Consider the following 55,132-nt stretch of genomic DNA (forward strand, 5'->3'; position numbering starts at 1 on the left):
AGGCGATCAGAGAATCCGGTCGATCTTATGCTGGATATGCAGGTTGGGCATCAAACCAGCCGTATGGGCGGCGCGATAGGCGTTGCGCGCAGCATCGAACGTCACGCCCCACATGATGGCGCTCAGAAGAAAAGCGATGATGTAGACCTGGATCCGCATAGCGCCATGGAAATGGAGCATGGTGGCATTAGTGTGGCGATGCTGAAGGGAGCCCGCACAGGGGCGAATTCTCGACAGAAGATATTGTGAAACAAGCTCTTTCGAGAAAGGAAATGGTGCCCAGAAGAGGACTCGAACCTCCACGCCTCGCGGCACAGGTACCTGAAACCTGCGCGTCTACCAATTCCGCCATCTGGGCGACGGAGAGCCATGTACGGGGGTGGCTCTTTGCTGTCAACAGGTTTTTGAAGTTTTCCTGACAGTCTGTGAAAAAGCTTCATGAAGCTGTGATCGCAACCCGCGGGTCAGTGGATGGCGTGGCCCGTTTCTCCACCCTATATAACGGGATATTGGAAAGGAACGCACCATGTTCGACCTTCGCCCCGCTCTTCTTGCCGGTTTGCTTGCCGCAGTGCCGCTGGCTGGGGCCAACGCCGCCTCGCCATCGCTGGGGCCCGTCAATACGCAGTCGACGATCTGCGATTATCGCGGCTGCTTCGGCTTTGGTCCGCAGCAATGGCATCGTCCGGCCTATGTGCAGCCGAACTATCGGCCGCCGAATGCCGCCGGCCCGAAATATTACCAGCCGCCCGGCCAGTTGCCGCCACGGCTGACCTACGACCCGCCGCCGGTGCAGCGGATACAGCCTTCGGCTGACAATCAGACTCGCCATCAGCAATGGTGCCGGAACGAATACCGCTCCTACAATCCGCGAACGGATCGTTTCCTGACCTATCAAGGCATCTACAAGACCTGCAACTCGCCTTATAACTGAGCGTCAGCTTTCCAGCGAAGCGCGATCGGTATGCCCGAGATCGCGATCGGGCTCGATGATGTCGCGCACCCGCTGCTTGAGTTCCTTGGGCCCCGGAAAACCGCCGTCGCGCTTGCGCTCCCAGATCAGATCGCCATTGACGCGGATTTCGAAATTGCCGCCGGTGCCGGGAATGAGGGCCACCTCGCCAAGACTATCGGTAAACGTCTGCAGCAGTTCCTGCGCCATCCAGGCGGCACGCAGCAGCCAGTTGCACTGAGTGCAGTATAGGATCGTCACGCGGGCTTTTTCGGTCATGGGAGGCTCCTTTTATCCTAGGGGATCTAGAGGCTCGCAAGCGGCGCTGCAATGCGCCTGGCGCCGAATCGTCAGACCGAAAGTTCGGATTCAGTCTTTTTTGATAATTTTCCGTTAGCTATTCCGGATTGGTGTCTTCCCGAATGGCTGAAGCACCCTGGTTCTTGTTTTGCTTACGGGTGCTCATGCGTTCCACGGCTGTCCCAGCGATCCTCGTTGCCTGCCTCGCTCTGGCGGGTTGCTCGTCGGCTTCCGGTCCGGAGAGTCTTGCCGCCGGCGTCACACCGAAGCCTTCCAAGGAAATCACGGCTTCCGTCACCCCGCCGCCGGCACCTGTGCCGCAGGCCACAGTCGCCGCGATCGATGCGGACGATGCCACTCCGCAGACAAGCCTTGCCTGGGAAGCCCCCGTGCCGGAATCCAGGGCCTTCTCGGCAGTGACGCCTTCAGCCACATCGCAACCCGGTATGCCGGTTCCGAGCGACCGCCCCGTCGAATTCGCCATGGCGGCGGCACCCGCCATCGAACCGCCGACGCGTGGCCGTTCGCGCGTCTACGGCTATGGTTTCCGCGATGCCAAGCCGATCAATTTTGGCAGGACCTCGCCGCGCAAGCTGGCCGTCCACGGCGTCGACGTCTCCCGCTGGCAGGGTGAGATAGATTGGGAAACGCTCAGAACCCGCGGCGCGAACTTCGCCTTCATCAAGGCGACCGATGGCGGCGACCATTTGGACCCGATGTTCAAGACCAACTGGCGGCGCGCCAAGGAAGCCGGCATCAAGCGCGGCGCCTATCACTTCTTCTACTGGTGTCGTACAGCCGGCGAGCAGGCCGACTGGTTCATCCGCAACGTCCCGCGTGATCCGGATGCACTGCCGCCGGTCATCGATGTCGAATGGAACGGCGAATCGAGCTGCAAGGTGAAGCTTTCGCGCGCCCGCGTGCTGGAAAAGATGCAGGTCTTCATGGAGAAGATCGAGCGGCACTATGGCAAGCGCCCGATCATCTACACGGCCCCGGATTTCTACGCTGACAATCTCGAAGGCGCCTTCCAGAACTATCATTTCTGGCTGCGCGCGGTCGCCGAGCATCCTTCGAAGGTCTATCCGAACCGCAAGTGGCTCTTCTGGCAATATTCCGGCTCCGGCCTCTCGCACGGCGTCGAAGGCCGCATCGACCTCAATGTCTTCCGCGGCAGCGAGGAAGAATGGCACCGCTGGGTAGCCGGCCTCTAAGAATTTCACCCCGTACAAAGATGCCGCAGAACTGACGATGGCAGCCCTGCGGCATTCGGCTCCGACCGCAAGGATCAGAGTCGCGCTTCCAGCACGAGGTTGAACGGCGTTGCCATCGCCCGGCGGAACCGCGTGAAACCGGCCTTCCGGAAGATTTCGGCCAACCTTTTCTCGCCGGCCTGTGCGCCAAGCACGATATGGCCGCCGTCAGAAATCGCATGAGCGCAGCAGATCGTCGTCGAGGCAGCATAATACATGCGCGCGACCGGCGAGATACTGTCGTCCACGCCATCCTTCGCATAGGGCTCGACCAGCATCACTGTACCGTTGCGGGCGATGGTTCTGGCCGCGTGTTTCGCGACGGCGAGCGGATCGCCCATGTCGCGCAGGCAATCGAAGAAGCAGATGAGATCGTAATCCGAGCCGGAATAGGCGTCCGCCCGCGCCGTCTCGAATGTGACCCTCTCTGTTCCGCCCGCCGTAGCAACAACCTGCCGGGCCTCATCGAGCGATTCCTGATGAGAATCGAAACCACGGAAGCGCGATGACGGAAAGGCCTCGGCCATCAATGCCGTTGAATGACCGTGGCCGCAGCCGACATCGGCGACCAGAGCGCCAGCCTTCAGTTTCTCGATGACGCCATCGAGAGCCGGCAGCCATTCGGCGACAAGGCTTGCCTTGTAGGCATTGCGGTAGAGCGATGCCACGCCGCAATAGAGCCTGCCGTCATGATCGCCCCAGGGAATGCCGGCGCCCGTGCGGAAGGCATCCAGCGCCTTGTCCTCATCAGCCCACATTGAAGCCGGAATTGCCCAGGCCGCAGCCATGAAGACCGGGCTGTCGTCCTGCGCCAGCACCAGCGCATGCTCTGCCGGCAGTTCATAGCTGTGGCTTGCCGCATCATAGATCACATAGCCCCCTGCCACCTGCGAACCCAGCCATTCGCGGATATACCGTTCCGCACAGCCGGTGATGGCCGCAAGTTGGTGCGAACTGATCCGCCCGGCCTTCGCCATCGCTTTATAGAGGCCGAGCCGGTGGCCGATGCTCACCATCACGCCGCCATAGCCGGCCGAGAGGTCGCCGATTGCCCGCGAGACGATGAGATCGAGTTTGGCCGCATCTATAGTGTTGTTTTTTATCTGGTCCATTTCCTTCTCCTGTCGAAACATTCAGAATGGAAATGGAATGACAGCGGCGGGGGCCTTGTGGCAGAGCGGCATGAGCCAGAAGCGGGCCATTTGCGCCAATCGTTGCGCCGGTGTAGGCAAAAGAGACGAATAGCGCGGCTGTTCCTTCCGGAGGGATGAGATGCAATCCGGTGCCGACCGCGTCGCTTCCAGGTCGCTTCATGTCAGCCTCGTGGCCATTCCCGAGGCTGTCGTATCGACGCTGAGCGGCATTTTCGATGTGATGAATGCCTTTGCGGTCTTGCCGGCAGCGAGCGATGTCCTTGCCGGTCGGGCGCCCTTCAAAGTGGAAATCGTCGGCACATCCGCGGAGCCGCTGGAACTTGCAAGCCGCCTCCCGATTACCGTCCAGCGCAGCATCTCATCTCTCGACCATACGGATATCATCATCGTCCCCTCCGTTTTGCTGCCATCGGGCGGATGGGAGAAGGGACGTTATCCGGAACTTGTCGAATGGGTGCGTGCCATGCATGCCCGCGGCGCGCAGATCTGCTCGGCCTGTTCGGGCCTCTTTCTGCTGGCCGAGACCGGGTTATTTGATGGCATGGATGCGACAGTGCATTTTGGCTATGCCGAGTCCTTCCGGACCAGCTTTCCGCAGGTGCCCGTCCATCCGGAGCGTGTGCTCGTGGTCTGCGGTAGGCGGGAAGAGTTGATCAGTTCCGGTGCCTCCATGACCTGGCATGATCTGGTCCTGTACCTGATCGCCCGCCATGCGGGTGCTTCGGCCGCGCAGGCGATTGCCCGTTTCTTCGCGTTGCAATGGCATCAGGATGGGCTGGCGCCCTATATCGTCTTCGAGGGACGCAGAGGTCATGGTGACACAGCGATCCAGATAGCGCAGGACTGGCTTTCCAGCCATTTCTCCGTCGCCAATCCCATCGAGGAAATGTCCCGTCATGCCGGCCTGACAGAGCGCACTTTCAAACGCCGCTTCACCCAGGCGACCGGTGTCAGTCCGATCGCCTATGTTCAGCGTTTGAGAGTGGAGGATGCAAAGCGGCGGCTGGAGCGCACGGATACGCCTGTCGACGAGATCAGCTGGCAGGTCGGCTATGAAGAGCCGGCGTTTTTCCGCAGGCTCTTCAAGCGGATGACAGGTCTGACACCCGGCAGCTATCGCCGCAGGTTTCGCGTGCCCGATTATGCGCGACCGTCAAAAGGCTGAGGCGCTTACTCGTCGCCCATCTTGAGCGCCGCAATAAACGCTTCCTGCGGGATTTCCACCTTGCCGAACTGCCGCATCCGCTTCTTGCCTTCCTTCTGCTTTTCCAGAAGTTTGCGCTTGCGGGTGGCGTCGCCGCCGTAGCACTTGGCGGTCACGTCCTTGCGAAGGGCGGAGATGGTTTCGCGGGCAATCACGTTGCTGCCGATCGCCGCCTGGATCGGGATCTTGAACATGTGCTTCGGGATCAGCTCCTTCAGCCGCTCGCACATGTCGCGGCCGCGCTTTTCGGCGGCGGCGCGATGCACGAGCATCGAGAGTGCGTCGACAGGTTCGCCGTTGACGAGGATCGACATCTTGACGAGGTTGCCTTCGCGATAGCCTTCGAGGTGATAGTCGAAGGACGCATAGCCCTTGGAGATCGATTTCAGCCGGTCGTAGAAGTCGAAGACAACTTCGTTGAGCGGCAGCTCATAGGTTACCATCGCGCGGGTGCCGACATAGGTCAGCTCGGTCTGGATGCCGCGGCGGTCCTGGCAGAGCTTCAGGATGCCGCCGAGATAGTCGTCCGGTGTCATGATCGTTGCCTTGATCCACGGCTCGCGGATTTCGGCGATCTTGACGACATCGGGCATATCGGCCGGATTGTGCAGCTCGCGCTCGCTGCCGTCGGTCATCGTCAGCTGATAGACGACAGAAGGAGCTGTCGCGATCAGGTCGAGGTCGAACTCGCGCTCCAGGCGCTCCTGAATGATTTCGAGATGCAGCAGTCCGAGGAAACCGCAACGGAAGCCGAAGCCGAGTGCCGCCGACGATTCCATTTCGAAGGAGAAGGATGCGTCGTTGAGACGAAGCTTGCCCATCGCGGCACGCAGGTCTTCGAAGTCGGCTGCATCGACCGGAAACAGACCGCAGAAGACGACCGGCTGCGCCGGCTTGAAGCCCGGCAGCGCCTGGGCCGTCGGGCGCTTGTCTTCGGTGATGGTGTCGCCGACGCGCGTATCGGCCACTTCCTTGATCGAAGCGGTGATGAAGCCGATTTCGCCTGGGCCGAGGCTGTCCACATTGACCATCTTCGGCGTCAGCACGCCGACGCGCTCGACCTGATACTTGGCATCCGTGCCCATCATGCGAATCGTCTGTCCCTTGGACAGCACGCCGTCGATGACGCGCACCAGAACCATGACGCCGAGATAGGTATCGTACCAGCTGTCGACGAGCAGCGCCTTCAGCGGCGCCTTTTCGCCGCCGGGGCTCTTCGGCGCCGGCAGCTTGTGAACGATCGCTTCCAGCACGTCCGGAATGCCGAGACCGGTCTTGGCCGAGATCAGCACGGCCTCGGAAGCATCGATGCCGATCACTTCCTCGATCTGCTCCTTGATGCGGTCGGGTTCGGCCGCCGGCAGGTCGATCTTGTTGAGAACGGTGACGAGTTCGTGATTGTTGTCGATCGCCTGATAAACGTTGGCGAGCGTCTGGGCTTCGACGCCCTGCGACGCGTCGACGACGAGCAGCGAACCTTCGCAGGCCGAGAGCGAGCGCGAGACTTCATAGGCGAAGTCGACGTGGCCGGGCGTGTCGATGAGGTTCAGCACATAGGTTTCGCCGTTATTCGCCTTGTAGTGCAGGCGCACGGTCTGTGCCTTGATGGTGATGCCGCGCTCGCGCTCGATATCCATATTGTCGAGCACCTGCTCGGACATCTCACGCTCGGCAAGGCCGCCGGTCGTCTGGATCAGGCGGTCAGCAAGCGTCGATTTGCCGTGGTCGATATGGGCCACGATCGAGAAGTTGCGGATATGGGATAGCGGAGTCGTCGAATTGGTGCTCATGCGCGCCATATAGCAGCGCGCTCACCGCCCGCAAAGCGGTAATTATACCGGGGTTTACCGTATTTTGCAGACTGTGGCGTGTGGCTCAGACCGGCCAGGTCTCCAACCGCCAGGCCGAATCCCAAAACATCCATTCATATTGGGAGGCACGCACGAAAACATCCATCATCTGCTGGCGCTCCACCGGCGAGGCGGCGCGGGCGGCGATATCCGTCAAGGCAATCACTTCGCGCGCACCGGCTGCGAATTGCGGGTCGCCATAGGTGTTGATCCAGGCCTGGAAGACGTTGCCCTCGATCGCCGGCCTGCCCTTGATACCTTCGCCGACATGCCAGTAGATCCAGAAGCACGGCAGGATGGCGGAAAGCGCGACAGCATAGGAGCTGTGATAGGCCGTCGCCAGCAGGAAATTCGTATAAGCGAGACAGGAGGGGGAGGGCTCTGCCGCCGTCACATCCGCGCTCGAGATACCGAACTGCGTCAGGAAACCGGCATGCAGGCCCTGCTCGACGGTGATCGCCTTCTGTGCCGAACCGAGGAAGCGCAGCACCTGCGCATTGTCGGGCGCCTTGGCCGCGACGATGGCGAGGCAGCGGGCATAGTGCTTCAGGTAGATTGCGTCCTGCAGGATATAGTGGCGGAAAACCTCCGGCGGCAGCGTGCCGTCCGAAAGCCGTTCCAGCAGCGGCAACCGCTCGATCTCGGCCATGATGGGCTTGATGCGGTCCCAGGCGGCAGCCGTGAAGTTTGCCGTCGTCTCAGTGCCTTGCGTGATGCCGTCCATGCTGGTCTCCGCTCTTCAATGCCGCTGCCATATATCGACGGCGCTGTGGTGAAAGCAAGGCTGCTCAACATGACTTGATTCCATCATCAGATCTTGTATTTCTCTTATAGTAGAATTGTGGATCGAAGCATGGAACAGGAACTCGAACAGGCGATCGGCATCCGCATCCGCGTGCTGCGGCTGGAAAAGGGCCTCACGCTGGATGATCTGGCCACAGCCTCCGGCGTGAGCCGCGCCATGATCTCCCGAATCGAACGCGCCGAGGCGAGCCCGACGGCGTCGCTTCTGGCAAGGGTTTGCGCAGCGCTCGGCCTGTCGTTGTCGGAATTCTTCGCCGAGGAGGGACAAGAGGCGTCGCCGTTTTCGCGTCGCCAGGACCAGCAGGTTTGGCGCGATCCCGAAACCGGCTATATGCGCCGGGCCGTCTCGCCGCCGGGTACAACCTCGGATGTCGATATCGTCGATGTCGAGTTTCCAGCCGGCGCGCGAGTCAGCTTCCCGCCGCATGCGGCAAGCCGCGGCATGACACAGCATGTCTGGCTCTTTGATGGCGAGCTGGAAATGACCGTTGGCGAAACGGTCTACCGCCTCAAAGCCGGCGACTGTCTCTTCATGCCTGTTGGCGAAGGCCATGTCTTTCATAATCCGGGTCACGCGCCCGCACGTTATTGCGTCGTGCTGGATCACGGTGGCCACTAAATCACGCGCTGTTTATCAGGGGAATATTTATGCCGAGCATCCGCCTTCTCTCCGCCGCTGAAGCCCACGCCGCCATTCCCGATCTTTGCGAGGTGCTGGCCGATTGCGTCAATGGCGGCGCCTCTGTCGGCTTCATGCAGCCCTATACCCCGGCTGATGCCGAACCCTACTGGCGTGGCGTCGCCGAGGCCGTGGCCGATGATGCCACGCTGCTGTTTGTGGCTGAAGTGGACGGCAAGATTGTCGGCACCGTGCAGGTCGGCGCTGCGCAGATGCCGAACCAGCCGCATCGCGGCGATCTGAAGAAGCTGCTCGTCCATCGCTCTGCCCGCGGCCATGGGCTGGCGCGCCTGCTGATGGAAATGGCCGAACACGAAGCGGCCCGCCGCGGCAAGACGATCCTCGTCCTCGACACGGCAACCGGCAGCGATGCCGAAGCGATCTATCCGCGCCTCGGCTGGGAGCGCGTCGGCGTTATCCCCGATTACGCGCTGTGGCCGGAAGGCGGGCTTTGCGCCACCACTTTCTTCTACAAGCGGGTCGCCTGAGCATTCTGCGTAAACGCGGCGATGGCATCTGCAAGCGCTGACGCTGGCGTCCAATGCAAGGCCCTCCAGCCGAATTGCGCGGCGGCCGCAATATTCTCTTCGACATCGTCGATAAAGCCGATCTCATGCGGTGCGACGCCAACCCCATCGGTCACAAGGCGGAAAAAGTCGCTTTCGGGCTTTCGACTGCCGAGCGCTGCGGAATAGAAGATGCCGTCGAAAAGCGCGCCGAGTTCGAGCACGTCGCGCAAATAGGCCGCCCGCCTGTGTTCTTGATTGGTGGCAAGATAAAGACGCGTGCCTTCGTCCTTCAGGCGGGCGAGGTCGGCGAGCAGCTGCCGGTCCAGGCGGGAGTCGTTTTCGAACCAGTAGTCGAGCAGTTTCTCGGTGGTGAGATGCGGGGCGATGCGGTCGAGAACCTCCGTCAGGCGGGGCTCGATCGGCTCCTGTCCCGTGACGATCCCGACCCAATAAGGCTTGAAGAACTCCTGCTGAAGCAAGGACGGCGCCAAGCCAAGATCGCGCTCAAGGTAGGTAAAGAGCGGCAGACCGTCCGCCGGTCGCCCGTGAACCAGCACACCATCGACATCGACCATCAGGATTTTCATGGGTTAATCTCGTAAGGAAAAGGGACGCATTCTGAAATCGACTTGAACGTGGCGTCATCATCAGCAGCGATCAAGGCGCGTTCAGCGCTTTTTTCTTCCGACGGGCATGTGTAAGGCTTGAGTCCAAGAAGCTGATTTGCGGAGGAGTTCAGTGCGCGTCATCTATTCCGAAGACCACAAGCTGCGTGATGCGAAGACCGAGCTGCATGACGGTCAGCTCGTGACGCCCTTCGAGGCGCCGTTCCGGGCCGAATGGATCCTTGCTGCGGTCAAGGAAGCAGGCTTTTCGGATGTCGTCGCGCCGGAGACCCATGGCCTCGAAACGGCAGGCAAGGTGCATGATCCGGCCTATCTGGAATTCCTGGCAACGGTCTGGGATCGCTGGGTGGCGGCAGGATATAAAGGCGAGGCGATCGCCAACTCCTTTCCCGTCCGCCGCACCAGCCAGCGGGTGCCCGAAAATATCGTCGGCGCGATCGGCCATTATGCCAATGCCGCCGATACCTCCATCAGCAAGGGGTCTTATGAGGCAGCGCTTGCTTCGATGCGCTGCGCGATCACGGCTGCGGACTGGCTCGACGCCGGCAACCGCTTTGCCTTCGCGCTCTGCCGCCCGCCCGGCCATCATGCCGGCATCGATCTCTTCGGCGGCTATTGCTTCATCAACAATTCCGGCGTCGCGGCCCAGCGCCTGCTCGATCACGGCGCCGGGAAGATTGCCGTGCTCGATGTCGATTTCCACCACGGCAACGGTACGCAGGATCTCTTCTATCGCCGCGGCGACGTCTTCACTGCCTCGCTGCATGGCGATCCCATCCACGCCTTTCCCTATTTCCTCGGCTATGCCGATGAAGTGGGCGAAGGGGAGGGCGAGGGTGCCAACCGCAATTACCCAATGGCGCGCGGCACGGGCTTTGATGTCTGGTCGGCAGCGCTTGCCGATGCGCTCTCCCGCATCAAGGTCTTCGGTGCGGAGGCGATCGTCGTGGCCCTTGGCGTCGATACGTTCGAGCGCGATCCGATTTCCTTCTTCACGCTGAAATCAGAGGATTTCATCCGCATAGGCGAGATGATTTCCGCTTTTGGCCTGCCCGTCGTCACCTGCATGGAAGGCGGTTATGGGGTGCCGGAAATCGGCTTTAACGTCGCCAATGTGCTCAAGGGCATGGAAGCCTGATCACTGCCGATGACCGAGGAGACCATCTCATCCGATATCCCGACGCCCCGCATGCTGAGTTGGGCGCGCAATTCGACCATCTACCGCCTCGAGCGGCGCATGATGACGGAAAAGCAGCTCTTTGACGCCATCACCCGCAAAGCAAAGGAGAAGTTCGAGGATATCAGCGCAGCCCAGGTCAAGGCTGTTGCCGATTTCGCCGTCAAATTCGCCTATGACAACAAGGCGATCGACGATACCGCCTATGCCGAAATCAGCACGCGTTCCGCCATGCGCAGCGGCAAGTCGAAACGCGCCATCGCCCAGAAGCTTGCGGTCAAGGGTGTCTCCAGCGACAGGGTTGAGGCCGCGCTCGAAGAGGCTGACGATCTCTATGCTGCTGCGATATTCGCCCGCAAACGCGCCTTCGGCCCCTTCCGCCGCGTCGAGCTTGATGAAAAACGGAGGGCGAAGGAGCTCTCGGCCTTCGCCCGTAACGGCTTCGGCTTCGAGATCGGCAGGAAGGTCTTCGAGATGAGCTTTGAGGATGCCGAAGAGGTGATCCTCGCCGGTCGTCTCTGATATCGCATCAAGCCTTTTGCTGCCCCGATCAGAAGTTTGAATTTGTCGCCCGCAAGCTGCCTTCGTATGAAGAGCGCGCAACCGGAGACATCAATGGAAGACAGAACGAACGCCGAAGCGGGTACCATCGCCGCGCAGACATCATCAGCATTTGGCGGCGTAGCGGCTGGCGGGCTGATGTGCCTCATGTCCATGTCATCAATCCAGTTCGGTGCAGCCCTTTCCTCCTCTGCCATCTCCGCCTATGGGCCGGCTGGCGCCAGTTGGCTGCGCCTTGCCTTTGCAGCGATCATTCTGGCCGTCGTCGTGCGCCCGCGCATGTCAAGCTACAACCGCGACCAATGGAAAAGCGCCTTGGTCCTCGGCACGACGACCGCGCTGATGACCATGAGCTTCTTTTCGGCCATCGAGCGCATTCCGCTCGGTCTTGCCGTGGCGATCGATTTTCTTGGCCCGCTTACTGTGGCAACCATTGGCTATGGGTTCGGCCGGCGTCTCGTCTGGCCGCTGGTTGCTGCGCTCGGTGTTCTGGCTCTCGCTCATGATGGCGAAGGCTGGGTTGGCGATCCCTTGGGTGTTTTCTTCGCGTTCGGCGCGGGAACCGGCTGGGCGATTTATATCGTCCTGACGAAGAAGATCGGTGCAAGCTTCAAGGGGCTGGACGGGCTTGCCATGTCGCTCATGGTCGCCGCCTTGGTTGCGACACCCGTCGGTTTTGCCGGTGCCGTGCCGAAGCTTGATGCTTCCGGTCTGATCGAAATGGCGGGCCTTGCCATTCTCGTGCCGCTGCTGCCCTACACGCTGGAATTGATCGCCTTGCGGCGCATGCCGACAACCTCCTTCGGCATTCTCATGAGCCTCGAGCCGGCGGTTGCCGCACTCGCAGGCTTCATCATCCTGATGCAGCCCATGACGCTTCTGCAGATGGCCGGAACGGCCTTGGTCGTGGCCGCAAGCACCGGTGCGACCTTTTCGGCAAGGCAATGAAGGATCAGCCCGTCTTCTTCGTGGGATCGTCGAGCGCCGGATTGTAGAAGAGCGACAGCGTCAGGCTTTTGGCGATCCGCTCCGCCGTCGCCATGAACCAGTCCTTGGCTTCCGGCGTCGGCGCGACGTCGTCGAGCGTTGAAGAAAACAGCGAAAGCCATTTTGGAAAAAGATCAGGCGTCATGTTCGCGACGCCCAGATGCGCCTGCACTGGCTTGCCGCCATAGGCACCGCTGCGGAAGGCAACGGCCGACCAGAAGCTTTTCATCCTGTCCACATGTTCGGGCCAGCGCCCGGAAAGCCGCGCATCGAAGACCGGCCCGAGTTCAGGATGCGCCAGTACCCGCCCGTAGAAGGTCTCTACCAGCTTCGAAATGAAGGCCTCGTCCACCCCGATCTCTTTCATCTCGGCTTCGGCCTTCTCGCGGATCGCAGCAACATGTGCGGCCCGTCCCTGTATCTCATTATCCATCATAAACCCCAGCGCCGCTTGCAGCTCGCGGCCTTCATATAGGTTGACGCGCCGTCTCAGCAAAGCGCGACCGGTCGATCGCGTCATTCTGTCAATCCCGCAGGGCTTTGATCTTGACCCATGCTGCTTGCCCCTTTAAGTTTAGAATAATTCTAAAATTTTGGAGATTGTCTATGCTGGCTCGGTTTTTCAGATCACCGAAACGTTCTTTCCGTTCTCTCTCCGAGCAGGAAATCCTGGCGCTCGCCATCGCCTCGGAAGAGGATGATGCCCGCATCTATCTCGCCTATGCGGAACATCTGCGAAAGGAGTTTCCGGCTTCCGCCAAGGTGTTCGAAGATATGGCTGAGGTGGAAGACACGCACCGAAGGTCGCTGATCGAAATTCACCGCCAGCGCTTCGGTGAGCGAATTCCTTTGATCCGCCGCGAGCATGTCGAGGGATTTTACGAACGCAAACCGGACTGGCTGCGCGCCAACCTCTCCCTCGATACGATCAGGCAGGAAGCGGAGGCGATGGAGGAACAGGCCTACCGCTTCTATGTCGAGGCGATCAAACAGACCTCCGATGCCTCCACCCGTCAGTTGCTTGGCGATCTTGCGCTCGCCGAGCAGGGCCATGAGGACATCGCCCGCATGCTGGGCGACAAGCACACGCCTGAGGATGTGAAGAAGGAAGAGGATGAGACGGCGCGTCGCCAGTTCGTGCTGACCTATGTGCAGCCAGGCCTCGCCGGTCTCATGGACGGTTCGGTTTCCACGCTCGCACCGATCTTCGCAGCCGCCTTCGCCACGCAGGATACCTGGCAGACCTTCCTCGTCGGCCTATCGGCCTCGGTCGGCGCCGGCATCTCGATGGGCTTCACCGAAGCGGCTCACGACGACGGCAAGATTTCCGGCCGTGGCTCGCCGATCAAGCGCGGCCTCGCCTGCGGTATCATGACGGCGCTCGGCGGCCTCGGCCATGCGCTGCCCTATCTGATCCCGCAATTCTGGACTGCGACCATCACCGCTGCCGTCATCGTCTTCTTCGAACTCTGGGCGATCGCCTTCATCCAGAACAAATATATGGAGACGCCGTTCCTGCGCGCGGCCTTCCAGGTGGTTGTCGGCGGCAGCCTCGTGCTGGCAGCCGGCATTTTCATCGGGAACGCGTGAATATCGGGGTGAGGGCGGTCGGGGCGAAGCCCGAGCAATCGATCCGGTGAATCGATTGCAGCGCGACCGCACTCCTCAAATGAAAAAGGCCGGCTTTCGCCGGCCCTCCCCACAGTCCCCCTCAAAACTCGTTACTTCAGAGCGCCGACCAGAATGTCGCGGCCATTCTCTATGGTGACCCAGCGGCCGGCATTGAAGCTCGATTGGCGCTTGATGAACGTATAGGGCGTCGAAAACCATGGCTTGACGTCGGTCGCGAGGTTGTCGAGCACGAAGTCGCCTTCGGCGGTGCGCAGCGTCAGAACCGCGTGGCCTTCCCCGTCAGGCTTGCGCACGACGGTCATCAGCAGGTCTGCGGGCGAGAAGCCGCGCTGGATGAGGATACGGCGCTTCAGGAGCGCGAAGTCCTCGCAGTCGCCGGCCGTGGTCGGATAGGCCCAGACCTCGTCCTTGCCGTAGATTTCCTTGTCGGTCATCGGTGTGATGGTGCGGTTGACGGTCGCGTTGACGGCGCGAACCGTAGCCCACTTGCCGCCGGTCATGGCGAGCGGGCCACTATTACGATTGGCGCCGCACTCGGCGCGGTGTGTCTGACAGAAGTCGTAGTGACCGATCGGCTGCGAAGTCGCACTGCCGGTCACCATGGAGGCATTCTTGCTCGGAGCCGGAATAGCGGCCGGCGCCATTGCAAACACGGCCATGATGGCCACGAGGAAACCCTTGATCCGCACGCCCTACTTCCCTGCATCGCCCTTTATTTATTAACAAACAGTTAACGGAGAGGGCCGAAAGGAGTCAATCGTTACTTCTTGGGAGGACTTTGCAACTGGCAGACATGGTTAAAATGCAACGTAACCTTTGCGTGATTGAGCGGAACTTGTTCAACCATGGCATTCTATTGGGGCAGTTGCATGTTCTTTGGTGAGTGACCGGCTTCCCCTCAGCGGATCAGGCCTTTGACGGCGTTGCGCAGCCGTTCGATGTCTTGCGGGCGCGAAAGCCGGTGGTCGCCGTCGCGGATGAAGGTCAGGAGAACGTCGTCGGCCGGAAGATGTTCGACCAGCTTCATCGCGTGCAGATAGGGAACATCTGCATCCTTCATGCCCTGCAGGATATGGATCGGGCAGCCCGTTTCAATGATGCCGGTCAGCACGCGGTTCTCACGCCCGTCTTCAATCAGCGCCCGAGTATAGATGTTGGGCTCCGGACTATATTGCGAACGTTCCTCGAAGTAGCCGCGCTGTTCAAGAGACGTGCGTTCTTTCTTCTTTAGGTTCGGTTCGATGAGATCGGAGGTGAAGTCCGGCGCCGGCGCAATCAGCACCATGCCCTCGAGCCTCGGCCCGCCATGCCGCGCGAGCTCCTGCGCCACCCTGAGCGCAATCCAGCCGCCCATCGAGGAGCCGACGAGGATCATCCGGTCCGGCGCGATATGACGGATCACTGCGAGCGCCTCCTCCAGCCAGCGCGAGATCGTGCCATCCGTGAAGGAACCGCCGGAAAGTCCGTGGCCGGAATAGTCGAGACGGATGCAGGCCGCGCCCAGTTCCGAGGCCAGCCGGTCGATCTCGATAGCCTTGCTGCCACTCATGTCCGATCGGTAGCCGGATAGCCAAACGAGGGCGGGAAGGTCGGTGTTGGCCTGACCCGGGCGCACCAGCATGGCGATCTGCCGCGCAGCCTCGCCTTTACCGACATCAAGGAATTCGGGCACAAGGACGGTCATTTGATCGGACATCGGGCAGAACTCCTGTTGTTCTGGCCTATAAAACAGATTCTTGACAGGCTGACAGCAGGTGATTTTTCCGCTAAAGGGTGTTATTGACTCCGTTGCAGCGATGACGTGACCTCGTTTGTGCCCCCTTCGAGAGGGACACGAAGCTGCAACGTTCCGATCAACGCGAGGAGAATACGACCATTCGCAGACCCTTTAAAACCGACGCGCCCGTAAAGGATGGACCGCGCTCGAACCGGGAGATCCGCATTCCCAAAGTTCAGCTGATTACAGCTGACGGACAGAATATGGGCATCGTGCCTACCGACCAGGCCTTGAAAATGGCGGAAGAAGCCGGCCTCGACCTCGTCGAAATTTCCCCCAATGCCGAACCGCCGGTATGCAAGATCCTCGATCTGGGCAAGCTGAAATATTCGAACCAGAAGAAGGCCGCCGAGGCGCGCAAGAAGCAGAAGATTGTCGAAGTCAAAGAAATCAAGATGCGCCCGAACATCGACACCCATGACTATGAGGTGAAGATGAAGGCGATGGGTCGCTTCTTCGACGAAGGCGACAAGGTAAAGGTGACGCTGAAGTTCCGCGGCCGCGAAATGGCTCACCAGGAACTCGGCATGAAGCTTCTCCAGCAGGTCAAGGCCGACACGCTCGAGATCGCCAAAGTTGAAGCTGAGCCCAAGCTCGAAGGCCGCCAGATGATGATGGTGCTGGCGCCGAAGTGACCGGTGCCGCATCCTTTCGCTCAAAGCCGTCCGACAGGGCGGCTTTTGTGTTTCCTGGGGCAGTAAGATTCGTCATCCGCCCCGTTGCACTTTCATGACGCTGCGGTTATAAGCGCGCGTCCGAACTGACCGGCAGGGCATGCCGTGGCAGTTTTGAATGCTTGCGGGCAGGTTTCGTCACTGGACCCGCAGATCAACAACAAACGCTCCCGCGCCTTTGGCGAAGACCGTAAAACCGGGTTTCGCAGAAGGGTTTCTTTAACGAAGCGAGTGAGGAGCTCTCAGAACGGAGTAGCAAAATGCCCAAGATGAAGACGAAGTCCTCTGCCAAGAAGCGGTTCAAGATCACCGCTACCGGCAAGGTCAAGGCGGCTGCCGCTGGCAAGCGCCATGGCATGATCAAGCGCACGAACAAGTTCATTCGCGATGCACGTGGCACGATGGTTCTGGCAGAACCCGATGGCCGCAAGGTCGTGAAGAACTATCTGCCGAACGGTCTCTGAGACTATTCCGGTAACGCGTTAGATTAAGGAGATCATGAAATGGCACGTGTAAAAAGAGGCGTCACCGCCCACGCCAAGCACAAGAAGGTTCTGAAGCAGGCCAAGGGTTTCTACGGCCGCCGCAAGAACACCATCCGTACCGCCAAGGCTGCCGTCGACCGCGCCAAGCAGTACGCATACCGCGACCGCAAGGTTAACAAGCGCAACTTCCGCGCCCTCTGGATCCAGCGTATCAACGCTGCCGTCCGCGAATTCGGCCTGACCTATGGCCGCTTCATCGACGGCCTGAACAAGGCTGGCATCGAAGTCGACCGCAAGGTTCTTTCCGACATGGCAATCCACGAGCCGGAAGCATTCGGCGCCCTGGTTGCTGCCGCCAAGAAGGCCCTTGAGTATCTCAAGGAAACCGGCACGGCTAATGAGTTTGAAGGCGCGGTTCGTTAACCAGCGCTTCCCAAGCTTGACGCTTTTTTGAATTTTGGGAAACCCGCGCTGGTCTGGGCTGGCGCGGGTTTTTCTTTCTCTGTAGTGCTGGCGCCGGCCGCTCGGCCCGCCATTTCGAACGCCGCCTGATCCGGACGGAAAGAAGACAATGTCAGATATCGACCAGCTGAAATCCTCTTTGCTTGCCGAAATTGCCGCCGCCAATGATGAGCCTGCGCTTGAAGGGGTCCGCGTTTCCGCGCTCGGCAAGAAGGGCTCCGTTTCCGAGCTCCTGAAGACGCTCGGCGCCATGACCCCGGAAGAGCGACAGACGCGCGGCGCTGTCATCAATGCTCTGAAGAACGAGGTGACCGACGCTCTCACCGATCGTAAGACGGTGTTGAAGGAAGCGGCGATCAACGCCCGGCTGAAAGCCGAAACGGTCGATGTCAGCCTGCCGGTCCGCTCCTCGCCGGCGGAGCGCGGCCGTATCCATCCGATCAGCCAGATCGTCGACGAAGTCACCGCGATCTTCGGCGATATGGGCTTCTCGATTGCCGAAGGTCCCGATATCGAGACCGATTACTACAATTTCACGGCTCTCAACTTCCCCGACGGGCACCCGGCCCGCGAGATGCACGACACCTTCTTCTTCAATCCGGATGAGAAGGGTGAGCGCAAGGTTCTGCGCACGCACACCTCGCCGGTGCAGATCCGCACGATGGAATCGCAGAAGCCGCCGATCCGCATCATCCTCCCCGGCAAAACCTATCGCCAGGATTCCGATGCCACCCATTCGCCGATGTTCCATCAGGTCGAAGGCCTCGTCATCGACAGGAAATCTAATGTCGCCAATATCCGCTGGGTGCTGGAGGAGTTCTGTAAGGCCTTCTTCGAGGTCGACAGCGTGACGATGCGTTTCCGCCCGTCCTTCTTCCCCTTCACCGAGCCGTCCTTCGAGGCCGACATCCAGTGCGACCGTTCCGGCCCGATCGTCAAGTTCGGCGAAGGCACCGACTGGATGGAGATCCTCGGCTGCGGCATGGTTCACCCGAACGTGCTGCGTTACGGCGGCCTCGATCCTGATGAATATCAGGGCTTTGCCTGGGGCATGGGCCTCGACCGCATCGCCATGCTGAAATACGGCATGCCCGACCTGCGCGACTTCTTCAATGCTGATGTCCGCTGGATGAACCATTATGGCTTCCGCCCGCTCGACATGCCGACGCTGTTCGGCGGCTTGAGCGTCTAAGGGAGGATTGGACCAATGAAATTCACGCTTTCCTGGCTTAAGGATCATCTGGAAACGGATGCCACGCTCGATGAAATCTGCAGCCGCCTGACTGAAATCGGGCTGGAAGTGGAAGATGTCGACGACAAGGCAGCTTTCAAGCCTTTCGTCATCGCCAAGGTTCTCTCCGCTGAAAAACATCCGCAGGCCGATCGCCTGAAGGTGCTTATGGTCGATATCGGCGAGGGCGCTCCGGTGCAGGTCGTCTGCGGAGCGCCGAATGCGCGTGCCGGCCTCGTTGGTGCCTTCGCGGCTCCCGGCACCTATGTTCCCGGCATCGACGTGACGCTGTCGGTCGGCAATATCCGCGGCGTCGAAAGCCGCGGCATGATGTGCTCGGAAAAGGAGCTGCAGATCTCCGACAATCACGACGGCATCATCGATCTGCCTGACGATGCGCCTGTCGGCACGAGCTACGCCGCCTACACCCATCTCGACGACCCGGTCATCGAGATCAACCTGACGCCGAACCGCCCGGACTGCACCTCGATCCATGGCATCGCCCGCGATCTCGCAGCCTCCGGTCTCGGCACGCTGAAGACGCGGCCTGCGCCCTCCTTCGCCGTCGAAGGCGAGACGCCGGTGAAGCTGACGCTCGATCTCGACGATCCCAGGCTCTGCCCGGGCTTCAGCCTGCGTCTCGTGCGTGGCGTGAAGAACGGCCCGAGCCCGCGCTGGATGCAGCAGCGGCTTCTCGCCATCGGTCTGCGCCCCATCAATGCGCTTGTAGATATCACCAACTACATGACCTTCGATCAGGGCCGGCCGATGCACGTCTTCGACGCCGCCAAGGTCACGGGCAACCTGACTGTGCGCCGCGCCAGGGAAGGCGAAACCGTGCTGGCGCTCGATCAGCGCGAATACAAACTTGGCCCGAACAATGTCGTCATTGCCGATGAGGACGGCATCGAATCGATCGGCGGCATCATGGGCGGCGAACATTCCGGCTGTGACGAGAACACCGTCGACGTGTTGATCGAATCCGCTCTCTGGGATCCGATGAACATCGCCAAGTCCGGTCGCGCACTCGGCATCATCACCGATGCCCGCTACCGTTTCGAACGCGGCGTCGATCCGGAATACATGGTTCCCGGCCTCGAGCGCACGACCGAACTGGTGCTCGAGCTTTGCGGCGGCACCCCGGCCGAGGCCGAGATTGTCGGCTACAAGGGTTATGAGCCGAAGATCGTCGACTTTCCCTATTCGGAGGTCAAGCGGCTGACCGGTCTCGAGGTCTCGACGGAGGAAAGCAACACGATCCTGACCCGCCTCGGCTTCAAGGTTTCAGGCTCCGGTGAGCGCGTCTCCGTTGCCGTTCCCTCCTGGCGCCCGGATATCGACGGCAAGGCCGATCTCGTAGAAGAGGTCATGCGCATTCATGGCGTCGACAATATCAAGCCGGCGCCGCTCGAAAGCCATGCCGCCGTCAACGGCAAGATCCTGACAACGCTGCAGATTCGCACCCGCGCGGCCAAGCGCGCCCTTGCCTCGCGCGGCATGCTGGAGGCCGTCACCTGGTCCTTCATTCCGGAAGATCACGCAAAGCTCTTCGGCGGCGGTTCCGCAGCCCTCAAGCTCGCCAATCCGATCGCTGCCGAAATGTCGGACATGCGCCCCTCGCTGCTGCCGGGTCTGCTGACGGCCGCCCAGCGCAATGCCGATAAGGGCTATGGCGACGTGGCGATCTTCGAAGTCTCGGGTACTTACGAAAACGACACGCCGGAAGGCCAGCGGCGCGTGGCGGGCGGCATCCGCCGCGGCACGGCCTCGCTTGCCGGTGCCGGCCGTATGTGGTCGAACGCCTCAAAGGGCGGCGGCAAGCCGGTAGATGTCTTCGATGCCAAGGCTGACGCACTGGCAGTTATCGAAGCCTGCGGCCTGCCGATGGGCAATATCCAGATCGAGCAGGGCGGTCCCGAATGGTATCACCCCGGCCGTTCCGGCACGATCAAGATGGGTCCGAAGGTAATCCTCGGTTATTTCGGCGAGTTCCATCCGACCACGCTCGAAAAGCTCGATGTCTCCGGTGCCCTCTGCGGTTTCGAAGTCTATCTCGATGCCATGGCCGAGCCGAAGAAGAAGGCGACCCGCACCAAGCCGGCGCTCGATCTCTCGCCCTTCCAGGCCGTCAAGCGCGACTTCGCCTTCGTCGTCGACAAGACGGTGGAAGCGGGCGCCATCATCAAAGCTGCCACGGGCGTCGATCGCAAGCTGATCACAGGTGTCAATGTCTTTGATATTTTCGAAGGCGCCTCGGTTGGCGAAGGCAAGAAGTCTGTCGCGATCGAAGTCCAGATCCAGCCGGCTGAGCGCACGCTGACCGACGAGGATTTCGAAGCGCTTACGCAGAAGATCGTTGCCAGCGTTGCCAAGTTTACCGGTGGTGTTCTTAGAAGCTGAGCCGGCTACAAGAATGACATCGATGGCTGGCGGCGCGGGCTGCCGGCTTTTTCATATGTGAAGATGATAGATCTTGCTGACGATCGTCCAGCGGGCCTCGATCTTCAGCAGCGAGAGATAATCGGTGAAGCGCATGCCAGCGAATTCGTCGGTTACTTTCACGGTCGCTGCATCGCCTGATATATCGATGCTTTCGATATCCATGTAAGGCTGGGTGCCGGGCGGTGCTGCCCCTTCTTCGATGATTGCGGCAATGAATTCATCGCGCGAGAGCCATTCCACCGCGTTTTGATAGTGCCCGATGATCGAACTCTTCGGGTGGAACGCTTTCTTCAGGGCTGCCTCATTGGCGAAGGCCATGCCCTCGACATAGAGATGAACCGTTGCTTCGATTGCCTGCCTGTCGGCCATATCGACACCTCGCCTCATATTCTGAAGGAAATGATAGCGGGGTCGTCGGCGAAGACAAGGCTGGGAGAAGGAGAGCAGCCGGCGGTGGCCGCTCTCCTTGTGTGAGGACAAGTATCAGGCTGCGCGCGAAGCCTTCTGGTTCGCGGCAGTCGTTGCAAGCTTCGTCAGAAGCTGATCGGTCTTGCCTTCTTCTTGCAGAGTCTGGTCGAGAAGCATGACGGCGTCCTTGAAGCCCAGCGTCTGCGCCCACGTCTTCAACGTGCCGTAGCGGGCGATTTCATAGTGCTCGACGGCCTGGGCTGCGGAAATCAGACCGGCATCGACGGCCGATGTGCCTTTGAATTCCTCCATGATTTCCTCGCCCTCGGCGATGATGCCCTGGATCGCTTCACAGGTCTTGCCCTGGGCACGCTTGCCGATGATCTCGAAAACCTGCTGCAGTCGCTCCACATGGCCTTCTGTTTCTTCACGGTGCTTTTCGAAGCCTGCCTTCAATTCCGTCGACTGGGCAGAGCGCGCCATCTTCGGCAAGGCGCGCAATATCTGCCGTTCGGCGAAATAGATGTCCTTCAGCGTATCGTAAAACAAATCTTCCAGTGTCTTTTCCTTGGCCATTGTTCCGTTCCTTTGTTGATGGATTTGCGCCCCGCGGGCGACATTTCTTAGAAGTTGGCACCGGGCTAATTGTTCCCGCGCCTTTCGGGTGGAATCGCTACATCGTCCGGGCGAAGTATCGCCAGGAATCGGGAGGATCGTTTATGAAGAAACCGGGATCGATGAAGGCGCTCGAGGATCTCGGCCGGGTGCGGCTGTCGAAGAGCTTCTTCTTCCGCGATTTTCTCCACTCCGAGATCGCCGATTTCTATCGGATCCCGAACATCCCCGACGATCCCGATCTTGCCATCGAGACAGGCCGTCGCCTGTGCGAGGAACTTCTGGAACCGCTGGAAGCGAGTTTCGGGCGCTTGCATATTCGCTCCGGCTACCGTTCGCCCGAGGTCAACCGCTTCGGCAACGAGAACAAGCTCAACTGTTCGACCAATACAGCCACCGCTGCCCATCACATCTGGGATGCCAGAGATTTTGACGGCTGCATGGGCGCTGCAGTCTGCATCGCCATCCCGTGGATGGTCGACCGCTACAGCGATGAAAGCGACTGGCAGAGGCTTGCCTGGTGGATCCATGACCACCTGCCTTATGCCTCGCTCTGCTTCTTCCCGAAGCTATGGGCCTTCAACATCCAGTGGCACGAGCGGCCGAAGCGGGTGATCCAAAGCTATGTGCGTCCGCGCGGCATCCTGACCAAGCCCGGGATGGCCAACTGGGAAGGCGATCATTCCGAATGGTATGAGGGCTTTCCGCCGCTCAGAAATTGATGCGGTAGCGGATGTGGCCGTCACTCTCGACGTAAGTATCGTAGAGCGCTCGGGCCGTCTTGTTCTGCTCGCTCGTGTGCCAGTAGAGCCGCGACCAGCCATTCTTCCTGCAGAGGTCGACGAGGTCGTCCATCAGCGCGCGGCCGACGCCCTTGCTGCGCACCTTCTCCGATACGAACAGGTCTTCGAGATAGCAGTCCTTGCCGCGAATCCATGTGCCTTCGTGCGTCAGGCAGAGTGTGAAGCCAACGACTTCGCCGTCGAGTTCTGCCACCCGCATGAAGATTGCCGACGCCGGATCGAAGACCCGGCGCCAGGTGGAATCGGTGATGTCGGCATCGACGGTGACCTCATAGAAGGCGAGATAGTCCGCCCAGAGCGCACGCCAGCGTGTCTCGTCTTCGGGTTTGGCGTTACGGATCGTCACGGTCATGCCACTATCTCGTTTCAGGCGCCTGCTTTATCGAGCAGCGCCATCGCCTCGTCGGAAAGCTCAAGCGTTGCCGATTTCACCAGGCTTTCAAGCTGGGAAAGGCTCGTAGCACTGGCGATCGGCGCCGTCACGCCCTTCTTGCGCAAGAGCCACGCAAGCGAGATTTCCGCAGGCTTGGCACCCGTCTCGGCGGCGATCTTGTCGAGGGCGGCAAGAATGCGCATGCCCTTGTCGTCGAGATACTGTGCGACACGGCCTTCGCGTGCGCGGCCCTCCGTATCCGCCTTGTTGCGGTACTTGCCCGAGAGAAAGCCGGCCGCGAGGCTGAAATACGTGATGACGCCGATGTCTTCCTTGACGCAAAGCTCGGCGAGCGGACCTTCGAAGCTCGAACGTTCGTAGAGGTTATATTCGGGCTGCAGCGCCTGATAGCGCGGCAGGCCTGCCTTGTCGGCGGCGTCGAAGGAGGCCTGCAGCAGGCTTGCATCAAAATTCGAGCAGCCGAAGGAGCGGATCTTGCCCTGTTCCTGAAGCTTAGCATAGGCGCCAAGCGATTCCTCATGAGGCGTATCGGCATCTGGCCAGTGCGAGAGATAGAGGTCGATATAATCGGTCTGCAGGCGGCGCAGTGAATCCTCGACTGCCTTCAGGATATAGTTTGCCTTCAGCGTCTTGCCCTGGCCCATGTCCGAGCCGACCTTGGTGATGATGACGGCCTTGTCGCGGGAAACCTTTCCCTTTTTCAGCCACCTGCCGATGATCTCTTCGGAATCGCCGCCCTTGTTGCCCGGCACCCAGGCGGAATAGACGTCGGCCGTATCGATGGTGTTGAGGCCAGCGTCAAAGAATGCGTCGAGAATGTCGAAGGATGTTTTTTCATCGGCCGTCCAGCCGAATACATTGCCGCCGAAGACGATCGGCGAGACCGAAAGACCTGTTTTTCCAAGCCGGCGCATTTCCATGGCGCTCTCCCAAAATGCTGAAATGATTGAAATCTGAGGAAACGGCAGAACGCCGTTCGCAGGTAACCTAGCGCGGAGTATCCTCGAAGGAAACCAAACTTCCGTGATCGCCGGTCGCGCCATTGCGCCGCATGAGAGGGCTGCATAAAGTGCGCCGATCGATTTCAGGAGGACCTTTCATGTTGCGTTTCGGTATAATTTCAACGGCCAAAATCGGCCGGGACAATGTCGTTCCCGCCATTCAGGACGCAGAAAATTGCGTCATCACCGCGATCGCCAGCCGTGATTTTGCACGCGCCCGTGACATGGCGGACCGTTTCTCCGTGCCGCACGCCTTCGGTTCCTATGAGGAAATGCTGGCCTCCGACACCATCGATGCCGTCTACATCCCGTTGCCGACCGCCCAGCATGTCGAGTGGTCGATCAAGGCCGCCGATGCGGGCAAGCATGTGCTCTGCGAAAAGCCGATTGCGCTGAAGGCCTCCGACATCGATGATCTCATCGCCGCGCGCGACCGCAACAAGGTCATCATCAGCGAAGCCTTCATGGTCACCTATTCGCCGGTCTGGCGGAAGGTTCGCTCGCTGCTGCAGGATGGTACGATCGGCGAGCTTCGTCACGTGCAGGGCGCCTTCACCTACTACAATCGCGACCCCGGCAACATGCGCAATATTCCCGAGCTCGGCGGCGGTGGCCTGCCTGATATCGGCGTCTATCCCGTCATCAGCACCCGCTTCTCCACTGGCAAGGAGCCGTCCTGGGTCCAGGCGATCACCGAGCGCGATGCGGAATTCGGCACGGATATCTATTCCAGCGTGAAGGCCGATTTCGGCGATTTCGAGCTGAGCTTCTACATCTCCACCCAGATGGCCGGCCGTCAGATCATGGTGTTCCACGGCACCGACGGCTATATCGAGGTCAAGTCGCCCTTCAACGCCAACCGCTGGGGGCCTGAGGAGATCGAAGTGACCAATCGTGGCCACAACGAATCCCACATCATCCGCTTCCAGGATAGCCGCCAGTACAGGTGCCAGGTGGAAGCCTTCGCCCGCGCTGCGACAGGCGAAATGGAAGAAATCGTCACATTGGAAGATTCCAAACTCAATCAGAAGGTCATCGACGCCATCTATCGCGCCAGCGAGCAGGATGGCTGGGAAGCCGTCTAGAGTTTATTCGGCTTTTTCGCGGAAGACGAAGCGGGAATAGCCGAAGAAGCTGAAGAACATCGACGCTGCGGTCGCCAGCACCATTGCAACAAGCGGCTGCAGCGCCGGTAACGACAGAAGCAGCGCCGAATAAAGCGCGTAATTGACGAGAGCTGCCGTCACGCCGACGGAACCGTAGCGAAAGCCTTCCGCCGCCAGCGACCGGCCGGATCGATCGAAAGTGAAGGTCCGATTGAAGGCCCATGTCGTCGCCATCGCGAGCGCAATGGCAATCAGCCGGGCAATGAAGGGACCGAGAGGCGTCAGGTGCAGAAGGACAGCGAGCACGCTCGCATCGACGACGAAGCCAAGCCCGCCGGCGAGCGCGAAGCGAATGAGCTTCTTCATGCCGCTTCCGCCTTTTTGCCATCAAGCGTTGTGGGCAAGGTCTTGTCCCTTGCTGAGACCGGTGCCGCCAGGCTCATATAGTGGATGCGTAACTGCTCGGCGCGCGCCCGTGCAACGGAGTCGAGAATGACGCCGGCCGTAAACAGCATGATGGAGATCATCGCGAGCGCTGTCGAGAGCACCCAGGTCGGCATGCGGCTAACGAGGCCGGTCGCAAAGTACTCTGCCAGCACCGGGCCCATGAAGCCGAAACTTGCCAGCATGAAAAGCGCGCTGATCGTGCCGAAGAAAGCGAAGGGCCGGGTCTCCTTCATCAGCATGGCAAACATCCAGAGAATCTTGCCGCCATCGCGGAAGGTCGAGAGCTTCGAATGCGAGCCTTCCGGCCGCCTGCCGTAATGCAGTTCCAGTTCGCTCACCGGCAGCTTCAGCCGCGACGCATGCACCGACATTTCCGTCTCGATCTCGAAGCCGCCGGAAACCGCGGGGAAGCTCTTGACGAAACGCCGTGAGAAGGCCCGATAGCCGGAAAAGATATCGGTGAAGTCAGGTCCGAAGATCGCGCGATAGAGTATGTTGAACAGCCGGTTGCCGAGGGCATGCCCCTGCCGGCCGGCATCGTCATGCACGCCACGCCGTGTGCCGACCACCATGTCGGCCCGTTCCGTCAGCAGCGTCCGTACCAACTCTTCTGCGTCCTCGGGCGCATAAGTCCCATCGCCGTCGGCGATGATGTAAATGTCGGCATCGATATCGGCGAACATGCGGCGCACCACATGGCCTTTGCCTTGGCGCCGCTCGCGCACGACCTGCGCGCCGGCGAGCATGGCGTGCAGTGCCGTGCCATCGGTGGAATTGTTGTCATAGACATGGATATGTGCATCGGGCAGTGCCGCCCGGAACCCCCCGACGACAGCACCGATCGTTGCCGCCTCGTTGTAACAGGGGAGTAGAACGGCAATATCAGGACTTTCGCTGAGCGATCGCGCCATGGGGTATACTCGTTACAAAGAAACCGAGGCGAATTTACTGCATGCGGTGTTAACAAGCCCCTATGAGGAAATGAAAGCGCCATTTCCTGTGGTTTACACTTTCTTGACAAGCCAGGGCTAAGGTTTGCCCATCACACAACGACCCGGCTATGATGATGAACGCAGTGCAGCCGATCGCCAAGGCGCAATCCGCATCCGCTGGCATTGGATTCATCGGCAGGATCCGGCAGCTGCTCACTCGTCTCCTGCCATCCGCCCTCATCTACACGATTATCCTGATCGGCATTATCACCGTCATGAAATATGCCGGCGGTCCGGTCGACTATGTCGGCCCCGATAACGACGACGGCATGCGCCTCGTGGAGATCAGAGATTTCCTGAACGGGCAGGGCTGGTTCGACCTGATGCAGTACAGGCTCGGCCTCGGCGAAGGCACGCTCATGCACTGGTCGCGGCTGATCGACTTGCCGATCGCTATCCTGATCCGCCTTTTCGGCCTTTTCCTCGGACACGATGCCGCGGAAGCCGCTGCACTCGTGGTCTGGCCCCTGTCGCTCGTTTTTCCAGCCATGCTTGCCATGGGCCTTGCCGGCCAACGTGTCGGGGGGCTTGCCGGCATGCACCTGTCTTTCTGCCTTGCTGGCATGGCAATCTATACCGGCAATCGCTTTGCGCCCGGCGCCATCGATCATCATAATGTCCAGCTCGCACTTGTCGCGACCATGACGGCGATGCTCCTTGATGAAAAGCAGCGGGCTTGGAACTATGTGGCCGCAGGTGCTGTGGCTGCATTGGCGATCGCGATCGGCGCGGAAACCACGCCCTTCGTTGCCATCTATTGCCTGGTAGTGGCGCTGCTCTGGGTCTGGGGGGGCGAGCCGTTCGCTGCCGCTACCAAGGCTTTCGGCCTCAGCCTCGCAGTCACGATCAGCATCTTCTTCTTCGCGACAATACCGCCACACCAATATTCCGTGGTGACTTGCGACAATCTTTCGCTCGGCTTCTACAGCCTGGCGGCCATCGGTGGCGGCTTGCTGCTGGTTTCCGCAGCCTTTTCCAGCCGTCTCCGCCGTGGTCTGCGCGTTGCCGTGCTTGCAGCCGTCGCCGCTATTATTTTCGGTTCGGCAATGGTCATTGCCCCGCAATGCTTGCGCAATCCACTTGCCGATCTCGATCCTATGCTGGTCGAGCTCTGGCTTCGAAACGTCTCGGAAGCGCAATCCATTCTCGCGCTCAGTCGGACAGATCCTTTTTCCATTGGCGCATTCTATGCGCCTGGCCTGTTCGCGATCACCGTCTGCATTTTCCGCTCCGTGCAGGGCGATCGCGTGCAGGTCCATCTCGTCCTTCTGGCGCTCTTGAGCGTCAGCTGGGCCGTCGCCCTGGTCCAGGTCCGGGGAGCCGTCTTCGCAAACCTGCTGTCCATCCTGCCGCTTGCCTTGCTGATCATCGACGTGCGCCGCATGTCGAACGGCGATAGCGAGAATGCCGCGGCTGCCCTCGTCTATATCGTGACGGTTCTGGCAAGTGTACCGGCGGTATGGGCCGTCGGCGGCGCACTCGTCGAAATGCAGGTCAACAAGACGAAGAATACCGTGGACACGGATAGCCTCCCCTGTTCATCGAAACAGGCGCTCGCTCCGCTTGTCGATCTGCCGGCTGGCCTGATCTCGGCGCCGTCGGAAATGGGTGTGCCGATCTTGCGCTACACCGCCAATCGTGTCCTGTCAGCGCCCTATCATCGCAACCAGGGGGGCATGCTGACCGAGATGCATATCGGTCTGGCCGAGCCACAGGAGGCGGAAGCATTTCTGAGGGGAACAGGCGTCACGGTACTTGCGTTCTGCCCGGATGATCCGCAGACCAGTGAGATCGCCAGATTGAAGCCCGACGGGCTATATGCGCAGCTCGGCAAGGGAAATATTCCGCCCTACCTCGATCCGCTGCCGAAAGCGGCCGACAGCGGTGTCCAGTTCTTCCGTTACCGGACGACGCTGGACTGACGCCCTATCTTTCAGGAATGGGCGAGTACGCCCCGCAGACGATCGGTCGTGAAGAGACCGCCGAGATAAAGCAACAGGCCGGCATTATAACCGATGATTGTGTAGAGAAGCGCCAGGAATGACACCGCACCGCCGGAGGCGATAGCTGCGAGTGCAAAGGTTGCGCCAATCAGCATGGCGACCAGTGCAATGACGCTGGCCGAGCGCATCAGGCCAGCGGTGAGGCCCAGTGTGGTTGCTGTCAGGATGATCATGTCGTCACCTCTTCTTCAGGTCGTTTGCGAGGAGCCTAGGAGCCCTCCGCTAACAAAAGTTTATTGGCTACCCTTAATGAAAGCTGCAATTGCAGCCATGGTTACGGATGCGTTCACCTGACGGCATTTCCTCCGGCTTGCGCCGGGTACCTGTTTCGATGCAAGTCAACTCTGTTACAGACTGAAAAGTTCCGTTACTTTCTCATTTACGTAAACGGAACCCTCCAGGGGCAACAACTGCGTTTGAACGAAGCAGCATCACGCTGGCAATTCGGTCGACGCCCGATCGACTGGTTGTTCGGAAAGAGGGCGAGCCGATACCTATAACGGGTGAGCAATAGCAACGATGAAAGAAGCGATCGCTCTCGCGCCTTCCATAGGCGGAGAATTTTCACTGTCACCAGCATGCTATTTTTCGGGTCGGTGTTCGCCACTCCCTACGAACGTGAATGATACTAAGATTTTTTTTGAAGCAGCGATATCCCTATTTCTTGGGTTTTCCGCCGTTTTTTGATTAAAAATTCGCCCTTCTCCGGCTCCGACCTTTCAGTTTGAGGTCGATCAAAATAGAAAGAGGAGATGAGCAATGTCTTTGACGGCGATTCGCCTACCAATCTCGCGGAATATTCGGTCTCGGAGCTCTCCGGTTCCATCAAGCGGACCGTCGAGACAGCCTTCGATCAGGTGCGTGTGCGTGGCGAGATTTCGGGCTACCGTGGCCCCCATTCGTCCGGCCATGCCTATTTCTCGCTGAAGGACGATCGGGCTCGCATCGATGCGGTCATCTGGAAGGGCACCTTTTCCCGCCTGAAGTTCCGTCCGGAAGAGGGTATGGAAGTCATCGCGACCGGCAAGGTCACGACCTTCCCGGGCTCTTCCAAATACCAGATCGTCATCGAGACCCTGGAGCCTGCCGGCGCCGGCGCGCTGATGGCCCTGATCGAGGAGCGCAAGCGGCGCCTCGGTGCCGAGGGCCTTTTCGATCCCGCGCGCAAGAAACGCCTGCCGTTCATGCCCAGGGTGATCGGCGTCGTCACCTCGCCGACCGGCGCCGTCATTCGCGATATCCTGCACCGTATCTCGGATCGGTTTCCCGTGCATGTCGTCGTCTGGCCCGTAAAGGTGCAAGGGGAAGGCTCAGGCGAGGAGGTGGCAAACGCCATCAATGGCTTCAACGTTCTGGAACCTGGCGGTGAGATTCCGCGTCCGGATGTGCTGATCGTCGCCCGCGGCGGCGGCAGCCTCGAAGATCTTTGGAGCTTCAACGACGAAATCGTCGTGCGTGCCGCGGCCGATAGCCGGATTCCCTTGATCTCTGCCGTCGGCCACGAGACGGACTGGACGCTGATCGACTACGCCGCCGATGTCCGCGCGCCAACGCCGACGGGTGCCGCCGAAATGGCCGTGCCCGTCAAAGCTGAACTCGAAGCGCAGACCGCAGGTCTCACCGCCCGCCTGCAAGGCTGCATGAACCGCCAGATGGATCAGCGTCGCCAGTCCGTCCGCGCTTTGATGCGCGCCCTGCCGTCGCTCGACCAGCTGCTGGCACTGCCCCGCCGCCGCTTTGATGAGGCGGCCACTGGCCTTGGCCGCGGGCTGGAACTCAACACCATCAATAAGCGCCGCGGTTTCGAGCGTGTCGCCTCGCATCTGCGCCCGGACGTGCTGTCCAACCGCATCACCGAGCGTCGCCAGCTTCTGAACGAGCGCATGGTCCGCGCAGAACGCACCGTCGAGCGGCTGGTCGACCGGTCGAAGGCCCGCATCGAGCGCGCCGAGGCCATCCTCGCCTCGCTGCCCGCTCGGCTGAACACCCAGACCGACCGCAGCCGCGAGCGGCTGGGCAATCTTTCGCGCCATGCCGATACCGCGATCCGCCATCAACTGACCCGTGCGCGCGCCGAGCTCTCCGCACAGGACCGTGTACTGCAATCACTTTCCTACAAGAACGTACTGAAACGCGGTTACGCCGTCATCCGCGACGAGGAAAACAGGCCGGTCTCGCAGGCCGCTGCTCTCTCCGCCGGCATGGGTATAGCCATCGAGTTCGCCGATGGCCGCGTCGGCGCCATGACGACGGAAGGCGGCACGCCGCCGGCAGGGTCGAAGAGGCGTACTGCCAAGGCCGGCGAGCCGCCGAAGCAGGGAAGCCTGTTCTAACGATGCGGGTCCTGCTGGTGTTTGCCCATCCGTTGCAGAAAAGCTTTACTGCTTCGGTGGCGCTGACAGCCCGCGAAGCATTGGAAGCCTCTGGCCATGTCGTCGACCTGCTTGATCTCTATGCCGAGAATTTCGATCCGCGCCTGTCGAATACCGAACGAGGCGGTTACTTCGACGTGCCTTACGACACCTCTGCCGTTGCCGGTATCGTTGATCGACTGAAGGCGGCCGATGGGCTCGTCCTCGTCTTTCCGCAGTGGTGGTTCAATTTCCCCGCCATCCTGAAGGGCTTCTTCGATCGCGTCTTTGCGCCAGGTGTGGCCTTCACCCACGATGTCGCTGGCGGCCGCATCGTGCCGCAGCTTATCAATATCAGGTTCCTCTATGCGCTGACGACGACGGGTTCGCCCTGGTGGCTGGTGCATTTCTATATGGGCAACCCTGTCCGTCGCCTGCTCAAGCGCGGCATCGCCAATTTCTGCTCCAGGAAGCTCGTTTTCCGCATGATGAGCCTCCACGATATGGACCGCGCGACGGAGGCCAGGCGCAAGGCGCATCTGGAGCGTATCCGGAAGGCGCTCGCCGCCGTCTGACTATTCGAAATCCGACAGGAATTTCTTCAGTAGCCGATCAAGCTCCGCCTTGTCCTCGGTCGTCAGATTGCGTGTCAGCCGCTGCTGATTGGCGACATGAGCACCGACCGCCTTTTCCACTGTCGCCAACCCCTTCTCTGTGAGCGCGATCAGCACGCTGCGTCGGTCCTCGGGATTGAAGAGGCGCTCCACGAAACCAGCTTTTTCCAGCTGATCGATCCGGTTCGTCATCGTGCCGGAGCTCACCATGGTCATGCCGAGCAATTCTCCAGGCGACAGCCGGTAGGGCGCGCCCGAACGGCGAAGCGTCGCCAGCACGTCGAAGGCGGAGGACGATAACCCGTGCTTGAGAAGCACTGCCTCCACCTCGCGGCCTATATGCGTCGTCAGCCGCTTCAGCCGGCCGAAGATGCCCATGGGTTCGACATCCAGCTCCGGCCGCTCGCGCCGCCATTGCGCCAGGATCCTGTCGACGTGATCTTCTTTCGTTTCGCCCATGTCGCATCGATATCAGCAGATCTCTTGACGTCAAGATAAAAGATGCTATTTTGATTTTATCTTGAAGTAGAGATTCTTGAGATGAAGGCAAGTTCTCGCTATGCCGCAGATGTGCTGATGACCGCGATCGCGCCTGCCATATGGGGCAGCACCTATTTCGTCACGACGTCCTTCCTGCCGCAGGGCTATCCGCTGACGGTGGCCATGCTGCGCGCGTTGCCGGCCGGCCTACTTCTGTTGCTGATTGTCTGGAAACTGCCCACAGGCATCTGGTGGGGCCGCGCCTTCATTCTTGGCGCTCTGAATTTCTCATTCTTCTGGGCGATGCTCTTCGTTTCAGCCTACCGGCTGCCGGGCGGCGTGGCCGCTACCGTCGGCGCCGTACAGCCGTTGATCGTCATTGCACTGTCGCGCCTCTTCCTGGGCAAGCCGATCCGCTTCCTGGCAGTCGTTGCCGGCTTGATCGGCATGAGTGGGGTGGCATTTCTGGTGCTGAGCCCAAAAGCGGCTCTCGATCCTGACGGTGTTGCCGCAGGTCTCGCCGGCGCCGTCTCCATGGCTTTCGGCACGGTGCTGACCCGCCATTGGCAGCCGCCCGTCTCCAGCCTGACGTTTACCTCATGGCAATTGACCGCAGGCGGCATTGTGCTCGTGCCCATCGCATTGTTGCTGGAGCCCGCGTTTCCCGTGCCGACGGCCGCCAATATCCTCGGCATCGCCTATCTTGGCCTCATTGGTGCCGCCTTCACCTATCTGCTGTGGTTCCGCGGTCTCACGCGCATCGAGCCTTCGGCCGCGGCATCGCTCGGTTTCCTCAGCCCTGTTGTCGCAACGCTGCTCGGCTGGCTGGCGCTCGGCCAGAACCTGACGCCAACCCAGCTCTCGGGTTTTGTCATGGTTCTGGTCAGCGTCTGGCTCAGCCAGCGCAGCCTGATGCCGAAGGCGGGCGTTGTTACGCCCATTCCCCCTGGCGCATCACCGGCACGCGCGATCCGTCAGGCCTGATGCCGTCGATATCGACCTTGTCGGAGCCGATCATCCAGTCGATATGGATCAGGCTGGAATTGCCGCCCTGCGCCTTGATCTGTTCCTGGCTCAGCGAAGCGCCGTCGAGGAAGCATTTCGAATAGCATTGGCCGAGCGCGATATGGCAGGAGGCATTCTCATCGAACAAGGTATTGTAGAAGAGGATGCCGCTTGCCGAGATAGGCGAGGAATGCGGCACCAGCGCCACTTCGCCGAGCCGGCGTGCACCTTCATCCGTATCCAGCACCTTGTTCAGCACCTCCTCGCCGCGCGAGGCCTTGGCCTCGACGATGCGGCCGCCCTCGAAGCGAACCCGGATATTGTCGATCAGCGTGCCCTGATGCGAGAGCGGCTTGGTGCTCGACACATGGCCTTCCACGCGTAGCGCATGCGGCGTGGTGAAGACTTCTTCGGTCGGGATGTTCGGATTGCAGGTAACGCCGTTCTTTGCCGTCGAGGCGCCGCCATGCCATTCATGTTCATCAGCAAGGCCGACGGTGAGGTCCGTGCCCGGTCCGGTGAAATGCAGCGAGGCAAAACGCTCGCCGTTCAGCCAGGACGAACGCTTGGCGAGATTGGCATTGTGCTCGGCCCAGGCCGCGATCGGGTCGTCGAGATCGACGCGGGACGCCGCGAAGATCGCCTTGGCGAGCTTGGCGACGGCGATCGCTTCCGGATCGTCGGGGAAGACCACCTTTGCCCACGAGGGGTTCGGGTAAGAGACTATGTTCCAGTTGATGTCGAAGTTGGAGATCTTCTCCAGCGCCGGCTTGTAGGCCGTGGAATTGGCGCGGTTGGCGCGGCCGACCTTGCTCGGGTCCTGCTCCGACAGCAGCATCGGATTGTCGCCTGCAATTGCAAGGCGCGCCGAGCCCTTCTCATAGGCCTTCGCCATGCCGTCATAGAGCCAGCCGGAAGCCCGGTCGAAGCTCTCGTCGCTGCCATACTGATAGCGCGCCAGCGTCGTCTCCTCGTCGGAATAAAAGGTCGAAACCAAGCCAGCGCCCGCGAGATAGGCATGTTTGGTGATCAGCCGCACCAGCGGCAGTGCCACGACAGGGGCGGTGATGACGAGATCCTGCCCATGCTGAAGCTGCAGGCCGACCTTGATGGCGACTTCCGCGAGCTTCTCGAGTTTGATGGGATCGACGGAGCTGTGGCTCTGGGGCATGAACGTCATGGGATCAACCTGCCTTTTGATATCTGCGACGTGAGGTGAAAGACTTAGACCCCTTTACGGCGAAAATGAAGCGCTCGGGCCAATTCATCTCGTCTCAGGCGATCAGGGCTGCGGCAGTCGCTTTCAATGCTTTCAGTGCGTCCTTGGGGTCCAGCCGCACCTGCAGCCCGCGCTGTCCGCCGTTGATGTAGACCAGCGGCTCCGCAAGCGCCGTCTCCTCGAGTGCTGTCGGCACGATCTTCTTCTGCCCGAACGGGCTGATGCCGCCGACATGGTATCCCGTCAGCCGCTCCGCATCGGCAGGTTTCATCATATTGGCGGATTTGCCGCGAAAGGCGCTGGCGAGCTTCTTCATGCTGACCTCGCGATCGGACGGCACGACCACGCAGACCGGCTTTCCATCGACTTCCGCCATCAGCGTCTTCAGCACGCGATGCGGCTCCTCACCCAGCGCTTCGGCGGCCTGCAGCCCGACGCGCTCGGCATTCGGATCATAGTCATAGGTATGAACCGTAAAGGCGACGCCGGCCTGTGTGAGAACCTGGGTCGCGCGGGTGGTCTTGGACATGGCTCAGCCCTTGAACGTCTGCGCGTAGTTCTCCGGCTTGAAGCCGACCAGCAGCTTGCCGCCGGTTTCCAGCACCGGCCGCTTGATCATCGACGGCTGGTCGAGCATCAGGGCGATCGCCTTTTCGCGATCGAGATCTTCGCGCGCCGCATCCGGCAACTTTCGGAAGGTCGTACCGGCCCGGTTCAGCACCGTTTCCCAGCCCGCCTCGTCGATCCAGCGTTCCAGATGCGCCCGGTCGATGCCGACGGCCTTGTAGTCGTGAAAATCATAGGCGACGTCATGACCGTCCAGCCAGCTCCGGGCCTTCTTCATCGTGTCGCAGTTCTTGATACCGTAGATGGTAACGGCCATGCCGATGGATCTCCCTGTTTCCTAGGGGAGATATCACGCCCGGCGAGCGCTGCAAACGTCGTCTGTCCTTATCCCTCAAGCTCGTCGATGAGCGCTGGCAGGTCGGCCACCGTCTCGATGACATAATCGGCGCCAGCAGCAATAAGCTTCTCGCCGATCCGCCTGTGCAGCTCGGCCCGCACCTCCGGCGAAAGCGCATCCGCCTCTTCAGGTGTCAGGCCGGCCTCGTTGCCGGAAAGCGTCAGGCCAACGGTCACGCAGCCTGCGGCGGCACCCTCGGCAATGCCGGGCGCGGTATCGTCGACCTTCAGAACGGCGGAGGCTGGATAGACCATCAGGTCGAGGAAACACTTGTACATGCCGATCGGCGTCGGTCGGCCGAGCGGCAGATCGTCGGCGCAGATGAGGTTGTCGGGCGCGTAACCCTGCTCGGCGGCGAGCGGCAACACCCATTCCATGATCGAGCGCGTATAACCTGTCGTCGAGCCGATCTTCATCTGCCGCTCGCGCAGGTATTCGATCGTCTTGATCGCGCCCGGCACCAGCGTGCAGTAATCGACCACGACAGCTTCGTTCAGCGGCACGAAGAGCTCGTAGACCTTATCGATCGCCGCTTCGTTCGGAAGCGCGCCTTGCGCCGCCTGCCAGCGGGCAGCGATATGCGGCTCGGCCAGCATCGCGGCAATATGCGCCCGCTTCGGAAGCCCCATCGGCTTGCGGGCATCGGTGATCGTCACCTCGACGCCGAATTTGCCAAAGGTTTCCACAAAGGCGCCCATCGGTGCGAAGGAGCCGAAATCGATCATCGTGCCGGCCCAGTCGAAGATCACTGCCTTGAATTGCGTCATGCTGCGCTCCCGTAAAGATCCTCGATGGTTTCCTCGCCGATGGCGAAGGCGGTCGAAGCACCGCAGCCCGCCGTGACGACGACGATGCGCAATGCGTCAGAAGGCTTGTCCGTGAAGCGCCAGCGGTCCGGGGCGGAGGCATAGGTGCCGATCCAGCGCTCGGTGATGAAGCGTCCCGGCAGATTGAGCACGGCGTCCATCTCGTCGAGGGTCAGCCGATCGACCCGCTCCAGACCGAAAGGATCGGGCGTTTCGGAGTAATGATGACTGTCGCCGACGATCAGCGAGCCGTCCTCCGATTGCGTGACGATCAGGTGGATGCCGTTTTCCCGTTCCGGCTTGAATTCCCTGTCGAGCCGTGCCTTCAGGGCCGTCGCTTCAGGCAATTCGGCATAGCCGAGATAACGCCCAAGCCCGAGATCGGACATGACGGCAGTGCTCAGCGAAACCCGCTGAGCCGGCACGATACGCATCATCTGCAGCTTGCAGCGCGTGACGCTGTAAGCAGCAATCCGGTCAGCAAACAGGCTCTTGAAATCGTCACCGGGGCAGACGACCGCAGTCTCCGCCTCGATCTGCCCGGTTGAAGTCTCGATCCGCGGCGGTTCCACTGCGTTCACCGCTGTGGAGCGGCGGAACTTGATGCCATATTTGACTTCGAGATAGCGGGCGAGCAGCGGAATGGCCGTGCGGGATTCGACGCGCAGTTCATGCGGACTGTAGAGCGTGAAGCGGCCTGCTTCCTGCCGCAGCGCCGGCACAAGCCGCCGCGCCTCGTCGAGCGTCAGCCTTTCGCAGCCTTCGCCCATCTCTGTGCGCAGTAAGGCGTCGATCACGGCTTCGGATTCGTCGAGCCTTGCCGCGAGCAAAAGCCCGCGTTGCAGAACGTCGATGCCGGCATCGTCGACAATCTCGGCCCAGATATCACGGGCCCGGCGTGCCTTGTCCCAGCAGTCGCCGGCCTGCTGGCCGGTCACCGTCACAAAGCCGAAATTGCGCACCGAGGCGCCATTTGCCTGTGCGTCGCGGTCGATAACGACGACCCGTTTGCCGCGCTTTGCCGCCGCCAACGCATGCGCCAGCCCGACAATACCCGCGCCGATGATCGCAATGTCGTAATGCGGCATGAAAGCTCCTTCGCAACATGTCTGCCACGGCTTGGCGGATTTTCTTGAAGCCTGTGTGACAGTTGCGCGGCGCCTTACATGCGCATGTGGAAAAGAACGCCGGTCAGTCTTCCAGCGTACCGGCCTTTCGCGTTGCCTTGCTCGGTTGGTCGGCCGCGATCTTCATCAGGTCGCCACGCCGGCGTACGAGCCGATCGGACGTGCGGGTGAGCAGCAGCCCGTCCTGTGGCGCGCGGATATCGATATCGCCTTCGGCAAAGCCCGGGCGGGTGACGATCGTGGCCAGAAGCTCTCCTTCCGAAACGCGCTCGCCGATATTGCGGTGAAACAGCACGGTGCCGCCCTGCGGCGCGCGTACAATCTCGACATTGTCGAGCGGCACGGCCGGCCCGGAAAAGGAAGCATCTCCGGCCGCTTTGCCGCTGACGACACCGCGCCCGATTAGGAACTGCAGAAGACCTTCGGCGTCTTTGTAGGCCATGCCAGGATAGACATCGCGCCGGCCGCGCAGTTCCGCCGTCACGGAAAGCTTGCCCGGAAGCCTCGCCTTGCGCTCGCCCGGCACCTCATATTTCCAGGCGAAGCTAACCGCTTCTTCGAAGGCTGAGCTCTCACCATCCGAAAGCAGCACCGCTTCCATATCGAGCGCGTTCGCAAGATCCGCCGCCTCTGGCCAGAAAGCTTCGTCGATATAGGCATATTGCAGCGATTCATCGTCGCAATGCAGGTCGATCACAAGATCGGCGTCGAGCGCCATATGGATCAGCTCCCGCTTCAGCCGATCGGCAGCCGGATATTTATCAAGCTCGTCAATGAGTTCTGGCTGGTCACGGACGGAGATCAGCGGAAAGTCGCGGTTGAAATTGGTCCTCGAACCGAGATCGAACCGGCCTTGCAGTTCGCCGAAATGCGATTGTGCCGCTCCGATCGGGTTTGCCTGAGGCACGAGCGTGATATCACCGGTGATCCGCCCTTCGCTTTCGGCCTCCCGCAACTTGCCGCAGAGGAAATGCGCCAGCGCCGTTCCCGGCAGTTCGTTCGCATGCAGTGCGGCCTGGATATAGACCTTGGGCGCGGCAGGATCATTTCCCTTGAAACGCATGACTGGCAACCGCCATTCGATGCCGGGAGTATCTCCGGGGATGATGATCTCTGAAACGTCCACTGTCTTGCTCCGCATTTCGTATTGGGTGGGGAGTCTTATGCGAATCCCCCTCCAAGGCGCAAGCGCGACTCAGCCGAGCAGCGGCCAACGGCCGACGACGTTGTGCTCGCTCTTTCCATAGATGCTGTGGATCAGCAGGAATTCGCGAATATTCCACTGCACCGGCCGGTTCAGCTTTTCAGGCAGAACGGTCTTGCGATCGTAGAGCAGCGTCATGTGCGGCGTCAGATGGCCACCGAGGTTATAGGGCAATCCAGCCTCGTATAAGCCCTCCTGGATTTGGCGACGAAGATCCAGCAGTGCCTCGTTTTCCTGCCGGCTGCAGATGACGAAGGCCTGCGGCTCGCCTGGATGGCTGAAGCTTATGACCTCATCGAGCACGAGATCGAACGGCCGGGCGCGCACTGTCGCAGCAACCTGTTCTGCGCCGAACACGATATCCTGCGGCAGCCTGCGGTAGGCGCCGATGCCATTCAGCGTGACATGAAGCAACTCGCGGGGCCGCGAAGGCTCGGTCAGTGAATGGGCGTTGCGATAGGCCTGAGCGATCTCCAGCGCTTCGGAAGCCGCTTCGGTGGTCGGGCGAAGCATGAAGAACAGCCTGTGGTGACGTTCCCCGACGGGATTGGATTTCTTCCGGGGATCCGAGCCATTCGGATCGAGTGGAAAATGAGGCATTTGAACTACGGACTGCATCGCCCGCCTCCTTGTTGCACAAGGAGAAGCTTACCGAAGTTGTTCTCTTTGTAAAGAACAAAACAAGAACATTTATCGCAGAAAGTTATGCTCGAAACCGAAACGGCTACCGAAAGGCAGCCGTTTGCAGGCATCGAATTAACGGGGAATGCACGTCTTAGGCAGCGTTCTTGACGACGTCAGTTGCCTTCTTCGAAGACTTGGCGCGCGCGGCCTTTGGCGGCACGAGACGAAGAATGTCCTCTGCCAAAAGACGAGCATTGCCCTGCGCCTTGTCGAGGTTGCTGACGCGGGCAGGATCCATCGTATAGAGGCTGCCGCCGGAGACGAACATGTCGCGGTAGGCGGCGCGTTCGATCAGTGCCGTATCGATGACGTTCACCTGCTGCTGCGCCAGCAGTCCCTTGACGGCCAGGAGCGCACGCGTGGTGATGATCGAGCTGATGCGGGTCAGGACGACCGAATGCGGGATGCGGATATCGTGCTGGGAAGCAAGCTGCTTCATGATTTCCAGCACCTGCGCGCCGCCGACGGCATCCATGGCGCAGCCCTGCACCGGAACCATGACATGATCGGAAAAGCCGATGGCCTTCGCCATCAATGGGCTCATGCCGGCCGGCAGGTCGACGATGATATAACCGCCGCGCTTCTTGAGGTCCTTGATCTGCTGTTCGATCGTATCTTCCGCGACATTGGAGATCACGGCGAATTCGGCTGCTTCACCGGACAGACGGCGCCAGCGGCTGGCCCATTGCTGCGGATCGGCATCCAGAACGGAAACGCGATGGCCACGGCGAGCCAGTTCTGTGGCAAGAACGAGAGCGACCGTCGTCTTGCCAGCGCCCCCTTTCGTATTCGCAAATGTAATGATTGGCATCGATTTACCTCGGGTTGATGAGTTGGCGGCGGTCATCCCTGGGAGAGGCCCGTCTCGGGCTTTAAGGAACAGCGGCTTTCGCAGTGATGAGATGAAAAGGTCAAACAGCAACCTTGCGTGGCGCTGTTTTACCTTGCTTTCCGAGGTTGATTTTTTTTGGGGTGCAATTCTTAGCCGACCAGTGGCAGCGAGCCGCGGTGCTTACCGAACTTTAGGGCGTTAAAATCACTCAGCAGCCTGGCGTGGCTGTATTTTGTGGCAACGCGTCTACGATAAAAATAGTCAGCGACCTTTGGTGTGTGATGATGTCTGCAAGTGATGAAGAGAAAATTGAACTTTTGCATTGCTTGTTGAAGCGTTTCGAAACGCCACCAGCAATTTTGATTAGCGATGCCAAATGCTGGAGCATATGCTCGCGCGCGCAGTTGAACTGGCTTCTATCGACCCGCGTTCGATAACCTTCCGATATTGGACCGAACTGGATGGCTCCATTCGAATTGCTACAGAGTGCCTGGATTTACGGCGTCTTTACTTCGTGATCGAGGATTTTTCGAATTGGCTCACTGATCTCTCGATAGAAATCAACCTATATCAAAATGGAGAACGCCAAATTCATCGAAATGATAGCGCGCCCCCCCTCACTCCCACTCGATCGTGCCCGGCGGTTTGCTCGTCACATCGTAGACCACGCGGTTGATACCGCGGACTTCGTTGATGATGCGGGTGGCGGCGCGGCCGAGGAATTCCATGTCGTAATGGTAGAAATCCGCCGTCATGCCGTCGACGGAGGTCACGGCGCGGAGCGCGCAGACGAATTCGTAGGTGCGGCCGTCGCCCATGACGCCGACGGTCTGGACCGGCAGCAGCACGGCGAAAGCCTGCCAGATCGCGTCATAGAGACCGGCCTTGCGGATCTCGTCGAGATAAATCGCATCGGCCTCACGCAGGATCTCGAGCTTCTCGCGGGTGATGCCGCCTGGGCAGCGGATGGCAAGGCCTGGACCCGGGAAGGGATGGCGGCCGATAAAGCTGTCCGGCAGGCCGAGTTCCTTGCCGAGCGTGCGTACTTCATCCTTGAAGAGTTCGCGCAGCGGCTCGACGAGCTGCATCTTCATGCGCTCCGGCAGGCCGCCGACATTGTGGTGCGACTTGATGGTGACCGACGGGCCGCCGGTGAAGGAAACGGACTCGATCACATCAGGATAGAGCGTGCCCTGGCCGAGGAAATCGGCGCCGCCGAGCTTCCTGGCTTCGTCCTCGAACGTCTCGATGAAGAGGCGGCCGATGATCTTGCGCTTGGTTTCCGGGTCGGAAACGCCTTCCAGTTCGCCGATGAAGCGGTCGGCGGCGTCGACATGGATCAGGTGCAGATTGTAGTGCTCGCGGAACATGGCGACGACGCCTGCGGCCTCGTCCTTGCGCATAAGGCCGTGGTCGACGAGGATGCAGGTCAGCTGGTCGCCGACGGCTTCGTGAATGAGTAAGGCTGCAACCGAGGAATCCACGCCGCCTGATAGCGCGCAGATGACGCGCTTGTCGCCGACTTGCTTGCGGATGTCCTCGACGGCCTTCTGGCGGTAGGCGGACATGGTCCAGTCGCCCTGGATGCCGGCGATGTTATGGATGAAATTCGCGATCAGCTTGGCGCCATCGGGCGTATGCACGACCTCCGGATGGAACTGCACGCCGTAATATTTGCGTTTCTCGTCGGCGATGAAGGCGTAAGGCGCGTTGGACGAGGTTGCGACAACCTCGAAGCCCTCGGGCAGTTTCGTCACGCGGTCGCCGTGGCTCATCCACACCTGATGGCGCGAACCCTTGGACCAGAGGCCTTCGAACAAGGCGCAGTCCTCATCGACCTCGAGGAAGGCACGGCCGAATTCGCGGTGATGACCGCTTTCCACCATGCCGCCGAGCTGCATGCACATCGTCTGCTGGCCATAGCAGATGCCGAAGACCGGGAGGCCGCTGTCGAAGATGATCTGCGGTGCCCGGGGCGAGCCTTCATCGACCGTCGAGGCCGGGCTGCCGGACAGGATCACGGCTTTCGGCTGAAGGCGCCTGAAGCCCTCTTCAGCGGACTGGAAGGGAACGATCTCGCAATAGACACCGGTTTCGCGCACGCGTCGTGCGATGAGCTGGGTCACCTGGCTGCCGAAATCGACGATGAGAACACTATCGGGATGTGCTGTCTGGGTCATGGCGAGCCTTTAATGAAAAGCGCCTCTTCTTGCAATGCGGGAAATCGGCCGCAGCAGGCTTTTATTGTCCCGATTGTCCCTGTTTTGCGGAGTTAGAACCAGAAAACGCCATCCTCCAGAGCGGTAAACAGGCTGTCGACGGCGTAGGAAAGCTTGCGGTCGACGATATGCAGATATTCGGTCCAGCCGGAAATGTGCTGCAGCTCCACCGCGCCGTCGGAAATGCCGCGAAGGCCGATCAGTGGCAGTTTATAGCCCTGGCAGGCGCGCAGCACGGCATAGGTCTCCATGTCGACCATGTCGGCTGCGATATTGGCGTAGGCGGAACCCGAGACGACGTTGCCGCCGGTGGAAAGGGTGGCCTCGGGAATACCGGGAATGCGCAGTGGCAGTTCGAGATCGGCCGGCAGGTCGAGAAAAGGCGTCTTGCCCTTTTCGAAGCCGAGCGGTGAGGCGTCCATGTCACGATAGGAGACGGCGGTGACCTGATAGACTTCGGTCTGCTGCAGGCGCGCCGAACCGGCAGAGCCGAGCGAGACGACGAGATCGGGCAGATCGTCGGACGCATCGAGACGGGAGAGCGACTTGGAGATCGCGATTGCAGCCTCGACAGGGCCGACGCCGGTCATCAGCGGCTCGATGCGCGAGCGCAGGAAGGGGCCATATTCGGCCTCCGCGGCCATGACGAACAGGATGGACTTGCCTGCGACCGACTTCAGTTCGAATTTCATCCCGTAATTCCCTCTCTTCCGCGAATGACCATCATCGTCCCGGTCATCGACGCGATGAGCTTGGCCGGCCCGTCGCTGATCGCATAACCTCGCCCATCGGCGACGATGATGTTGGAGCCGGGCTTGGTGATCTCGCCTCTGAAGAGGAAACGCTCGCCGCGCCCCGGCGACATGAGGTTGACCTTGAACTCGATCGTGAGGATCGAGGCATCGGCATCGATAACGCTGTAGGCAGCAAAACCGCAGGCCGAATCGAGCGCCGCGGAAATGATACCCGCGTGCAAAATGCCGTGCTGCTGTGTCAGTTTGACGTCGAAGGGAAGTTCGATTTCCACCATGCCGTGCTCGACGCGCGTCAGCTCCGCGCCGATCGTATGCATGGCCGCCTGGCGGGAAAAATTCTGGCGGATCCGTTCCCGGAAATCGCCCCTGTCGGTGTCGTTCATCGCAGTCCCTCTCACCGCCGCGAAAGTGGCATGGCCGGGCGGATTCGACAAGATTGCAATCCAGCTCACGATGTTTTTGTCTCAAGCTACGGCTTTTCGATCACGTGGCCTGTCGGATGTTTGTCCGCACAATCTCTTGCGGTTGAGAATCGCTTTTGCTTATTTTGCCACGGGATCTCTTCTGAATGACGCTCAATAGGATTATGATCAATTAAACCTGAGGGCGAGTTAATGAAAACGTTTCCTCAATCTGTGAGCGATTACGAGGCGTGGCTGGCAAACGAGCTGCAGGGCGAGTTCGTGCGGGACGATATCGACGAAAAACACCGGAAGATGTGCGAGGACGCCTTCGTCTTCTTGCGCGCCACCTACTGGCGTTGGGCGGAAATCATCTACGACGTCAGGCCGGAGCTCGCCGACATGCCGCAAGTGCTGTCGATCGGCGACACGCATCTGGAGAATTTCGGCACCTGGCGGGATATTGAGGGGCGGCTCGTCTGGGGCGCCAATGATTTCGATGACGCGGCGATCATGCCCTACGGGCTGGATCTCGTGCGGCTGGTGGCGAGCGCAGTTCTGGCTCAGCCGGACGACGGGATTTCCGGCAGGGCAATCGCTGAGCTCCTCCTCGCCGGCTATGTGCGCGGCCTCGATCACCCGGCTCCGATCATCCTGGAGCGCGATCATCCTTGGCTCCGCGACAAGCTTTTGCTTTCGGAAGATGAGCGGAAAGATTTCTGGAAAAAATGCGACAAGCGTAAGCCCGGCAAAAAGCCGGCACCCGGCCGTTTTGTCGAGGCCTTGAAAAATGCTCTGCCGAAAGGTTCGGGAAGTGTCACGCCGGTGCCGGTGACGAAGGGGACGGGAAGTCTCGGGCGGCCGCGTTTCGTCGCCTATGTGAAGGAGTGGCGCGGCGGACCCGTGCTGCGTGAAGCCAAGGCGCTTGTGCCCTCCGCCTGGTCGCTGGGAAGGTCTGGGGATCACGTCATCAGAACCGGGGTCATCGCCGCCGGGCGGATGCGCAGCCCCGATCCCCATTTCATGGTGACCGGTCGCATTCTCGTTCGCAGGCTTTCGCCGAACAGCCGCAAGATCGAAATCAAGACCGATGCGAAGACCCTGTTGAACGGTTCAATGTTGGAATTGATGGGCTTCGAGATCGCCAACTGTCATTCAGATGACGCGGCAAGTGCTGCGGCAATTCGCAATGACCTGCGTTGGCGCGGCGAGGACTGGCTCTACGAGGCGGCACGGGCAGCCGCGGAAGCCACTGAAAGGGAGTGGAAGGCTTACCGCAGCGAAGCTTGTTGAGCGATGCGCACGATATGCTGGTCCCATGCCACGTCGCTATGGGTCGAAAGGAAGTCGCCGTCATAGGATGAAACGGCAAAGCCACTGGGAGCAGGTGCAATGCCGGCGGCATCGGGAATGCTCTCCTCGCGCAGCACCTTGCCCGTTTTCGCATCGATGGTGACGGACGCACCGGCGATCGGCGAGGTGACGCCGACGAGCCCGTCCTTCCGGTTGACCGCGATCGCACCGACATAGTTGGCAAGCCGCCGTGTCGTCTCCTCGGGCAGATCGATGAAAACAAGATCCTCGCCCTTGGCGAAATGGCCGACGAGCGGCGGCAGATCCTTGCGGTGCCCCTCGTACTGGCAGGCAAACCAGATGCGGCCGCTGGCATCGATATCGACATGCCGCGTCGAGACCGACGACCATTGCGACGGCAGGGCATGTTTTTCGATCAGTGCGCCTGTCGCCGCATCGATGAGCGCCAGCGACGGCTGCATATTGCCGAGATTGAGCTTGGTACGGCCGAAGTCCGGATGGGTCTCGATGCCGCCATTGGCAACGATCAACATGCGGCCGTCATCGGAAACCGTCATGTCGTGCGGTCCGACGCCATAGGTTTCATATTCGCCGATGCGGACGAAACGGTTCGTCGCATCGTAGAGGCCAATCATGCCCCTGTTGTTGTCGAAGTCGTTCTCGCTGGCATAGAGCAGCCGCCCATCCGGCGAAAAGGCACCGTGGCCGTAAAAATGCCGGCCTTCCGGCGAGGTGATGACGATGGGTTCGCCCTTATTCCAGGGATCGAAGATCATGGCGAAAGTGCCGGGCCGGCGGGCGAAGGCGACTATGCGCCCAGTTGTACTGCTATGGGCCATGCCGTGGGCACGGGCGGGAAGCACCACCTGATCGACGATCTCGCCGCGCTCAGTAACCGTTGCCACAGCGAAGGAGCCGTTGGCGGCCCGGATGCCGGAGGCATAGACGGCATCGGCGCGGTCGAGCGCTAACAGCTCCTGCGGTTTCAGCGCGGCCAGGAAGCCGATGCCGGCGGCCTTGATGAAGCCGCGTCGGTCGATGGCGGCGCTGCGCCACATCGGCTCAGTCTCCGTCCGAAAAGGAGAAGCCCGCCGAAAGGCCGATCGCGGCGCCATACTGGTCGCTGATCGTGGTGATGAGGTCGCGGCTTTCGGAAAGCAGTGTATCGAGCTTGGCCTTTTCCGCATCGCTGACGGCGACTTCGATATCCGGGTTCAGCTTGGAGACGCTGTCGATGATCGTCTTGAGCTTGGTGTCGATCGCATCGGCAACCTGTTTCTTCTCTGGCGGAAGCAACTCGGCCATGCCGGCTTTCTGCCAGAGCGTCCGGATGCCCTCGAGATTGGCGGCCATGGACTTCCAGGTATTCTTCGAACGCCAGTAGATCGCCATGCGCGGGCGGGCAGGCGTATCCTTGCCCTTGTAGAACTGCTCCAGCCGCTGGTCGCGGACATTTTCAGCACCATGGACGAGGATACCGAGAAGGGCGGTGACGGCCTCCTTGTTATCCATGAAATCGTCGCTCTGCGGTCCGGGATGCTTCCAGCTCGCCTGCACACCGTCAGGCTTCTCCCAGGCCGCGACGACTTCGCCAGCCTCGCGCTGGATATTGCCGGCGACCGCCTGGCCGTAGAGGCAGCGGAAGCCGCCCTTCTGGTTGATCAGGTCGTCGGAACCATTGCCGTAGAGCACATATTCCAGCGCGGTCAGGCCCTGCAAGGCCACACTCTTGCCGGCGATGGCATCGACGGTCGCGTCCTTCGGATCGGCCTTGGCGATCAGCGCCTGAACCTGCTTGAGGCCGACACCCTTGCGGTCGGGATAGAAGAGGATGTGCTCGAAGAGATTGTTCTGGATGACAGGGCCGGTCTGCACGATCTCGATCGTCGACCAGTAGCGGATCGTATCGTCGAAGGCGGACTTGGCGCGATCGAGCGTCTGCTGCGTACCGGAAGCGCAAAGGTCGTTCATGGCGGTCGTCAGGCGTGCGGCCGATTGCTGCATGTTGCGGTAGCCGGGACGAATGACCTCATCGACGGCACGCTGCATGACCGATGGCACGGCATCCTCATTGAGCCCTGACGCGGACGGCGCGGCGCTCTGGGCGGCAGCCGATGTGGCAAGGCCGGTCAAGGCGAGGCAAAGGAGGGTGTGCCAGGGACGCATCAGAGTGACTCCAGGAATGTAATCAGGGCCTCTCTATCGTCTTTTGACAGCGAGGAGAATGCGTTGCGGGCTTTTTCAGCTTCGCCGCCATGCCAGAGAATTGCTTCGGTGAGATTTCTGGCGCGGCCGTCGTGCAGGAAGAAGCTGTGTCCGCTGACAGTCCGGGTCAGTCCTATACCCCATAGCGGTGGCGTGCGCCATTCACGTCCGCTTGCAAGTCCCACTTGCTGTCCGTCGGCCAGATCGTCGCCCATGTCGTGGAGCAGGAAATCGGAATAGGGCCAGATGAGCTGGAAGGATTGCGCCTTCTCGGCCGTATCGCGTCGGGTGACAAACTTCGGAACATGGCAGGAAATGCAGCCCGAGTCGTAGAAAAGCTGCTTGCCGCGCAACGTATCGGCGAAGCTTGCCTTGCGGCGCGCCGGTACGGCAAGGTTCTCCGAATAGAAGGTGACGAGATCGAGCACCGGCCCGGGCGCCTCCTCGTTACCAAGCCGTTTCTGCACGCCATCAGGCATGGCGAGGCACTTTGTCTCAGCGGCGGTGCAGTCGCCATGTGCATCAGGTGCATCCGGTGTCGAAATGCCGATATCGTTGGAGAAGGCATCGGCGCTCTGGTCGCGCACATTGGCGTTCTGCGCCTTCCAGCCGAAACGACCGAGCGTGATCTCGCCGGTGCGATGGTCGCGTACGATGGCGGCCTTGCCGGATATGCCGTCGTGATCGAGATCATCGGGATCGGCATGCGCGAGAATATCCGCTGCGGGAATTGCCTCGATCAGCCCGAGGCCGATCATCGCCGGGGCGACACGCGCTGAGATCGTCGTTGCCGGGTCGAGCGACCCGTAGGCGAGATTCTTGGCGGAATAAGCGGGTTTACGCAGGCTGACCGTCTCCCCGCCGGCAAGCGTGACGGTCTCCTCGATATAGGTGACAGCGACCTTGCCTTCGGCGGCAAGCCCTGGAACCGCAAGATCCTGAAGTTGGTGGCCGTAAACAGGATCGGGGAAATTGATGACATCGGCGTCGGCGATTGCTTTTTCTTCCTCCGCGGTCTTCGCTGCACGGGCAATACGCAGGACCATCGAGGTAGCGCTTGGACCACCCTCCGGCGGTTTGCCGCGACCGTCATTGGCGTGGCAGCTCATGCAGGAACGGGCGTTGAAGAGCGGGCCGAGCCCATCGGAGGCTTGCGTAGAGGATGGCGCGGAAACCCAGAGCTTGCGGAAGAGCGCATTGCCAAGCCGGAAATTCTGTTCTTCCTCGAAAGGGATATTGGCAGAGATATGCGAGAAGCTGTCTTCGTTAACCGGATCGATGGATGTTGCCGCACCTGCCTGCATGGCCTCGTAGGGCTCTGCCTTGCTGAAATCATGCGCCGGCCTGACAATATCGGCGACGCGCTTCAAATCGGCATCGGAAATATCGGTCCGTCTGGTCGGAAGATCGAAGGCGCTCGCGATCGCAACGGGAAGCCCGGCAAGCGAGGCGCAGAAAGCTGCGCTGACAAGGAGACGGCGGGCCGGTTTATGCGACATTTCAAGGGTCCGGGCCGCTCCGGTTTCAAAGCGGCCCGCCTTTTTGCTTATTTGAAGACAGCGTTAGGATTATCCAGGCTGTCGGAACCTTCAAGCTCGACGGTGCCGAGGTCAAGTGCGGCAATAACGCGCTGGACCGACTTCGTCTGGTCGATGAGACCGTCGATCGCAGCCTGGACAACAGCGTTGCCTTCCTTGTTGCCCTCACCGATCATCTGGTCGTACTTCTCGACCGTCTCGCCGCGCTTGGCCATGGCGTGCATGGCATCCAGCGTTTTGTTGAGCTTGCCGGTCATCTCGGCGTCGAGAGCCTTATCCTTGGCGGCAACGAGATCGTGCAGCGACGGGCCGGTCATCTTGGTGCCGTCGACACGCGTATATTCGCCCGTATAGGCGGCGGCGATGCCGATCGCATCGTTCAGGTGCGAGTTGTAGGTGTTGTCGGAGAAGCAATCGTGCTCTTCTTCCGGATCGTGCAGCAACAGGCCGAGCTTCATGCGTTCGCCGGCGAGCTCGCCGTAGGAGAGCGAACCCATGCCCGTCAGGATGGCGACGAGGCCAGCCTTCGGATCGGCTTCGACATGCTTTGCGGCTTCGCCATCCGGCGCCCAATTGTCGGTCATTTCCTGCAGATCGGAAACGAGCAGCGTGGAGGCGGACTTCAGATATTCGGCGCGGCGGTCGCAATTGCCATGCGTGCAATTCTTCAGGTCGTAGTCGGTAGCAGGACGTTCACCCGCGCCCGGACCCGTGCCATGCAGATCCTGGCCCCAGAGCAGGAATTCGATGGCATGGTAGCCGGTCGCGACATTGGCTTCGATACCGCCGGCCTCGGCCAGAGTGCCGGAGAGGAATTCCGGCGTCAGCTTGGAAGCATCGACATCCTTGCCGTCGATCTTGATCGTCTTGTTGGCGATGACATTGGCGACATAGAGAGAGTTCTCGTCGCTTTCCGTGCCGTAGGAGGGATCCACGTAATCGATCAGGCCTTCATCGAGCGGCCACGCGTTGACCTTGCCTTCCCAGTCGTCGACAATAGGGTTGCCGAAACGGTAGACTTCGGTCTGCTGGTAGGGAACACGCGCCTTGATCCATGCGTCCTTGGCAGCCTTCAGCGTCTCATCATCGGGCGTCTTCAGAAACGCGTCGATGGCCGCGTCGAGCGCCTTGGCTGTCGTCAGCGAGTCTTCGTACTTGGCATGAGCGATTTCGGCATAGTGTTTCACGACAGCGGCTGCGTCGGTTGCCGCATGCGCGGGAAGGGCGAGCAGGGCGGCGGGGGCAATCGCCAGTGCAACTGCTCGGAATGTGCGGTTGAGCTTCATAATCCTCTCCTGTGACGGATTTCCGTCTGAATCCGGCTTTCGTCTCTTCGCCCAAAAGCAAACTGGTGTCAAACACTCTAGTTTGGAATGGTTTTAAGGATGAATTTCCGCGAACATTCTGTCTGTTTGAAAAGCATTTGCTTGAAAATTCGGCATGACGCGCGCTATTTATCGCGCACTCTGCTCAATCCTTCATCTGACCTGCCGAATACTCCCTCATCCGACCGGCCTTCATGCGTCATCACATCAAGCATTTCATTCATCGCCACGAACCGAAGGGCGCATTCCATGCGCACCTCAAGTCTGGAATTGGCGCCGTTATAGGCATGGTTTCAGTCGGTACACTTGCCATCACGACGGGCATTCCGCTGCTGATCGCGCCCTTCGGCGCGACGGCGGTGCTGATCTTCGGACAACCGAAGAGCCCCCTTGCCCAACCGGCCAATGTCATCGGCGGCTATGTCCTTGCTGCCGCAGTCGGTGCCGCAGCCGCTTTCTTCTTTCCGGGTCTATGGTGGGTCGCGGCAATCGCCGCCGGCATCGCGATCGCCGCCATGCTGGCGCTGAGGGTCACGCATCCGCCGGCAGGTGCCGTGCCGCTTGTTGCTCTCGGCTCGCATCTCGGCGGCTTGACGCTGTTTGCGGTCGTGCTGCTGGGTGGCGTTCTGCTGGTTGCGATCGCCGTCGTGCACCATCTCATCCCACCGCGGCATCAATATCCGTTGCGGGCGCCGTCGCCGTAAGGCTCAGCCTATCCTTTTGAGGCGGCAGAAAAAGAAGCCGTCGGTATCCGTCGAGGCCGGCGTCAGCGTGATCGTCTTGCCGTCGGAAGAGCGCGGGCGTGTGCTCTCCTTGCCGAATAGGCTATCCCAGGCAGGCAGAGCACCGACGATTTCGAAGTCGCCGTGGTCGGCGGCAAAGCGCCGCACCTGCTCTTCGTTCTCCTGCGGCAGCACCGAGCAGGTAACGTAGATGAGTTCGCCGCCGGGGCGCACGAAGCCGCTTGCTTGTTTCAGCGCGTCCTGCTGCTGGGCCGTGCGTTCGTCGAGGTTCTTGGCGGTCAGCCGCCATTTCGTATCCGGCCGACGGCGCCACGTGCCCGTGCCGGTGCAGGGCGCATCGACCAGCACCTTGTCGCAGCGGTCGCGCAGGCCGGACAGGCCTCTGATATCGTCATGGACCTGAACGTTGCGTGTGCCGGCGCGCTTCAGCCGCTCGATGATCGGCGCAAGCCGCTTGCGGTCGGCATCATAGGCATGGACCTGGCCCTTGTTGTGCATGGCGGCCGCCATGGCGAGCGTCTTGCCGCCGCCGCCGGCGCAGTAATCCAGCACCTGATCGCCATCCCTAGGCAACACGAGATCGGCAACGATCTGCGATCCCTCGTCCTGAACCTCGAACCAACCTTTCTGGAACGAAAGTTCGGCCGTCACGTTGGGCAAGCGTGAGGCACCCTCGCCGGCGGGAATCCGGATGCCGTAGCGTGCGATCTTCGCTTCATTGGCGCCGGCGCGTTCCAGCGCCTTGGCAGCCTTTTCGCGGGTGGCTTTCAGGATATTGGCGCGCAGATCAAGCGTCGGGCGTCCGGCGAGCGCCTGCGCCTCGGAGAGCCATTCGCCGCCGAAGGCCTGTTCGAAGGAGGATTGCACCCATTCTGGAATATCGCCCTGCACATGCGGGGCTGCGTCGGAAAGAGAGCGGCTCGTAAAGGCCGCGAGTGAGTCGGCCGAAAGCGGCGCCGGCGCGAACTTGTCGTCGACAAGTTCCGCGGCCAGCTTTTCTGGCGTGAAACCCCATTGGCGGAACATGACGGCATGGGCAATGGCAACGGCGCTGTCGTCGTCCATCAGATAGGCATGGGAGAGCCGCATGCGCAGCGCGTCATAGACGATGTTGCCGATCGCCGCCCGGTCGCCGGAGCCGGCGAAACGGTGGGCGAGGCCCCAGTCCTTCAACGCATCGGCGACAGGCCTTTTACGGGCATCGATATCAGCCAGAACCGAAATCGCCCCTTCGAGGCGGCCGCCCAAACGCATTCAAACTTCTCCTGTTGCCTTGGCTGGTGAACGATCCGCGCAAAATGAGCACTAGGAAACCTGCCAGGGAAACCTAAGTGACTGGGTGGATTGTTCACAAGTCTCAACCGCGTGGTTACCCGCGATTGACGGCAAGAGCAAGCGCCGCATCCGGCGCAGGGATTGTGCGGAGGACTTGGGCCTCAGCTGATGACTTCGTAGCAGACCTTCGCAGTGCCCGAGGAGACCATGCCGATATTCTGTGCAGCAGCGCGCGACAGATCGAGCACGCGACCACGGATAAACGGACCACGATCATTGATGCGAACGACGACGCTGCGGCCGTTGTTGCGGTTGGTGACCTTCACCTTGGTGCCGAACGCCAGAGAGCGATGTGCGGCAGTATAGATGGCCGGGTTCATGCGTTCCCCGGAAGCAGTTTTGGAGCGAAGTGCGTACCACGAAGCACCGCCACATCCGTTGGCAGCAAACCCTTCCGCTGGAAGGACGAAAGAACAGGCTGCAATGGCTGCGGTGGTGATTAGAGAACGGCAGATTTTCTTCAAAACGGATTGTCCCTCAACTATTGAACTTGCGCCTTCGCAGGCGGTGGGGCTTCAATCCGGGGAAAAGTGGCGAAAAAGTGCCAATGACGATCACGGAACATTACGGTCTGTAATATTTGTGATTTTGATAACATTGCGGTAGCAGGACACCGCTTTGTCAAGTTGTGGAAAAAACCTAATAAAATCAGCTAAAATCCGAATAATTTTTTCGGGAAAACGATAAACGGTTGGTAGTCACTGGAAATCACAAAAATTTTTTTCTCAGGTTGCCATATTTGACGCCACATTTGCGCAAATTTAGGGGCTGTTAACCATAGTGCAGAGCGAAATAAAGTTCACCAAAACTAGAAAGTAGGAAATTCCTACTCTTTATGGGCTATAACCCGCTCACCCGAATGAGAGGGCTCATCAACCTCTCCAATACCCATTTTGCCAGAGTTGGGCGAGCGACATCGGGTAGTTCGGGAAGGCAAAACGGAAGCCCGCAGCCTTCAGTTTGGCATTCGAAACCCGCTTGTTCTCACCATAGAAAGAGCGGGCCATAGCCGTCATCTCTGCCGTCTCGAAAGCCTGTTCCGGCGGCGGCTCGACGCCCATCAGGCGAGCCGCTTCGACGATGACGTCCTGTGGTGGGCCGGGCTGATCGTCGGTGACATTGTAGATGCCGCCGAGCGCGTGTTCCGACAGAAAGCGGGTGGAAGCGCCGATGTCCTCAACGCGGATGCGGTTGAAGACTTGCTCCTTCTTTATGATACGACGCGCCGTACCGCGATCGAGGTTGACGAAAGCGTTGCGTCCTGGCCCGTAAATGCCCGAGAGACGCAATATCGCAGCCGGCACGCCGCGGGCGCGACCGAGCGCAAGCCAGGCCTCCTCCGCTTCCAACCGCTCCTTCGAGCGGCCGGAGATCGGAACGCAAACGGTTTCTTCCGTCACCCAGCCGCCCTTATGGTCGCCATAGACGCCGACGGTGGAGAGATAGCCGATCCATTGCAGGTCAGGCAGACGTGCCGCGCCATCCTGACCAAGCAATGCAAGCAGCGGATCGGTGTCGCGCGGCGCAATCGACTGCACGAGATGAGTAACGTCTGCCATGGCAGCCTGCATCTCGGCGCTCAAGGTCTCGCCGTCAAAAAGGAAGGCTTCGATCCCGGCTTTCCGCAGTTCTTCGGCTTTTTCCGGAGAACGGGTCGTGCCCGAGGCGCGCACGCCGCTCTCGCCAAAGGCCTTGGCGATCGCTGTACCGGAATAACCGCAGCCAAAGATCATCACATGCATCAGCTCACTCCCGCCATTCGCCACTCGCCGAGGACATCCTCGTCCGACTCACTTTCCCTTTGTGCGGCAAAGGCGTCGAATTCGCCAGCCTTCATGAGCCGCGATAACGCCCAGACTGCCATGCCGCGCACGGCAGGCGAGGCATCGGTGGTCAGAATGCGACATTGCTCGATGAGGCCGCGCTCGCCGGAATTGCCGGCGGCGATCAGCACATTGCGGATGAAGCGGTCGCGGCCGATGCGCTTGACCGGCGAGCCGCTGAAGAAGCTGCGAAAGGTCGGATCGTCAAGCGTGAGAAGGAAGGCGATGGACGGCTCCTTCAGATCTTCGCGTGCCTTCAGCTTCATTTCCGAGGCTTCGCTTGCGAACTTGTTCCACGGGCAGGCAGCAAGACAATCGTCGCAGCCGTAGATGCGATTGCCGATCAGCGGCCGGAATTCAGGACCGATCGGTCCCTTGTGCTCGATGGTCAGATACGAGATGCAGCGGCGCGCATCGATCTGGTAGGGCGCCGGAAAGGCGGCGGTCGGGCAGGCATCGAGGCAGGCGCGGCAGGAGCCGCAATGATCCGTCTCGGGCAAATCTATATTGAGATCGGCGGTCGTGAACATCGAGCCGAGGAAAAGCCAGGAGCCATGCTCGCGGCTGAGAAGATTGGTGTGTTTACCCTGCCAGCCAAGCCCGGCAGCGGCCGCCAGCGGCTTTTCCATGACCGGCGCGGTATCGACGAAGACCTTCACGTCTGCACCCGCCCTGGCGGCAAAACGTGTGGCGATCTCCTTCAGCCGGCCCTTGATGACATCATGGTAATCGCGATTGCGGGCATAGACGGAGATCGCCGCCTTGTCCTTCTTGTCGAGAATGCCGCGCGGATCGTCCTCAGGCCCGTAGTTGAGGCCGAAGATCGCGACCGAGCGCACATCGCTCCAGAGCGTGCGTGGGTCGCCACGGCGCTCTCGCGTCTCGGCCATCCACTCCATCGTCCCATGCCGGCCGGCATCGATGAATTGGCCGAGCCGCTCCTTTGCGTCAGGAATCGAATCCGGACGGGTGATGCGACAGAGATCAAAGCCGAGAGCGAGTGATTCCGCCTTCAGGAAGGTGGTCAAATTGTCGCGGCGCTTGCGGTCTTTTATATCATCGGTTTTCGCTTCGGGCATGAAAAGCCCTCGTCAGAAATCCAGGTCGGCATAATGGGAAACCGGCGTCAGGCCTCGCACGCGTTCAGTCAGAAGCGGGCGGAAGGAGGGGCGCGATTTCAGCCGCTGGTACCAGTCCTTGGCAAGCGGTGATTCCGACCAGTCGATCTCACCGAGATAATCAAGGATCGAGATAGAGGCGGCGGCGGCAAGATCGGCATAGCTCATCCGGTCGCCGGCCAGCCATTGGCGCGAGCCTGCAAGCCATGTGAGATAACGCATATGCTGGCGGATATTGGCGCGCGCCGTACGCAACATCTTGGAATCCGGGGCGCCGCCGCCCTGGTCGGCCGTCATTTGCAGCTTGTAGACGCGCTCGCGCGCCAGCGGCTTGGTGACGTCGTTTTCCATCTTCTGCATGAACCATTCCGTCAGGCGGCGGATTTCCGCGCGCTGGAATGGGTCCTCGGCGAGCAGTCGGCGGTCGCGCTTCAGCACGCCATGCGTCTCGTCGAGATATTCGGAAATGACGGTCGCGCCACAGAGCGCCCGCATGCTGTCATCGACATAGACAGGCAGCGTGCCCGCCGGATTGAGCGCCA

At 60.5% G+C, this 55,132-nt stretch carries 59 protein-coding genes and 1 tRNA gene (1 of these 60 cut by a window edge); 22 read left to right on the plus strand and 38 right to left on the minus strand.

The window, feature by feature from the left end; all coding sequences use genetic code 11:
• Positions 1-6: 6 nt before the first annotated feature.
• Positions 7-180 carry a hypothetical protein gene (locus KQ933_RS21005; RefSeq protein ID WP_216758971.1) on the minus strand — a complete coding sequence of 58 codons (174 nt, stop codon included), beginning with the start codon at positions 178-180 and terminating at the stop codon, positions 7-9.
• Between the two features lie 93 nt (positions 181-273).
• Positions 274-358 (minus strand) — tRNA-Leu (locus KQ933_RS21010).
• 168 nt (positions 359-526) lie between these two features.
• Between KQ933_RS21010 and KQ933_RS21015 the strand changes: the two genes are divergently transcribed.
• Positions 527-934: a BA14K family protein gene (locus tag KQ933_RS21015; protein ID WP_216756694.1), complete on the plus strand. Its 408-nt coding sequence runs from the start codon at positions 527-529 to the stop codon at positions 932-934.
• Positions 935-937: 3 nt separating this feature from the next.
• Here KQ933_RS21015 and KQ933_RS21020 read toward each other — a convergent pair whose 3' ends face one another.
• On the minus strand, positions 938-1,231 hold the full coding sequence (locus KQ933_RS21020; RefSeq protein ID WP_007813273.1) for a SelT/SelW/SelH family protein: 294 nt from the start codon (positions 1,229-1,231) through the stop codon (positions 938-940).
• A 185-nt stretch (positions 1,232-1,416) separates the two neighbouring features.
• Here KQ933_RS21020 and KQ933_RS21025 point away from each other — a divergent pair, with 185 nt between their 5' ends.
• Positions 1,417-2,466 carry a GH25 family lysozyme gene (locus KQ933_RS21025; RefSeq protein WP_216756696.1) on the plus strand — a complete coding sequence of 350 codons (1,050 nt, stop codon included), beginning with the start codon at positions 1,417-1,419 and terminating at the stop codon, positions 2,464-2,466.
• A 74-nt stretch (positions 2,467-2,540) separates the two neighbouring features.
• On the opposite strand, the gene KQ933_RS21030 is transcribed toward KQ933_RS21025, so the two are convergent.
• A complete protein-coding gene (locus tag KQ933_RS21030) occupies positions 2,541-3,617 on the minus strand; it encodes a class I SAM-dependent methyltransferase (RefSeq protein ID WP_216756697.1) in 1,077 nt (358 codons plus the stop codon).
• Positions 3,618-3,777: 160 nt separating this feature from the next.
• On the opposite strand from KQ933_RS21030, the gene KQ933_RS21035 reads away from it, so the two are divergent.
• Positions 3,778-4,824 (plus strand): GlxA family transcriptional regulator, encoded by a 1,047-nt coding sequence (locus tag KQ933_RS21035; protein ID WP_216756699.1) that lies wholly within the window; start codon positions 3,778-3,780, stop codon positions 4,822-4,824.
• Between the two features lie 5 nt (positions 4,825-4,829).
• On the opposite strand, the gene lepA is transcribed toward KQ933_RS21035, so the two are convergent.
• Together lepA and tenA are read right to left on the minus strand one after the other, a co-directional pair.
• On the minus strand, positions 4,830-6,662 hold the full coding sequence (lepA, locus tag KQ933_RS21040; RefSeq protein ID WP_112705713.1) for a translation elongation factor 4: 1,833 nt from the start codon (positions 6,660-6,662) through the stop codon (positions 4,830-4,832).
• 76 nt (positions 6,663-6,738) lie between these two features.
• A complete protein-coding gene (gene tenA, locus KQ933_RS21045; RefSeq protein WP_216756700.1) occupies positions 6,739-7,437 on the minus strand; it encodes a thiaminase II in 699 nt (232 codons plus the stop codon).
• Positions 7,438-7,566: 129 nt separating this feature from the next.
• Between tenA and KQ933_RS21050 the strand changes: the two genes are divergently transcribed.
• Complete coding sequence (locus KQ933_RS21050) at positions 7,567-8,136, plus strand: XRE family transcriptional regulator (protein ID WP_216756702.1); 570 nt, start codon at positions 7,567-7,569, stop codon at positions 8,134-8,136.
• Between the two features lie 29 nt (positions 8,137-8,165).
• Positions 8,166-8,684: a GNAT family N-acetyltransferase gene (locus tag KQ933_RS21055; protein WP_216756704.1), complete on the plus strand. Its 519-nt coding sequence runs from the start codon at positions 8,166-8,168 to the stop codon at positions 8,682-8,684.
• Here KQ933_RS21055 and KQ933_RS21060 read toward each other — a convergent pair.
• Positions 8,666-9,292, minus strand: coding sequence for an HAD-IA family hydrolase (locus KQ933_RS21060; protein ID WP_216756706.1), 627 nt, complete (start codon positions 9,290-9,292; stop codon positions 8,666-8,668). The two genes, KQ933_RS21055 and KQ933_RS21060, sit on opposite strands and share 19 nt — an antisense overlap.
• Before the next feature lie 151 nt (positions 9,293-9,443).
• Here KQ933_RS21060 and KQ933_RS21065 point away from each other — a divergent pair, with 151 nt between their 5' ends.
• The 3 genes from KQ933_RS21065 (at position 9,444) to KQ933_RS21075 (ending at position 12,017) form a co-directional block, all read left to right on the plus strand.
• Entirely contained in the window at positions 9,444-10,469 is a 1,026-nt protein-coding gene (locus KQ933_RS21065) for a histone deacetylase family protein (RefSeq protein ID WP_216756707.1), read from the plus strand.
• Positions 10,470-10,478: 9 nt separating this feature from the next.
• On the plus strand, positions 10,479-11,030 hold the full coding sequence (recX, locus tag KQ933_RS21070; RefSeq protein WP_216756709.1) for a recombination regulator RecX: 552 nt from the start codon (positions 10,479-10,481) through the stop codon (positions 11,028-11,030).
• 93 nt (positions 11,031-11,123) lie between these two features.
• Positions 11,124-12,017, plus strand: coding sequence for a DMT family transporter (locus KQ933_RS21075; protein WP_216756711.1), 894 nt, complete (start codon positions 11,124-11,126; stop codon positions 12,015-12,017).
• A 4-nt stretch (positions 12,018-12,021) separates the two neighbouring features.
• On the opposite strand, the gene KQ933_RS21080 is transcribed toward KQ933_RS21075, so the two are convergent.
• Complete coding sequence (locus KQ933_RS21080) at positions 12,022-12,489, minus strand: group III truncated hemoglobin (RefSeq protein WP_216758964.1); 468 nt, start codon at positions 12,487-12,489, stop codon at positions 12,022-12,024.
• A 173-nt stretch (positions 12,490-12,662) separates the two neighbouring features.
• Here KQ933_RS21080 and mbfA point away from each other — a divergent pair, with 173 nt between their 5' ends.
• The gene (gene mbfA, locus KQ933_RS21085; RefSeq protein ID WP_216756713.1) at positions 12,663-13,646 is read left to right on the plus strand and encodes an iron exporter MbfA; all 984 of its coding nucleotides are present in this window, start codon (positions 12,663-12,665) and stop codon (positions 13,644-13,646) included.
• Positions 13,647-13,777: 131 nt separating this feature from the next.
• On the opposite strand, the gene KQ933_RS21090 is transcribed toward mbfA, so the two are convergent.
• Positions 13,778-14,377 carry a transglutaminase-like cysteine peptidase gene (locus KQ933_RS21090; RefSeq protein ID WP_216756715.1) on the minus strand — a complete coding sequence of 200 codons (600 nt, stop codon included), beginning with the start codon at positions 14,375-14,377 and terminating at the stop codon, positions 13,778-13,780.
• A 209-nt stretch (positions 14,378-14,586) separates the two neighbouring features.
• On the minus strand, positions 14,587-15,384 hold the full coding sequence (locus KQ933_RS21095) for a carboxylesterase (protein WP_216756717.1): 798 nt from the start codon (positions 15,382-15,384) through the stop codon (positions 14,587-14,589).
• Between the two features lie 179 nt (positions 15,385-15,563).
• Between KQ933_RS21095 and infC the strand changes: the two genes are divergently transcribed.
• The 5 genes from infC (at position 15,564) to pheT (ending at position 20,717) form a co-directional block, all read left to right on the plus strand.
• Complete coding sequence (infC, locus tag KQ933_RS21100; protein ID WP_216758965.1) at positions 15,564-16,100, plus strand: translation initiation factor IF-3; 537 nt, start codon at positions 15,564-15,566, stop codon at positions 16,098-16,100.
• Positions 16,101-16,399: 299 nt separating this feature from the next.
• Positions 16,400-16,603 carry a 50S ribosomal protein L35 gene (rpmI, locus tag KQ933_RS21105; protein WP_004108077.1) on the plus strand — a complete coding sequence of 68 codons (204 nt, stop codon included), beginning with the start codon at positions 16,400-16,402 and terminating at the stop codon, positions 16,601-16,603.
• A gap of 39 nt (positions 16,604-16,642) precedes the next feature.
• On the plus strand, positions 16,643-17,047 hold the full coding sequence (rplT, locus tag KQ933_RS21110) for a 50S ribosomal protein L20 (protein WP_007813309.1): 405 nt from the start codon (positions 16,643-16,645) through the stop codon (positions 17,045-17,047).
• Positions 17,048-17,195: 148 nt separating this feature from the next.
• Positions 17,196-18,278, plus strand: a complete 1,083-nt coding sequence (gene pheS, locus KQ933_RS21115) for a phenylalanine--tRNA ligase subunit alpha (RefSeq protein WP_216756719.1) — start codon at positions 17,196-17,198, stop codon at positions 18,276-18,278.
• 15 nt (positions 18,279-18,293) lie between these two features.
• On the plus strand, positions 18,294-20,717 hold the full coding sequence (gene pheT, locus KQ933_RS21120; RefSeq protein ID WP_216756720.1) for a phenylalanine--tRNA ligase subunit beta: 2,424 nt from the start codon (positions 18,294-18,296) through the stop codon (positions 20,715-20,717).
• Positions 20,718-20,768: 51 nt separating this feature from the next.
• Here the strand turns inward: pheT and KQ933_RS21125 are convergent, their stop codons facing one another.
• Entirely contained in the window at positions 20,769-21,128 is a 360-nt protein-coding gene (locus KQ933_RS21125; protein ID WP_216756722.1) for a nuclear transport factor 2 family protein, read from the minus strand.
• 114 nt (positions 21,129-21,242) lie between these two features.
• Positions 21,243-21,743: a ferritin-like domain-containing protein gene (locus KQ933_RS21130; RefSeq protein WP_216756724.1), complete on the minus strand. Its 501-nt coding sequence runs from the start codon at positions 21,741-21,743 to the stop codon at positions 21,243-21,245.
• Between the two features lie 143 nt (positions 21,744-21,886).
• Between KQ933_RS21130 and KQ933_RS21135 the strand changes: the two genes are divergently transcribed.
• A complete protein-coding gene (locus tag KQ933_RS21135; protein WP_216756726.1) occupies positions 21,887-22,504 on the plus strand; it encodes a hypothetical protein in 618 nt (205 codons plus the stop codon).
• On the opposite strand, the gene KQ933_RS21140 is transcribed toward KQ933_RS21135, so the two are convergent.
• Positions 22,494-22,937, minus strand: a complete 444-nt coding sequence (locus KQ933_RS21140; RefSeq protein WP_216756727.1) for a GNAT family N-acetyltransferase — start codon at positions 22,935-22,937, stop codon at positions 22,494-22,496. The two genes, KQ933_RS21135 and KQ933_RS21140, sit on opposite strands and share 11 nt — an antisense overlap.
• A gap of 14 nt (positions 22,938-22,951) precedes the next feature.
• Positions 22,952-23,899 (minus strand): aldo/keto reductase, encoded by a 948-nt coding sequence (locus KQ933_RS21145; protein WP_216756729.1) that lies wholly within the window; start codon positions 23,897-23,899, stop codon positions 22,952-22,954.
• Positions 23,900-24,078: 179 nt separating this feature from the next.
• Here KQ933_RS21145 and KQ933_RS21150 point away from each other — a divergent pair, with 179 nt between their 5' ends.
• Entirely contained in the window at positions 24,079-25,065 is a 987-nt protein-coding gene (locus tag KQ933_RS21150; protein WP_216756731.1) for a Gfo/Idh/MocA family protein, read from the plus strand.
• 3 nt (positions 25,066-25,068) lie between these two features.
• Here KQ933_RS21150 and KQ933_RS21155 read toward each other — a convergent pair whose 3' ends face one another.
• Together KQ933_RS21155 and KQ933_RS21160 are read right to left on the minus strand one after the other, a co-directional pair.
• The gene (locus KQ933_RS21155) at positions 25,069-25,452 is read right to left on the minus strand and encodes a GtrA family protein (protein ID WP_216756732.1); all 384 of its coding nucleotides are present in this window, start codon (positions 25,450-25,452) and stop codon (positions 25,069-25,071) included.
• The gene (locus KQ933_RS21160; RefSeq protein WP_216756734.1) at positions 25,449-26,444 is read right to left on the minus strand and encodes a glycosyltransferase; all 996 of its coding nucleotides are present in this window, start codon (positions 26,442-26,444) and stop codon (positions 25,449-25,451) included. The genes KQ933_RS21155 and KQ933_RS21160 overlap by 4 nt, the downstream gene beginning before the upstream one ends.
• A 155-nt stretch (positions 26,445-26,599) precedes the next feature.
• Between KQ933_RS21160 and KQ933_RS21165 the strand changes: the two genes are divergently transcribed.
• Complete coding sequence (locus tag KQ933_RS21165) at positions 26,600-28,447, plus strand: hypothetical protein (RefSeq protein ID WP_216758966.1); 1,848 nt, start codon at positions 26,600-26,602, stop codon at positions 28,445-28,447.
• A gap of 11 nt (positions 28,448-28,458) precedes the next feature.
• Here KQ933_RS21165 and KQ933_RS21170 read toward each other — a convergent pair whose 3' ends face one another.
• Positions 28,459-28,701, minus strand: coding sequence for a hypothetical protein (locus KQ933_RS21170; RefSeq protein WP_216756735.1), 243 nt, complete (start codon positions 28,699-28,701; stop codon positions 28,459-28,461).
• A gap of 579 nt (positions 28,702-29,280) precedes the next feature.
• Between KQ933_RS21170 and xseA the strand changes: the two genes are divergently transcribed.
• Together xseA and KQ933_RS21180 are read left to right on the plus strand one after the other, a co-directional pair.
• Positions 29,281-30,861 carry an exodeoxyribonuclease VII large subunit gene (gene xseA / locus KQ933_RS21175; RefSeq protein WP_216756737.1) on the plus strand — a complete coding sequence of 527 codons (1,581 nt, stop codon included), beginning with the start codon at positions 29,281-29,283 and terminating at the stop codon, positions 30,859-30,861.
• Between the two features lie 2 nt (positions 30,862-30,863).
• Positions 30,864-31,454 carry an NAD(P)H-dependent oxidoreductase gene (locus KQ933_RS21180; RefSeq protein ID WP_216756739.1) on the plus strand — a complete coding sequence of 197 codons (591 nt, stop codon included), beginning with the start codon at positions 30,864-30,866 and terminating at the stop codon, positions 31,452-31,454.
• Here KQ933_RS21180 and KQ933_RS21185 read toward each other — a convergent pair whose 3' ends face one another.
• Positions 31,455-31,952 carry a MarR family winged helix-turn-helix transcriptional regulator gene (locus KQ933_RS21185; protein ID WP_216756741.1) on the minus strand — a complete coding sequence of 166 codons (498 nt, stop codon included), beginning with the start codon at positions 31,950-31,952 and terminating at the stop codon, positions 31,455-31,457.
• A gap of 81 nt (positions 31,953-32,033) precedes the next feature.
• On the opposite strand from KQ933_RS21185, the gene KQ933_RS21190 reads away from it, so the two are divergent.
• The gene (locus KQ933_RS21190) at positions 32,034-32,957 is read left to right on the plus strand and encodes an EamA family transporter (protein ID WP_216756743.1); all 924 of its coding nucleotides are present in this window, start codon (positions 32,034-32,036) and stop codon (positions 32,955-32,957) included.
• Here the strand turns inward: KQ933_RS21190 and KQ933_RS21195 are convergent.
• The 11 genes from KQ933_RS21195 to KQ933_RS21245 form a co-directional block, all read right to left on the minus strand.
• On the minus strand, positions 32,905-34,158 hold the full coding sequence (locus tag KQ933_RS21195) for an aminopeptidase (protein WP_216756745.1): 1,254 nt from the start codon (positions 34,156-34,158) through the stop codon (positions 32,905-32,907). The two genes, KQ933_RS21190 and KQ933_RS21195, sit on opposite strands and share 53 nt — an antisense overlap.
• A 94-nt stretch (positions 34,159-34,252) precedes the next feature.
• Positions 34,253-34,726, minus strand: coding sequence for a Cys-tRNA(Pro) deacylase (gene ybaK, locus KQ933_RS21200; RefSeq protein WP_216756747.1), 474 nt, complete (start codon positions 34,724-34,726; stop codon positions 34,253-34,255).
• Positions 34,727-34,729: 3 nt separating this feature from the next.
• Complete coding sequence (locus KQ933_RS21205) at positions 34,730-35,080, minus strand: ArsC family reductase (protein WP_216756749.1); 351 nt, start codon at positions 35,078-35,080, stop codon at positions 34,730-34,732.
• Positions 35,081-35,148: 68 nt separating this feature from the next.
• Positions 35,149-35,928: a phosphonoacetaldehyde hydrolase gene (gene phnX, locus KQ933_RS21210; RefSeq protein WP_216756751.1), complete on the minus strand. Its 780-nt coding sequence runs from the start codon at positions 35,926-35,928 to the stop codon at positions 35,149-35,151.
• Positions 35,925-37,055: a TIGR03364 family FAD-dependent oxidoreductase gene (locus tag KQ933_RS21215; protein WP_216756753.1), complete on the minus strand. Its 1,131-nt coding sequence runs from the start codon at positions 37,053-37,055 to the stop codon at positions 35,925-35,927. The genes phnX and KQ933_RS21215 overlap by 4 nt, the downstream gene beginning before the upstream one ends.
• Positions 37,056-37,158: 103 nt before the next feature.
• Positions 37,159-38,220, minus strand: coding sequence for a succinylglutamate desuccinylase/aspartoacylase family protein (locus tag KQ933_RS21220; protein WP_216756754.1), 1,062 nt, complete (start codon positions 38,218-38,220; stop codon positions 37,159-37,161).
• Between the two features lie 69 nt (positions 38,221-38,289).
• Positions 38,290-38,916, minus strand: a complete 627-nt coding sequence (locus tag KQ933_RS21225; protein ID WP_216756755.1) for a 2'-5' RNA ligase family protein — start codon at positions 38,914-38,916, stop codon at positions 38,290-38,292.
• A gap of 157 nt (positions 38,917-39,073) precedes the next feature.
• Positions 39,074-39,793 carry a ParA family protein gene (locus KQ933_RS21230; protein WP_216756756.1) on the minus strand — a complete coding sequence of 240 codons (720 nt, stop codon included), beginning with the start codon at positions 39,791-39,793 and terminating at the stop codon, positions 39,074-39,076.
• Positions 39,794-40,431: 638 nt separating this feature from the next.
• A complete protein-coding gene (guaA, locus tag KQ933_RS21235) occupies positions 40,432-41,994 on the minus strand; it encodes a glutamine-hydrolyzing GMP synthase (RefSeq protein ID WP_216756757.1) in 1,563 nt (520 codons plus the stop codon).
• 92 nt (positions 41,995-42,086) lie between these two features.
• Positions 42,087-42,725, minus strand: coding sequence for a 5'-methylthioadenosine/S-adenosylhomocysteine nucleosidase (locus KQ933_RS21240; RefSeq protein WP_216756758.1), 639 nt, complete (start codon positions 42,723-42,725; stop codon positions 42,087-42,089).
• The gene (locus KQ933_RS21245; protein WP_183802656.1) at positions 42,722-43,171 is read right to left on the minus strand and encodes a PaaI family thioesterase; all 450 of its coding nucleotides are present in this window, start codon (positions 43,169-43,171) and stop codon (positions 42,722-42,724) included. The genes KQ933_RS21240 and KQ933_RS21245 overlap by 4 nt, the downstream gene beginning before the upstream one ends.
• 231 nt (positions 43,172-43,402) lie before the next feature.
• On the opposite strand from KQ933_RS21245, the gene KQ933_RS21250 reads away from it, so the two are divergent.
• Positions 43,403-44,482, plus strand: a complete 1,080-nt coding sequence (locus tag KQ933_RS21250) for a DUF2252 family protein (protein WP_216756759.1) — start codon at positions 43,403-43,405, stop codon at positions 44,480-44,482.
• On the opposite strand, the gene KQ933_RS21255 is transcribed toward KQ933_RS21250, so the two are convergent.
• From KQ933_RS21255 to KQ933_RS21270, 4 genes are read right to left on the minus strand one after another with little or no spacing between them, the layout of a single operon-like run.
• Positions 44,461-45,561 (minus strand): DUF1513 domain-containing protein, encoded by a 1,101-nt coding sequence (locus tag KQ933_RS21255; protein ID WP_216756760.1) that lies wholly within the window; start codon positions 45,559-45,561, stop codon positions 44,461-44,463. The genes KQ933_RS21250 and KQ933_RS21255 overlap by 22 nt on opposite strands.
• Positions 45,562-45,565: 4 nt before the next feature.
• A complete protein-coding gene (locus tag KQ933_RS21260) occupies positions 45,566-46,669 on the minus strand; it encodes an imelysin family protein (RefSeq protein WP_216756761.1) in 1,104 nt (367 codons plus the stop codon).
• Positions 46,669-48,207, minus strand: a complete 1,539-nt coding sequence (locus KQ933_RS21265) for a di-heme oxidoredictase family protein (RefSeq protein ID WP_216756762.1) — start codon at positions 48,205-48,207, stop codon at positions 46,669-46,671. The genes KQ933_RS21260 and KQ933_RS21265 overlap by 1 nt, the downstream gene beginning before the upstream one ends.
• Before the next feature lie 47 nt (positions 48,208-48,254).
• The gene (locus KQ933_RS21270) at positions 48,255-49,532 is read right to left on the minus strand and encodes an imelysin family protein (RefSeq protein ID WP_216756763.1); all 1,278 of its coding nucleotides are present in this window, start codon (positions 49,530-49,532) and stop codon (positions 48,255-48,257) included.
• Between the two features lie 233 nt (positions 49,533-49,765).
• Between KQ933_RS21270 and KQ933_RS21275 the strand changes: the two genes are divergently transcribed.
• Positions 49,766-50,275 (plus strand): HPP family protein, encoded by a 510-nt coding sequence (locus KQ933_RS21275; protein ID WP_216756764.1) that lies wholly within the window; start codon positions 49,766-49,768, stop codon positions 50,273-50,275.
• Positions 50,276-50,278: 3 nt separating this feature from the next.
• On the opposite strand, the gene KQ933_RS21280 is transcribed toward KQ933_RS21275, so the two are convergent.
• From KQ933_RS21280 to KQ933_RS21300, 5 genes are all read right to left on the minus strand, one after another.
• The gene (locus KQ933_RS21280) at positions 50,279-51,568 is read right to left on the minus strand and encodes an RsmB/NOP family class I SAM-dependent RNA methyltransferase (RefSeq protein WP_216756765.1); all 1,290 of its coding nucleotides are present in this window, start codon (positions 51,566-51,568) and stop codon (positions 50,279-50,281) included.
• 182 nt (positions 51,569-51,750) lie between these two features.
• Complete coding sequence (locus tag KQ933_RS21285; protein ID WP_183727787.1) at positions 51,751-52,113, minus strand: septal ring lytic transglycosylase RlpA family protein; 363 nt, start codon at positions 52,111-52,113, stop codon at positions 51,751-51,753.
• Between the two features lie 408 nt (positions 52,114-52,521).
• Positions 52,522-53,391: an SDR family oxidoreductase gene (locus KQ933_RS21290; protein ID WP_216756766.1), complete on the minus strand. Its 870-nt coding sequence runs from the start codon at positions 53,389-53,391 to the stop codon at positions 52,522-52,524.
• Positions 53,391-54,551 carry a tRNA epoxyqueuosine(34) reductase QueG gene (gene queG, locus KQ933_RS21295; RefSeq protein ID WP_216756767.1) on the minus strand — a complete coding sequence of 387 codons (1,161 nt, stop codon included), beginning with the start codon at positions 54,549-54,551 and terminating at the stop codon, positions 53,391-53,393. Before queG ends, KQ933_RS21290 begins: the two co-directional genes overlap by 1 nt.
• 12 nt (positions 54,552-54,563) lie before the next feature.
• On the minus strand, positions 54,564-55,132 hold the 3' portion of the coding sequence (locus tag KQ933_RS21300) for a glutathione S-transferase family protein (protein WP_113298271.1). 124 nt of this gene lie beyond the right edge of the window; only the last 569 of its 693 coding nucleotides appear in the window; its start codon lies beyond the right edge, outside the window; it ends in the stop codon at positions 54,564-54,566.

It is taken from the genome of Rhizobium sp. WYJ-E13, from assembly GCF_018987265.1.
Classification (GTDB): domain Bacteria; phylum Pseudomonadota; class Alphaproteobacteria; order Rhizobiales; family Rhizobiaceae; genus Rhizobium.

Coding starts and splice junctions, on each gene's coding strand:
- pheS (WP_216756719.1), top strand. CDS start 17,196: ATGTCAGATATCGACCAGCTGAAATCCTCTTTGCTTGCCGAAATTGCC.
- KQ933_RS21095 (WP_216756717.1), bottom strand. CDS start 15,384: ATGTCCGATCAAATGACCGTCCTTGTGCCCGAATTCCTTGATGTCGGT.
- KQ933_RS21165 (WP_216758966.1), top strand. CDS start 26,600: ATGAACGCAGTGCAGCCGATCGCCAAGGCGCAATCCGCATCCGCTGGC.
- KQ933_RS21130 (WP_216756724.1), bottom strand. CDS start 21,743: ATGGCCAAGGAAAAGACACTGGAAGATTTGTTTTACGATACGCTGAAG.
- KQ933_RS21125 (WP_216756722.1), bottom strand. CDS start 21,128: ATGGCCGACAGGCAGGCAATCGAAGCAACGGTTCATCTCTATGTCGAG.
- xseA (WP_216756737.1), top strand. CDS start 29,281: ATGAGCAATGTCTTTGACGGCGATTCGCCTACCAATCTCGCGGAATAT.
- KQ933_RS21015 (WP_216756694.1), top strand. CDS start 527: ATGTTCGACCTTCGCCCCGCTCTTCTTGCCGGTTTGCTTGCCGCAGTG.
- tenA (WP_216756700.1), bottom strand. CDS start 7,437: ATGGACGGCATCACGCAAGGCACTGAGACGACGGCAAACTTCACGGCT.
- mbfA (WP_216756713.1), top strand. CDS start 12,663: ATGCTGGCTCGGTTTTTCAGATCACCGAAACGTTCTTTCCGTTCTCTC.
- rpmI (WP_004108077.1), top strand. CDS start 16,400: ATGCCCAAGATGAAGACGAAGTCCTCTGCCAAGAAGCGGTTCAAGATC.
- KQ933_RS21035 (WP_216756699.1), top strand. CDS start 3,778: ATGCAATCCGGTGCCGACCGCGTCGCTTCCAGGTCGCTTCATGTCAGC.
- KQ933_RS21080 (WP_216758964.1), bottom strand. CDS start 12,489: ATGGATAATGAGATACAGGGACGGGCCGCACATGTTGCTGCGATCCGC.
- KQ933_RS21290 (WP_216756766.1), bottom strand. CDS start 53,391: ATGCATGTGATGATCTTTGGCTGCGGTTATTCCGGTACAGCGATCGCC.
- KQ933_RS21275 (WP_216756764.1), top strand. CDS start 49,766: ATGCGTCATCACATCAAGCATTTCATTCATCGCCACGAACCGAAGGGC.
- KQ933_RS21260 (WP_216756761.1), bottom strand. CDS start 46,669: ATGCGTCCCTGGCACACCCTCCTTTGCCTCGCCTTGACCGGCCTTGCC.
- KQ933_RS21230 (WP_216756756.1), bottom strand. CDS start 39,793: ATGCCAATCATTACATTTGCGAATACGAAAGGGGGCGCTGGCAAGACG.
- rplT (WP_007813309.1), top strand. CDS start 16,643: ATGGCACGTGTAAAAAGAGGCGTCACCGCCCACGCCAAGCACAAGAAG.
- KQ933_RS21190 (WP_216756743.1), top strand. CDS start 32,034: ATGAAGGCAAGTTCTCGCTATGCCGCAGATGTGCTGATGACCGCGATC.
- KQ933_RS21250 (WP_216756759.1), top strand. CDS start 43,403: ATGAAAACGTTTCCTCAATCTGTGAGCGATTACGAGGCGTGGCTGGCA.
- KQ933_RS21155 (WP_216756732.1), bottom strand. CDS start 25,452: ATGAAGAAGCTCATTCGCTTCGCGCTCGCCGGCGGGCTTGGCTTCGTC.
- lepA (WP_112705713.1), bottom strand. CDS start 6,662: ATGGCGCGCATGAGCACCAATTCGACGACTCCGCTATCCCATATCCGC.
- KQ933_RS21280 (WP_216756765.1), bottom strand. CDS start 51,568: ATGCGTTTGGGCGGCCGCCTCGAAGGGGCGATTTCGGTTCTGGCTGAT.
- KQ933_RS21270 (WP_216756763.1), bottom strand. CDS start 49,532: ATGAAGCTCAACCGCACATTCCGAGCAGTTGCACTGGCGATTGCCCCC.
- guaA (WP_216756757.1), bottom strand. CDS start 41,994: ATGACCCAGACAGCACATCCCGATAGTGTTCTCATCGTCGATTTCGGC.
- pheT (WP_216756720.1), top strand. CDS start 18,294: ATGAAATTCACGCTTTCCTGGCTTAAGGATCATCTGGAAACGGATGCC.
- queG (WP_216756767.1), bottom strand. CDS start 54,551: ATGCCCGAAGCGAAAACCGATGATATAAAAGACCGCAAGCGCCGCGAC.
- KQ933_RS21135 (WP_216756726.1), top strand. CDS start 21,887: ATGAAGAAACCGGGATCGATGAAGGCGCTCGAGGATCTCGGCCGGGTG.
- KQ933_RS21055 (WP_216756704.1), top strand. CDS start 8,166: ATGCCGAGCATCCGCCTTCTCTCCGCCGCTGAAGCCCACGCCGCCATT.
- KQ933_RS21050 (WP_216756702.1), top strand. CDS start 7,567: ATGGAACAGGAACTCGAACAGGCGATCGGCATCCGCATCCGCGTGCTG.
- KQ933_RS21240 (WP_216756758.1), bottom strand. CDS start 42,725: ATGAAATTCGAACTGAAGTCGGTCGCAGGCAAGTCCATCCTGTTCGTC.
- KQ933_RS21025 (WP_216756696.1), top strand. CDS start 1,417: ATGCGTTCCACGGCTGTCCCAGCGATCCTCGTTGCCTGCCTCGCTCTG.
- ybaK (WP_216756747.1), bottom strand. CDS start 34,726: ATGTCCAAGACCACCCGCGCGACCCAGGTTCTCACACAGGCCGGCGTC.
- KQ933_RS21030 (WP_216756697.1), bottom strand. CDS start 3,617: ATGGACCAGATAAAAAACAACACTATAGATGCGGCCAAACTCGATCTC.
- KQ933_RS21225 (WP_216756755.1), bottom strand. CDS start 38,916: ATGCAGTCCGTAGTTCAAATGCCTCATTTTCCACTCGATCCGAATGGC.
- recX (WP_216756709.1), top strand. CDS start 10,479: ATGACCGAGGAGACCATCTCATCCGATATCCCGACGCCCCGCATGCTG.
- KQ933_RS21215 (WP_216756753.1), bottom strand. CDS start 37,055: ATGCCGCATTACGACATTGCGATCATCGGCGCGGGTATTGTCGGGCTG.
- KQ933_RS21075 (WP_216756711.1), top strand. CDS start 11,124: ATGGAAGACAGAACGAACGCCGAAGCGGGTACCATCGCCGCGCAGACA.
- KQ933_RS21205 (WP_216756749.1), bottom strand. CDS start 35,080: ATGGCCGTTACCATCTACGGTATCAAGAACTGCGACACGATGAAGAAG.
- KQ933_RS21150 (WP_216756731.1), top strand. CDS start 24,079: ATGTTGCGTTTCGGTATAATTTCAACGGCCAAAATCGGCCGGGACAAT.
- KQ933_RS21020 (WP_007813273.1), bottom strand. CDS start 1,231: ATGACCGAAAAAGCCCGCGTGACGATCCTATACTGCACTCAGTGCAAC.
- KQ933_RS21245 (WP_183802656.1), bottom strand. CDS start 43,171: ATGAACGACACCGACAGGGGCGATTTCCGGGAACGGATCCGCCAGAAT.
- KQ933_RS21195 (WP_216756745.1), bottom strand. CDS start 34,158: ATGACGTTCATGCCCCAGAGCCACAGCTCCGTCGATCCCATCAAACTC.
- KQ933_RS21005 (WP_216758971.1), bottom strand. CDS start 180: ATGCTCCATTTCCATGGCGCTATGCGGATCCAGGTCTACATCATCGCT.
- KQ933_RS21145 (WP_216756729.1), bottom strand. CDS start 23,899: ATGGAAATGCGCCGGCTTGGAAAAACAGGTCTTTCGGTCTCGCCGATC.
- KQ933_RS21255 (WP_216756760.1), bottom strand. CDS start 45,561: ATGTGGCGCAGCGCCGCCATCGACCGACGCGGCTTCATCAAGGCCGCC.
- KQ933_RS21180 (WP_216756739.1), top strand. CDS start 30,864: ATGCGGGTCCTGCTGGTGTTTGCCCATCCGTTGCAGAAAAGCTTTACT.
- phnX (WP_216756751.1), bottom strand. CDS start 35,928: ATGACGCAATTCAAGGCAGTGATCTTCGACTGGGCCGGCACGATGATC.
- KQ933_RS21140 (WP_216756727.1), bottom strand. CDS start 22,937: ATGACCGTGACGATCCGTAACGCCAAACCCGAAGACGAGACACGCTGG.
- KQ933_RS21185 (WP_216756741.1), bottom strand. CDS start 31,952: ATGGGCGAAACGAAAGAAGATCACGTCGACAGGATCCTGGCGCAATGG.
- KQ933_RS21060 (WP_216756706.1), bottom strand. CDS start 9,292: ATGAAAATCCTGATGGTCGATGTCGATGGTGTGCTGGTTCACGGGCGA.
- KQ933_RS21170 (WP_216756735.1), bottom strand. CDS start 28,701: ATGATCATCCTGACAGCAACCACACTGGGCCTCACCGCTGGCCTGATG.
- KQ933_RS21160 (WP_216756734.1), bottom strand. CDS start 26,444: ATGGCGCGATCGCTCAGCGAAAGTCCTGATATTGCCGTTCTACTCCCC.
- KQ933_RS21265 (WP_216756762.1), bottom strand. CDS start 48,207: ATGTCGCATAAACCGGCCCGCCGTCTCCTTGTCAGCGCAGCTTTCTGC.